The 55,966-nt window shown below is 69.0% G+C and carries 52 protein-coding genes (1 of these 52 cut by a window edge); 32 read left to right on the top strand and 20 right to left on the bottom strand.

Annotated features, from left to right (window positions below):
* A partial coding sequence (gene mltA, locus AC07Y4_RS16245) for a murein transglycosylase A (protein ID WP_495274827.1) occupies positions 1 to 1,058 on the top strand: 1,058 nt, incomplete at its 5' end.
* Between the two features lie 161 nt (positions 1,059 to 1,219).
* A complete protein-coding gene (locus AC07Y4_RS16250) occupies positions 1,220 to 3,442 on the top strand; it encodes a PhoX family protein (RefSeq protein WP_495274828.1) in 2,223 nt (740 codons plus the stop codon).
* A 31-nt stretch (positions 3,443 to 3,473) separates the two neighbouring features.
* Here the strand turns inward: AC07Y4_RS16250 and AC07Y4_RS16255 are convergent, their stop codons facing one another.
* On the bottom strand, positions 3,474 to 3,947 hold the full coding sequence (locus tag AC07Y4_RS16255; RefSeq protein WP_487847633.1) for an Lrp/AsnC family transcriptional regulator: 474 nt from the start codon (positions 3,945 to 3,947) through the stop codon (positions 3,474 to 3,476).
* Between the two features lie 105 nt (positions 3,948 to 4,052).
* Here AC07Y4_RS16255 and mdeB point away from each other — a divergent pair, with 105 nt between their 5' ends.
* The 10 genes from mdeB to AC07Y4_RS16305 all read left to right on the top strand — a co-directional run bounded on the left by mdeB (position 4,053) and on the right by AC07Y4_RS16305 (position 15,484).
* Positions 4,053 to 6,716 carry an alpha-ketoglutarate dehydrogenase gene (mdeB, locus tag AC07Y4_RS16260; protein ID WP_487847632.1) on the top strand — a complete coding sequence of 888 codons (2,664 nt, stop codon included), beginning with the start codon at positions 4,053 to 4,055 and terminating at the stop codon, positions 6,714 to 6,716.
* A 74-nt stretch (positions 6,717 to 6,790) separates the two neighbouring features.
* Positions 6,791 to 7,567: a FadR/GntR family transcriptional regulator gene (locus AC07Y4_RS16265; RefSeq protein ID WP_070063260.1), complete on the top strand. Its 777-nt coding sequence runs from the start codon at positions 6,791 to 6,793 to the stop codon at positions 7,565 to 7,567.
* A 157-nt stretch (positions 7,568 to 7,724) separates the two neighbouring features.
* Entirely contained in the window at positions 7,725 to 9,050 is a 1,326-nt protein-coding gene (locus AC07Y4_RS16270; RefSeq protein ID WP_487847631.1) for an MFS transporter, read from the top strand.
* Positions 9,051 to 9,066: 16 nt separating this feature from the next.
* The gene (gene ltnD / locus AC07Y4_RS16275) at positions 9,067 to 9,993 is read left to right on the top strand and encodes an L-threonate dehydrogenase (protein WP_487847630.1); all 927 of its coding nucleotides are present in this window, start codon (positions 9,067 to 9,069) and stop codon (positions 9,991 to 9,993) included.
* 43 nt (positions 9,994 to 10,036) lie between these two features.
* Positions 10,037 to 11,050 (top strand): D-erythronate dehydrogenase, encoded by a 1,014-nt coding sequence (denD, locus tag AC07Y4_RS16280; protein WP_070063257.1) that lies wholly within the window; start codon positions 10,037 to 10,039, stop codon positions 11,048 to 11,050.
* A gap of 3 nt (positions 11,051 to 11,053) precedes the next feature.
* Positions 11,054 to 12,325, top strand: a complete 1,272-nt coding sequence (gene otnK, locus AC07Y4_RS16285) for a 3-oxo-tetronate kinase (RefSeq protein ID WP_487847629.1) — start codon at positions 11,054 to 11,056, stop codon at positions 12,323 to 12,325.
* Positions 12,322 to 12,987: a class II aldolase/adducin family protein gene (locus AC07Y4_RS16290; RefSeq protein WP_070063255.1), complete on the top strand. Its 666-nt coding sequence runs from the start codon at positions 12,322 to 12,324 to the stop codon at positions 12,985 to 12,987. The genes otnK and AC07Y4_RS16290 overlap by 4 nt, the downstream gene beginning before the upstream one ends.
* A gap of 12 nt (positions 12,988 to 12,999) precedes the next feature.
* Complete coding sequence (otnI, locus tag AC07Y4_RS16295) at positions 13,000 to 13,818, top strand: 2-oxo-tetronate isomerase (protein ID WP_307695228.1); 819 nt, start codon at positions 13,000 to 13,002, stop codon at positions 13,816 to 13,818.
* A complete protein-coding gene (locus AC07Y4_RS16300; RefSeq protein ID WP_307582212.1) occupies positions 13,815 to 15,020 on the top strand; it encodes an amidohydrolase family protein in 1,206 nt (401 codons plus the stop codon). Before otnI ends, AC07Y4_RS16300 begins: the two co-directional genes overlap by 4 nt.
* Positions 15,017 to 15,484, top strand: coding sequence for a RidA family protein (locus tag AC07Y4_RS16305; RefSeq protein WP_062479653.1), 468 nt, complete (start codon positions 15,017 to 15,019; stop codon positions 15,482 to 15,484). The genes AC07Y4_RS16300 and AC07Y4_RS16305 overlap by 4 nt, the downstream gene beginning before the upstream one ends.
* Here the strand turns inward: AC07Y4_RS16305 and AC07Y4_RS16310 are convergent.
* The 9 genes from AC07Y4_RS16310 to AC07Y4_RS16350 all read right to left on the bottom strand — a co-directional run bounded on the left by AC07Y4_RS16310 (position 15,477) and on the right by AC07Y4_RS16350 (position 25,774).
* Positions 15,477 to 16,127: a TetR family transcriptional regulator C-terminal domain-containing protein gene (locus AC07Y4_RS16310; RefSeq protein ID WP_487847628.1), complete on the bottom strand. Its 651-nt coding sequence runs from the start codon at positions 16,125 to 16,127 to the stop codon at positions 15,477 to 15,479. The genes AC07Y4_RS16305 and AC07Y4_RS16310 overlap by 8 nt on opposite strands.
* Entirely contained in the window at positions 16,124 to 17,086 is a 963-nt protein-coding gene (locus tag AC07Y4_RS16315) for a PDR/VanB family oxidoreductase (protein WP_487847627.1), read from the bottom strand. The genes AC07Y4_RS16310 and AC07Y4_RS16315 overlap by 4 nt, the downstream gene beginning before the upstream one ends.
* 21 nt (positions 17,087 to 17,107) lie before the next feature.
* Positions 17,108 to 17,701 (bottom strand): NAD(P)H-dependent oxidoreductase, encoded by a 594-nt coding sequence (locus AC07Y4_RS16320; protein ID WP_062479647.1) that lies wholly within the window; start codon positions 17,699 to 17,701, stop codon positions 17,108 to 17,110.
* Between the two features lie 405 nt (positions 17,702 to 18,106).
* Positions 18,107 to 19,135 (bottom strand): ABC transporter substrate-binding protein, encoded by a 1,029-nt coding sequence (locus AC07Y4_RS16325; protein WP_487847626.1) that lies wholly within the window; start codon positions 19,133 to 19,135, stop codon positions 18,107 to 18,109.
* Positions 19,136 to 19,192: 57 nt separating this feature from the next.
* Positions 19,193 to 20,572 (bottom strand): FAD-binding oxidoreductase, encoded by a 1,380-nt coding sequence (locus AC07Y4_RS16330; RefSeq protein ID WP_487847625.1) that lies wholly within the window; start codon positions 20,570 to 20,572, stop codon positions 19,193 to 19,195.
* Positions 20,562 to 21,449: an ABC transporter permease gene (locus tag AC07Y4_RS16335; protein WP_487847624.1), complete on the bottom strand. Its 888-nt coding sequence runs from the start codon at positions 21,447 to 21,449 to the stop codon at positions 20,562 to 20,564. The genes AC07Y4_RS16330 and AC07Y4_RS16335 overlap by 11 nt, the downstream gene beginning before the upstream one ends.
* Positions 21,427 to 22,236, bottom strand: a complete 810-nt coding sequence (locus AC07Y4_RS16340; protein ID WP_062479639.1) for an ABC transporter ATP-binding protein — start codon at positions 22,234 to 22,236, stop codon at positions 21,427 to 21,429. The genes AC07Y4_RS16335 and AC07Y4_RS16340 overlap by 23 nt, the downstream gene beginning before the upstream one ends.
* A gap of 14 nt (positions 22,237 to 22,250) precedes the next feature.
* Complete coding sequence (locus tag AC07Y4_RS16345; protein ID WP_307695222.1) at positions 22,251 to 23,072, bottom strand: creatininase family protein; 822 nt, start codon at positions 23,070 to 23,072, stop codon at positions 22,251 to 22,253.
* A 170-nt stretch (positions 23,073 to 23,242) separates the two neighbouring features.
* A complete protein-coding gene (locus AC07Y4_RS16350) occupies positions 23,243 to 25,774 on the bottom strand; it encodes an autotransporter family protein (protein ID WP_487847623.1) in 2,532 nt (843 codons plus the stop codon).
* Positions 25,775 to 26,044: 270 nt separating this feature from the next.
* Between AC07Y4_RS16350 and AC07Y4_RS16355 the strand changes: the two genes are divergently transcribed.
* Genes AC07Y4_RS16355 through AC07Y4_RS16380 form a run of 6 tightly spaced genes read left to right on the top strand, consistent with a single transcriptional unit; the run spans position 26,045 to position 31,224 of the window.
* Entirely contained in the window at positions 26,045 to 26,560 is a 516-nt protein-coding gene (locus AC07Y4_RS16355) for a hypothetical protein (RefSeq protein WP_062479635.1), read from the top strand.
* 57 nt (positions 26,561 to 26,617) lie between these two features.
* Positions 26,618 to 27,787: a cytochrome c oxidase subunit II gene (locus tag AC07Y4_RS16360; protein WP_487847622.1), complete on the top strand. Its 1,170-nt coding sequence runs from the start codon at positions 26,618 to 26,620 to the stop codon at positions 27,785 to 27,787.
* Positions 27,784 to 29,571, top strand: coding sequence for a cytochrome c oxidase subunit I (ctaD, locus tag AC07Y4_RS16365; protein WP_487847621.1), 1,788 nt, complete (start codon positions 27,784 to 27,786; stop codon positions 29,569 to 29,571). Before AC07Y4_RS16360 ends, ctaD begins: the two co-directional genes overlap by 4 nt.
* Entirely contained in the window at positions 29,568 to 30,185 is a 618-nt protein-coding gene (locus AC07Y4_RS16370) for a cytochrome c oxidase subunit 3 family protein (RefSeq protein WP_307637684.1), read from the top strand. Before ctaD ends, AC07Y4_RS16370 begins: the two co-directional genes overlap by 4 nt.
* 11 nt (positions 30,186 to 30,196) lie before the next feature.
* Positions 30,197 to 30,889 carry a heme-copper oxidase subunit III family protein gene (locus tag AC07Y4_RS16375; RefSeq protein WP_487847620.1) on the top strand — a complete coding sequence of 231 codons (693 nt, stop codon included), beginning with the start codon at positions 30,197 to 30,199 and terminating at the stop codon, positions 30,887 to 30,889.
* 11 nt (positions 30,890 to 30,900) lie between these two features.
* On the top strand, positions 30,901 to 31,224 hold the full coding sequence (locus tag AC07Y4_RS16380; protein WP_095747775.1) for a cytochrome C oxidase subunit IV family protein: 324 nt from the start codon (positions 30,901 to 30,903) through the stop codon (positions 31,222 to 31,224).
* A gap of 9 nt (positions 31,225 to 31,233) precedes the next feature.
* On the opposite strand, the gene AC07Y4_RS16385 is transcribed toward AC07Y4_RS16380, so the two are convergent.
* The 4 genes from AC07Y4_RS16385 to AC07Y4_RS16400 all read right to left on the bottom strand — a co-directional run bounded on the left by AC07Y4_RS16385 (position 31,234) and on the right by AC07Y4_RS16400 (position 35,315).
* Positions 31,234 to 32,859 carry an MFS transporter gene (locus tag AC07Y4_RS16385; protein WP_095950483.1) on the bottom strand — a complete coding sequence of 542 codons (1,626 nt, stop codon included), beginning with the start codon at positions 32,857 to 32,859 and terminating at the stop codon, positions 31,234 to 31,236.
* Between the two features lie 30 nt (positions 32,860 to 32,889).
* The gene (locus AC07Y4_RS16390; RefSeq protein ID WP_307582189.1) at positions 32,890 to 33,660 is read right to left on the bottom strand and encodes an amino acid ABC transporter permease; all 771 of its coding nucleotides are present in this window, start codon (positions 33,658 to 33,660) and stop codon (positions 32,890 to 32,892) included.
* A 93-nt stretch (positions 33,661 to 33,753) separates the two neighbouring features.
* The gene (locus AC07Y4_RS16395; RefSeq protein ID WP_062479619.1) at positions 33,754 to 34,512 is read right to left on the bottom strand and encodes a basic amino acid ABC transporter substrate-binding protein; all 759 of its coding nucleotides are present in this window, start codon (positions 34,510 to 34,512) and stop codon (positions 33,754 to 33,756) included.
* 80 nt (positions 34,513 to 34,592) lie between these two features.
* Positions 34,593 to 35,315: a hypothetical protein gene (locus AC07Y4_RS16400; protein ID WP_487847619.1), complete on the bottom strand. Its 723-nt coding sequence runs from the start codon at positions 35,313 to 35,315 to the stop codon at positions 34,593 to 34,595.
* A gap of 179 nt (positions 35,316 to 35,494) precedes the next feature.
* Here AC07Y4_RS16400 and AC07Y4_RS16405 point away from each other — a divergent pair, with 179 nt between their 5' ends.
* The 4 genes from AC07Y4_RS16405 to AC07Y4_RS16420 all read left to right on the top strand — a co-directional run bounded on the left by AC07Y4_RS16405 (position 35,495) and on the right by AC07Y4_RS16420 (position 37,541).
* Positions 35,495 to 36,139, top strand: coding sequence for a hypothetical protein (locus AC07Y4_RS16405; RefSeq protein ID WP_487847618.1), 645 nt, complete (start codon positions 35,495 to 35,497; stop codon positions 36,137 to 36,139).
* A 13-nt stretch (positions 36,140 to 36,152) separates the two neighbouring features.
* Positions 36,153 to 36,695: a GTP-binding protein gene (locus AC07Y4_RS16410; RefSeq protein WP_487847617.1), complete on the top strand. Its 543-nt coding sequence runs from the start codon at positions 36,153 to 36,155 to the stop codon at positions 36,693 to 36,695.
* Complete coding sequence (locus tag AC07Y4_RS16415) at positions 36,692 to 37,081, top strand: roadblock/LC7 domain-containing protein (RefSeq protein WP_139700765.1); 390 nt, start codon at positions 36,692 to 36,694, stop codon at positions 37,079 to 37,081. Before AC07Y4_RS16410 ends, AC07Y4_RS16415 begins: the two co-directional genes overlap by 4 nt.
* A 100-nt stretch (positions 37,082 to 37,181) precedes the next feature.
* Positions 37,182 to 37,541, top strand: a complete 360-nt coding sequence (locus AC07Y4_RS16420; RefSeq protein WP_062478225.1) for a hypothetical protein — start codon at positions 37,182 to 37,184, stop codon at positions 37,539 to 37,541.
* An 84-nt stretch (positions 37,542 to 37,625) separates the two neighbouring features.
* Here the strand turns inward: AC07Y4_RS16420 and AC07Y4_RS16425 are convergent, their stop codons facing one another.
* Positions 37,626 to 38,102: an Lrp/AsnC family transcriptional regulator gene (locus tag AC07Y4_RS16425; protein ID WP_062478228.1), complete on the bottom strand. Its 477-nt coding sequence runs from the start codon at positions 38,100 to 38,102 to the stop codon at positions 37,626 to 37,628.
* Positions 38,103 to 38,281: 179 nt separating this feature from the next.
* On the opposite strand from AC07Y4_RS16425, the gene AC07Y4_RS16430 reads away from it, so the two are divergent.
* The 5 genes from AC07Y4_RS16430 (at position 38,282) to AC07Y4_RS16450 (ending at position 47,950) form a co-directional block, all read left to right on the top strand.
* Complete coding sequence (locus tag AC07Y4_RS16430) at positions 38,282 to 41,893, top strand: indolepyruvate ferredoxin oxidoreductase family protein (RefSeq protein WP_487847616.1); 3,612 nt, start codon at positions 38,282 to 38,284, stop codon at positions 41,891 to 41,893.
* A gap of 258 nt (positions 41,894 to 42,151) precedes the next feature.
* Entirely contained in the window at positions 42,152 to 42,487 is a 336-nt protein-coding gene (gene yajC, locus AC07Y4_RS16435) for a preprotein translocase subunit YajC (RefSeq protein ID WP_062478234.1), read from the top strand.
* 89 nt (positions 42,488 to 42,576) lie between these two features.
* Positions 42,577 to 44,460: a protein translocase subunit SecD gene (gene secD, locus AC07Y4_RS16440; RefSeq protein WP_062478237.1), complete on the top strand. Its 1,884-nt coding sequence runs from the start codon at positions 42,577 to 42,579 to the stop codon at positions 44,458 to 44,460.
* Between the two features lie 18 nt (positions 44,461 to 44,478).
* Entirely contained in the window at positions 44,479 to 45,441 is a 963-nt protein-coding gene (secF, locus tag AC07Y4_RS16445; protein ID WP_062478240.1) for a protein translocase subunit SecF, read from the top strand.
* 112 nt (positions 45,442 to 45,553) lie between these two features.
* On the top strand, positions 45,554 to 47,950 hold the full coding sequence (locus AC07Y4_RS16450; protein ID WP_487847615.1) for a DUF1631 family protein: 2,397 nt from the start codon (positions 45,554 to 45,556) through the stop codon (positions 47,948 to 47,950).
* A 55-nt stretch (positions 47,951 to 48,005) separates the two neighbouring features.
* Here the strand turns inward: AC07Y4_RS16450 and AC07Y4_RS16455 are convergent, their stop codons facing one another.
* From AC07Y4_RS16455 to AC07Y4_RS16465, 3 genes are all read right to left on the bottom strand, one after another.
* Entirely contained in the window at positions 48,006 to 48,542 is a 537-nt protein-coding gene (locus AC07Y4_RS16455) for a Smg family protein (RefSeq protein WP_139700756.1), read from the bottom strand.
* 148 nt (positions 48,543 to 48,690) lie between these two features.
* A complete protein-coding gene (gene dprA / locus AC07Y4_RS16460) occupies positions 48,691 to 49,833 on the bottom strand; it encodes a DNA-processing protein DprA (protein ID WP_487847614.1) in 1,143 nt (380 codons plus the stop codon).
* Between the two features lie 33 nt (positions 49,834 to 49,866).
* The gene (locus AC07Y4_RS16465; RefSeq protein ID WP_487847613.1) at positions 49,867 to 51,090 is read right to left on the bottom strand and encodes a LysM peptidoglycan-binding domain-containing protein; all 1,224 of its coding nucleotides are present in this window, start codon (positions 51,088 to 51,090) and stop codon (positions 49,867 to 49,869) included.
* Positions 51,091 to 51,250: 160 nt separating this feature from the next.
* Here AC07Y4_RS16465 and def point away from each other — a divergent pair, with 160 nt between their 5' ends.
* From def to AC07Y4_RS16490, 5 genes are read left to right on the top strand one after another with little or no spacing between them, the layout of a single operon-like run.
* Positions 51,251 to 51,772, top strand: coding sequence for a peptide deformylase (gene def, locus AC07Y4_RS16470; protein ID WP_159279204.1), 522 nt, complete (start codon positions 51,251 to 51,253; stop codon positions 51,770 to 51,772).
* Entirely contained in the window at positions 51,769 to 52,266 is a 498-nt protein-coding gene (locus tag AC07Y4_RS16475; RefSeq protein ID WP_056577158.1) for a hypothetical protein, read from the top strand. The genes def and AC07Y4_RS16475 overlap by 4 nt, the downstream gene beginning before the upstream one ends.
* A complete protein-coding gene (gene fmt / locus AC07Y4_RS16480) occupies positions 52,263 to 53,219 on the top strand; it encodes a methionyl-tRNA formyltransferase (protein WP_487847612.1) in 957 nt (318 codons plus the stop codon). Before AC07Y4_RS16475 ends, fmt begins: the two co-directional genes overlap by 4 nt.
* Complete coding sequence (locus tag AC07Y4_RS16485) at positions 53,219 to 53,959, top strand: AzlC family ABC transporter permease (RefSeq protein WP_062478259.1); 741 nt, start codon at positions 53,219 to 53,221, stop codon at positions 53,957 to 53,959. Before fmt ends, AC07Y4_RS16485 begins: the two co-directional genes overlap by 1 nt.
* Complete coding sequence (locus tag AC07Y4_RS16490) at positions 53,956 to 54,297, top strand: AzlD domain-containing protein (protein ID WP_095747259.1); 342 nt, start codon at positions 53,956 to 53,958, stop codon at positions 54,295 to 54,297. The genes AC07Y4_RS16485 and AC07Y4_RS16490 overlap by 4 nt, the downstream gene beginning before the upstream one ends.
* A 10-nt stretch (positions 54,298 to 54,307) precedes the next feature.
* On the opposite strand, the gene AC07Y4_RS16495 is transcribed toward AC07Y4_RS16490, so the two are convergent.
* Positions 54,308 to 55,282: a Bug family tripartite tricarboxylate transporter substrate binding protein gene (locus AC07Y4_RS16495; RefSeq protein WP_095950494.1), complete on the bottom strand. Its 975-nt coding sequence runs from the start codon at positions 55,280 to 55,282 to the stop codon at positions 54,308 to 54,310.
* A 40-nt stretch (positions 55,283 to 55,322) separates the two neighbouring features.
* Positions 55,323 to 55,966: the 3' portion of an MBL fold metallo-hydrolase gene (locus AC07Y4_RS16500; protein ID WP_487847611.1), read on the bottom strand. 322 nt of this gene lie beyond the right edge of the window; the window shows 644 of its 966 coding nt (coding positions 323-966); its start codon lies off the right edge, out of view — the gene reads right to left on this strand; its stop codon occupies positions 55,323 to 55,325.

A 55,966-nucleotide genomic window follows, 5' to 3' on the forward strand; every position in this document is an offset into this window, starting at 1 on the left:
CCCGACCCACCGTCACCCCGCCGCGCGACCTCGGTCCGCTGACCGGATCGCTCGCGCATCCGAAAAGCCGCTGGGTGCCCGTGGGCTGGTCCGAACTGCCGGGCTTCAGCGAAGACCCGCTGCATGAGGCGTGGATCGCGCTGCTGGCCAACTGCGCACGCCCCAACGCCGCCTTCGCGCCGCTGTGCCGCGAGGTGCGCCAGCTCGCCATCGCCACGCCCGAGGAGCAGCGCCGCTGGATGACCGACCGGCTGCAGCCCTACCGCGTCGAATCGCTCGCGGGCCAGAGCGAAGGCAAGCTCACCAGCTACTACGAGCCCGTGTACGAGGCCTCGCGCGTGCCCTCGGCCGGCTTCAGCGTGCCGCTGTACCAGACGCCCGACGGCCTCGTGCCCAAGCGCCCGTGGTTCACGCGCCAGGAGATCGAGACCCTGCCCGAGGCCCAGGCCGCGCTGCGCGGTCGCGAGATCGCCTGGATGGCCGACCCCATCGACGCGCTGATGCTGCACATCCAGGGCTCGGGCCGCTTGCGCATCACCGAGGCCAACGGCTACCAGCACACCGTGCGCGTGGCCTACGCGGCCACCAACGAGCAGCCGTACCGCAGCGTGCAACAGTGGTTGATGAGCCAGGGCGTCGCCAAGGTCGGCAAGTGGCCCGACGACACCAAGGCCTGGGTGGCGCAGAACCCGCAGCGCGTGTCGCAGCTGCTGTGGAGCAATCCGCGCTACGTGTTCTTCCGCGAAGAGACGATGAGCGAACTCGACGCCGCCTTCGGCCCGCGCGGCGCGCAAGGCGTGCCGCTGACGGCGGGGCGCTCCATCGCGGTGGACCGCGAGAGCATTCCCTACGGCACGCCGGTGTGGCTCGCATCGAACGGCCCGACCGCGCAGCTGCAGAAGCTGGTGGTGGCGCAGGACACCGGCAGCGCCATCCTGGGCGCCGTGCGCGCCGACTACTTCGCCGGCACCGGCGCGGAGGCCGGCCGGCTGGCCGCGAGCGTGAACCAGCCGCTGCGGTTGTGGGCGTTGTGGCCGAGGCAACTGCCGGCGCCCTGAGGGGCGCCGCGTCCGCCCTGCAATGTGTGGCGCGGGCGTGAAGGTTTTTTGACGAAATCTCGCCGTACCCCAACCAACGGCCGAGCGTTTCACGCGCATGTCATGCGAAGTGCCTAACTTCGCGGGCTGGTTTCAATCCCAACCCACGAAAGATATTGCGCATGACCGCAAACACCCGCACGGACGCCCACGGCGTCGATCTCGACGATGTCGGCACCAACGATTCCCCGAACCCGTCCTTCACCGACCTGGTCGCGTCGCGCCTGAGCCGCCGCCATCTGTTCGGCCTGGGCGTCGGTACCGCCGGCACCGCACTGCTGCAGGCCTGCGGTGGCGGCAGCGGTGGTGGCGGCGCAGCCTTCCCCATCATTCCGCCTGCACCGGCTCCCGCACCGGCCCCCGCCCCGTCGCCCACGCCGCTGAAGCTGGGCTTCAACCCCGTGGCCAAGAGCCTCGACGACGTCGTGACCGTGCCCGCCGGCTACACCGCCAGCGTGCTCTACCGCCTGGGCGACCCGATCGCCGCCGGCGTGGCCGCGTACAAGAACGACGGCACGGATGATCCGGCCACCTATGACCGCCGCGCCGGCGACCACCACGACGGCATGACCTTCTTCGGCGTCAACGCCACGAACAAGTGGGACCCGGCCAACGCCACGCGCGGCCTGCTGGTGATGAACCACGAAGCCATCACGCCCCTGTTCCTGCACCCGGACGGCCAGACCATCGTGGGCGGTGTGCGCACCGTCGCCGATGAAGTGAAGCGCGAGTTCTACCTGCACGGCGTGAGCGTGGTCGAGGTCAACAAGACCGGCAGCAGCTGGAGCTACAAGCAGGATTCGAGCTTCAACCGCCGCGTCCACACGCTCACCGACATGCAGTTCTCGGGCCCGGCCGCCAAGACCGACTACCTGAAGACCAAGTACTCGACCGACGGCAGCAAGACCCGCGGCACGCTCAACAACTGCGCCAACGGCACCACGCCGTGGGGCACGTACCTCACCTGCGAAGAGAACTGGGCCGGCTACTTCCGCCGCATCAAGGGAACCGACGACAGCAAGCGCTCGGCGAAGGAACTCGCGAGCTTCAGCCGCTACGGCGTGGCCAGCACCGGCCGCGAACTCTGGGCCACCGTCACGCCCGACACCGCCGACGGCCAGTACGGCCGCTGGAACACCGAAGTCCTCGGCGCCTCGGCCACCGACGACTACCGCAACGGCCACAACACCTACGGCTGGGTGGTCGAGATCGATCCGTTCAACCCCACCAGCACGCCGAAGAAGCGCACCGCACTCGGCCGCTTCGGCCACGAAGGCGCCTGCCTCGGCCCGGTCGTGGTCGGCAAGCCGCTGGTCTGGTACATGGGCGACGACTCGCGCAACGAGTACATCTACAAGTTCGTCTCCACCAAGAACTGGGACGCGGCCGACATCGGCGGCGGCATGGCCGCGGGCGACAAGTACATGGACGACGGCCGCCTCTATGTGGCCCGTTTCGACGAAGACGGCACGGGCGTGTGGCTCGAGCTCAAGGTCGGCGTGAACAACATCACCTCGAACTACGACAAATACGCCTTCGCCGATGCGGCCGACGTGGTGACCAACGCCCGCCTGGCTGCCGACGCCGCCGGCGCGACCAAGATGGACCGCCCCGAGTGGACCGCCGTCAACCCGAAGACCGGCGACGTCTACGTGACGCTGACCAACACCAACGCCGCCTCTCGCCCGATCGGCAAGACCAGCGCCTCCAACCCGCGCTACTACGACGACAGGACGACCGCCAACGCACCGCAGCTGGGCAATCCGAACGGCCACATCGTGCGCTTCGCGGACGAGAACGCCGACCCGACCTCGCTGCGCTTCAAGTGGGACGTGTATCTCTTCGCCGCGCGCTCGACGGCGTCGGCCGACGTCAACCTCTCGCAGCTCACCGCAGACAACGACCTGTCCAGCCCTGACGGCATGTGGTTCAGCCACGCCGCCCCCGGCCTGCTCTGGCTGCAGACCGACGACGGCGCCTACACCGACGTCACCAACTGCATGCTGCTGGCCGCACTGCCCGGCAAGGTGGGCGACGGCGGTGCGAAGGTGATCACCAACGTCGATGCCGCGACCAGCACCACGCGCACGCAGAACACCTTCGTGGGCAAGGCTCCCGGCACGGAAGGCCTGCGCCGCTTCCTGGTCGGCCCGAAGGACTGCGAACTCACCGGCATCGCCGAGTCGGGCGACGGCCGCGCGCTGTTCGTGAACATCCAGCATCCGGGTGAAGGTTCGAAGAAGGACGAAACGCCGATCAGCCACTGGCCGGACGGTGGCAGCAGCCGCCCGCGCTCGGCCACCGTGGTCATCACCAAGAACGACGGCGGCCTGATCGGTCTCTGAGTTTCTTTCCGCCCCGTCGGGGGCGTGCCGATTACAACGGCGCTGCTGGCAACGGCAGCGCCGTTTTGTATCTGACCTGCTTGAGCGCAAAGCTCGAGCGGATCTTCTCGATCCCCGGAATCGGCGTGAGCTGCTCCATGATGAAGCGCTCCAGCGCCGCCATGTCGGCCACGGCGATGCGGATCAGGTAGTCGCTGTCGCCGGTCATCAGGTAGCACTCCATCACCTCGTCGTGCTCGGCGATGCGCTGCTCGAAGTCGGCCAGCGACTGCTTGCTCTGCGTGGTCAGGCTGATCGAGATGAACACGTTGAGCCCCAGGCCCAGCGCCTTGGCGTTCGCCAGCGCCACATAACGGTCGATCACGCCGCTGGCCTCCAGCACCTTCACGCGCGCCAGGCAGGGCGAGGGCGACAGGTGCACGCGGCGCGCCAGTTCGACGTTCGACAGGGCGCCGTCGCGTTGCAGCTCGTCGAGAATGCGCAGGTCGATGGCATCGAGTTCCATGAAATTCCGTGAAGCGCTTGGGTTGCGGCATTTTATGCTTTCGAATAGCCATGAAGTCGTTGGTGCCGGTAGCTAATTTTCCGCAAGGCGGCTTAAAGTGCTGGCATGAACGCCCCGATCTCCGCCGACCAGATGCGCGCCCTGTTGCTCGACACGCCGCCGTCGCACGACCCCGACCCCGAAGAGACCGCCGAATGGCGCGACGCCTTCCTGGCGCTGGCGCAGACGCAAGGTCCGCAGCGCGCGCGCCAGATGCTGGCCGAGCTGGCGCGCCTGGCGCGGCAGCAGCGCATCGGCTGGCAGCCCGAGCTGGCCACGCCGTACGTCAACACCATCGCTGCGGCCGACCAGCCGCCGTTTCCGGGTGACCTTGCCGTCGAGGAAAAGCTCGCCTCGCTCATGCGCTGGAACGCGCTCGCCATGGTGGCCAAGGCCAACCAGGCGTACGGCGAACTCGGCGGCCACATCGCCAGCTACGCGAGCGCGGCCGACCTGTTCGAGACCGGCTTCAACCACTTCTTCCATGCGCGCAGCCCGGCGCACCGCGGCGACCTCGTGTTCTTCCAGCCGCACAGCGCGCCCGGCGTGTATGCGCGGGCCTACCTCGAAGGCCGCCTGAGCGAAGAAGACCTGAACCACTACCGCCAGGAACTCACTGCGCCGGCGTTCGTGAACGGCAGCGGCGCGCGCGGGCTGTGCAGCTATCCGCACCCGTACCTGATGCCGGACTTCTGGCAGTTCCCCACCGGCTCGATGGGCATCGGCCCCATCAGCTCGATCTACCACGCGCGCTTCATGCGCTACCTCACGCACCGCAACCTGCTGAACTGCGAAGGCCGCAAGGTCTGGGGCGTGTTCGGCGACGGCGAGATGGACGAGCCCGAATCGATGAGCGCATTGACGCTCGCCGCGCGCGAAAAGCTCGACAACCTCGTGTGGGTCGTCAACTGCAACCTGCAGCGCCTCGATGGCCCGGTGCGCGGCAACGGCCGCATCATCGACGAGCTCGAAAAGCTCTTTGCCGGTGCCGGCTGGAACGTCGTCAAGCTCGTGTGGGGCAGCGACTGGGACGGCCTGTTCGCGCAGGACGTGAGCGGCGCACTCGCGCGCGTGTTCGCCGAAACCGTCGACGGCCAGATGCAGACCTTCGCCGCCAAGGACGGCCGCTTCAACCGCGACAACTTCTTCGGCCAGAACCCCGAGCTCGCGCGCCTGGCCGAAGGCATGACCGACGAGCAGATCGACCGCCTGAAGCGCGGCGGTCACGACCTCGTGAAGATCCATGCCGCGTACGCCGCCGCTGCTGCCCACAAGGGGCAGCCCACCGTGATCCTGGCCCACACCAAGAAGGGCTACGGCATGGGCAGCGCCGCGCAGGGCAAGATGACCACGCACTCGCACAAGAAGATGGGCGACGTCGACCTCATCGAGTTCCGCGACCGCTTCAACCTGCCGCTCACCGACGCGCAGGCCACCGCGATGGACTTCTACCGCCCGGCCGAAGACAGCGCCGAGATGCGCTACCTGCGCCAGCACCGCGAAGCGCTCGGCGGCGCCATGCCGCGCCGCGAGACCGCCTGCGACGTCGTGCCCAAGCCCGACATCGCGGCCTACGCGCAGTTCGCCACGGCGGCGGCCGGCAAGGAGATGAGCACCACCATGGCCTTCGTGCGCATGCTGGGCAACCTCATGAAGGACAAGGCCCTGGGCCCGCGCATCGTGCCCATCGTGGCCGACGAGGCGCGCACCTTCGGCATGGCCAACCTGTTCAAGCAGGTGGGCATCTATTCGAGCGTGGGCCAGCGCTATGCGCCGGAAGACATCGGCTCGGTGCTGAGCTATCGCGAAGCCACCGACGGCCAGATCCTCGAAGAGGGCATCAGCGAGGCCGGCGCCATCGCCAGCTGGACGGCCGCGGCCACCAGCTACAGCGTGCACGGCCTGGCGATGCTGCCGTTCTACATCTACTACTCGATGTTCGGCTTCCAGCGCGTGGGCGACGCCATCTGGGCGGCGGCCGACCAGCGCGCGCGCGGCTTCCTGCTGGGCGCCACGTCGGGGCGCACCACGCTCGGCGGCGAAGGCCTGCAGCACCAGGACGGCAGCAGCCACCTCGTGGCCGCGACCATTCCCAACTGCAAGGCCTACGACCCGGCCTTCGCGGGCGAGATGGCCGTCATCGTCGACGCGGGCATCCGCGAGATGATGGTCGAGCAGCAGGACGTGTTCTATTACGTCACGCTCATGAACGAGAACTACGCGCAGCCCGACCTGCCGGCCGGCGCGGAGACCGACATCCTGCGCGGCTGCTACCGCTTCGGCACGTATGCACCGGCATCGGGCAAGGCGAAGCAAAGCGTCACGCTGCTGGGCTCGGGCGCGATCCTCACCGAGGTCATCAAGGCCGCGCAGCTGCTGGTCGACGAAGGCATCGCGGCCGAGGTGTTCAGCGTCACGAGCTGGAGCGAACTCGCGCGCGACGGCCAGGCCTGCGAGCAGCGTGCGCTGGCCGGCGAGAAGAATGCCGGCACGCCTTTCGTCGCGCAGCAACTGGGCAAGGGCGGCAGCAAGGCCCCGATCGTCGCCGCCACCGACTACGTGCGCGCCCTGCCCGAGAGCGTGCGCGCCTTCCTGCCCGAAGGCCGCCGCTACCTCACGCTGGGCACCGACGGCTTCGGTCGCAGCGACACGCGCGCCGCGCTGCGCGGTTTCTTCGGCGTGGACGCAGCGAGCATCGCGCGGGCCGCGCGCCACGCGCTCGGCGCCTGAAGCCAGCGCGGCCATGCGGCGTGACGGTGCGGTGCCTGCGTTAGAGTCGCAGGCCCCACCGCCTTCCCGCGCCCATGACCGCCCGCTTCCAGTCCCTCGCTCCCGCCGTCCGCCTGGCCGACCAGGTGGCGGAAGCGCTCGTGGCCGAGGTGCGCAGCGGGCGCCTGTCGGAAGGCGACCGGCTGCCCACCGAGACCGCGTTGGCCACCCAGTTCGGCGTGAGCCGCACGGTGGTGCGCGAGGCGGTGTCGCGGCTCAAGTCGCTCGGGCTGGTCGATTCGCGCCAGGGCAGCGGCGTGTACGTGCGCGCTGCGGGCGTGGAGCCGCTGCGCTTCGAGATGCCGCATGTGGCGTCGCGCGAAGCGGTGGTGCAGATGGTCGAGCTGCGCCGTGCGCTCGAGGCCGAGGTGGCCGCGCTCGCGGCCGAGCGCCGCACGCCCGAGGACATGCTGCGCATCCGCGACGCCATCGATGCGCTGCATGCGGCGGTGTCGATGGGCGGCAACGGGGCCGACGAGGACGTGCGCTTTCACCGCGCCATCGCCGAGGCCGCGCGCAACCCCTTCCTCATCGGGACGCTGCAGTACCTGCGGCAGTTCCTGCATGGCGCCACCCGCGTCACGCGCGCCAACGAGGCGCGCCGCGCCGACTTCGTGCGCGAAGTGGCGCAGGAGCACGCGCGCATCGTCGAGGCGATCGACGCCGGCGACCCGCTGGCCGCGCGCGAAGCCGCCAAGGCGCACATGGACAACGCCATCCGCCGCATCGAGCAGGCCGACCCGGCCTTCTGGCAGCAGGAAGGCGCCCAGCTCGCCCGACCCCTGGTCGAAGGCTGGCCTGCGGGCAAGTAAGCCCACGCTCACAAATTTCCGGCAGGGGCAGCATGTGCGGGTTATCCCGTATCCGGGAGCTTGTCTTAAATTTGTATGATGACCTGACAAGTAAGGGGCGACCGCGCCGCAGGGTGACGGGACGACCCCGTTTTTTCATCCAGCGGACTCCCTCCCAATGACTTCCACCCTCCAGGCCGGTGCGCCCCTCGCGGCTGACGCGCCCGACGCCGCGCTCGAGAAACGCGCCTACGCCAAGGTGTTCTGGCGCCTCGTGCCCTTCCTGATGCTCTGCTACGTGGTCGCGTACCTCGACCGCGTGAACGTCGGCTTCGCCAAGCTGCAGATGGGCGCGGACCTCGGCTTCAGCGAAACCGTGTTCGGCCTGGGCGCCGGCATCTTCTTCCTGGGCTACTTCCTGTTCGAAGTGCCCAGCAACCTGCTGCTCAACCGCGTGGGCGCGCGCGTGTGGATCGCGCGGATCATGATCACCTGGGGCCTGCTGTCGGCCTGCTTCGTGTTCGTGGAAACGCCGACCAGCTTCTACATCCTGCGCTTCCTGCTCGGCGTGGCCGAGGCGGGCTTCTATCCCGGCGTGATCCTGTACCTGACGCACTGGTACCCGTCGCACCGGCGCGCGCGGATCATTGCGGTGTTCATGTCGGCGATTCCCGTGGCGGGCATCTTCGGCAACCCGCTGTCGGGCTGGATCATGGACGCCTTCCACGGCGTGTCGGCCATGCACGGCTGGCAGTGGATGTTCATCATCGAAGCCATTCCCGCCGTGCTGGTGGGCGTGATGGTGCTGTTCTACCTGGACAACGGCATCAAGCACGCGCGCTGGCTCTCGCCTGAAGAGAAGCAGCTGCTGCAGCGCGAGGTCGACCGCGACCAGGCGCACGGCGCCAAGGGCCCGCATTCGGTGGGCGCGATGTTCCGCGACGCGCGCGTGTGGTGGATGGCGCTCATCTACTTCGCCTTCGTCATGGGCCAGTACGCGCTGACCTTCTGGCTGCCCACGCTGGTGAAGGCCACGGGCGTGCAGGGCAACTTCAACATCGGCCTGCTCAGCGCCATTCCGTTCCTGTGCGCGATCGTCGCGATGAACCTGTTCGGCCGCAGTGCCGACGCGCGCCGCGAACGCCGCTGGCACCTGATCATCCCCGCGATGATGGGCGCCGTGGGCTTCACGGTCGCGGCCTCGTACACGCAGAACACGGTCGTGTCGCTGACCTTCCTGTCGCTCGCCGCAGCCGGCGTGCTCACCTGCGCGCCGCTGTTCTGGTCGCTGCCCACCGCCTTCCTCTCGGGCACGGCGGCGGCCGCGGGTATCGCGGTCATCAACTCGGTGGGCAACCTCGCGGGCTTCGTGAGCCCGTACCTCATCGGCTACCTGAAGGACCTCACGGGCAGCACGCAGATCGGCATGTACGTGCTGGCCGGCGCGCTGGTGCTCGGTGCCATCGGCGTGTGGCTCACGCCCAAGCAGTTGGTCAACCGTTGATCGAAGGACGCACGACATGACTTCTTCTTCCAACACCCCCGTCGTCGGCCTCGTGGGCCTGGGCGCCATGGGCAGCGGCATGGCGCAATCGCTGCGCCGCGCGGGCCATGCACCGCATGTGTTCGACGTGCGCCCCGGCGTCGCCGAAGCCTTCGCGCGCGAAGGCGGCACCGCCTGCGACACGCTGGCCGTGCTCGGCGCGCAGTGCGACATCGTGGTCAGCGTGGTCGTCAACGCGGCGCAGACCGAGTCGGTGCTGTTCGGCGACGGCACCACGCCCGGCTGCGCGGCATCGATGAAGCCCGGCAGCCTGTTCGTGATGTGCTCCACCGTCGACCCGAACTGGTCGGTGGCGCTCGAAGCGCGCCTCGCGCAGCAGGGCATCCTGTACCTCGATGCGCCGATCTCCGGCGGCGCCGCCAAGGCCGCGAGCGGCCAGATGACGATGATGACCGCCGGCACCCCCGCCGCCTACGAGAAGGCCGGCGCCATGCTCGACGCCATGGCCGCCAAGGTCTACCGCCTGGGCGATTCGGCCGGCGCGGGCAGCAAGGTGAAGGTCATCAACCAGCTGCTGGCCGGCGTGCACATCGCCGCCGCGGCCGAAGCCATGGCACTGGGCCTGCGCGAAGGCGTGAACCCCGACGCGCTGTACGAGGTCATCACCCACAGCGCCGGCAACAGCTGGATGTTCGAGAACCGCATGGCCCACGTGCTCGCGGGCGACTACACGCCGCTGTCGGCCGTCGACATCTTCGTGAAGGACCTGGGCCTGGTGCTCGACGTGGCGCGCGCCAGCAAGTTTCCGCTGCCGCTGTCGTCCACCGCGCACCAGATGTTCATGCAGGCCTCCACGGCCGGCTTCGCGCGCGAAGACGACAGCGCGGTCATCAAGATCTTCCCGGGCATCGAACTGCCTGCTGCGAAAGAATCGAAAAAATAGCATCGAGCGTCTGCGCTCCACCGACCCAGGAAAGACACACACCATGAACGTTCTCATCACCGGCGGCTGCGGCTTCCTCGGCGCCCGCCTCGCCCGCACCCTGCTCGCCGGCGGCCCGCTCGCACTGGCCGGCGGCCAGCCTCAAGACATCGCACGCATCACGCTCGCCGACCGCGTGCCGCCGCCCGCCGACCTCGCGGCCGACGCGCGCATCCAGTTCGTGCAGGGCGACCTGTACGAGCAAGCCGCCAACGGCGCGCTGCCGCTGGCCGACACCGACGCCGTGTTCCACCTCGCCGCCGCCGTGAGTGGTGAGTGCGAGGCCGACTTCGACCTCGGCATGCGCAGCAACCTGGACACCACGCGCGCCCTGCTCGACGCCTGCCGCAGTGCCGGCCATGCACCCGTGTTCGTGTTCTCCAGCTCCGTCGCCGTCTTCGGCGATTCGCCCGAGCAGCGCCTGCCCGCGGTGATCGAAGACACCACGCTGCCCACGCCGCAGAACAGCTACGGCATCCAGAAGTTCATCGGCGAGCAGCTGGTGGCCGACTACACGCGCAAGGGCTTCGTGCAGGGCCGCAACGTGCGGCTCATGACGGTGTCGGTGCGCCCGGGCCGTCCGAACGGCGCGGCCTCCAGCTTCCTGAGCGGCATGCTGCGCGAGCCGTTGGCCGGCGTGCGCGCACGCTGCCCCGTGGCCCCCGAGACGCCGGTCGCGCTGGCCTCGCCCGGCAACACGGTCGCCGGCATCGTGCGCGCGGCCACCGCCGGCGCCGCCGAATGGGGCGCGCGCACCGCGGTCAACCTGCCCGCGCTGACCACCACCGTGCGCGAGATGGCGCAGGCGCTCGAGCGCATCGCCGGCACCGAGGCCACCGCCCTCATCGACTGGGAGCCCGACGCCGCCATCGCGAAGATCGTCACCAGCTGGCCCAGCCGCATCCACGCGGCGCGCGCCGAGGCGCTGGGCCTGAAGGCCGACGCCAGCTTCGACGCCATCCTGCGCGACTACGTGCGCGAGAACGCGCAGGCGGTCACGCTGGCGCTGAAGGGCTGAGCGATGGCGAAGCTCGTGCTCGGCTGCATCGCCGACGACTTCACCGGCGCCACCGACCTGGCCAACAACCTCGTGCGCGCCGGCATGCGCGTGGTGCAGACCATTGGCGTGCCCGTCGGCCCGCTCGATGCGGACGTGGATGCGGTCGTGGTCGCGCTCAAGTCGCGCACCATCGCGCCGGCCGAGGCCATCGCGCAGTCGCTCGACGCGCTGCGCTGGCTGCAGGCGCAGGGCGCGCAGCAGATCTACTTCAAGTACTGCTCCACCTTCGACAGCACGGCCCAGGGCAACATCGGCCCCGTGGCCGAGGCGCTGATGGAGGCGCTGCAGTGCGACTTCACCATCGCCACGCCGGCCTTCCCCGACAACAAGCGCACCGTGTTCAAGGGCTACCTGTTCGCGGGCGACGTGCTGCTCAACGAGAGCGGCATGCAGAACCATCCGCTCACGCCGATGACCGACCCGAACCTCGTGCGCGTGCTGCAGGCGCAGTGCACGCGCAAGGTGGGCCTCATCGACCACGCGGTGGTCGCACGCGGCGCAGCGGCCATCGAAGAACGCATCGCGCAGCTGAAGGCCGAGGGCGTGTCGATCGCCATCGTCGATGCGGTGTCGAACGACGACCTGCTGCGCATGGGCCCGGCGCTCGCGAAGCTGCCGCTGCTCACGGCGGGCTCGGGCGTGGCCATCGGCCTGCCGGCCAACTTCGGCCTCGCGCCGTCGTCGCAGGCCAGCGCGCTGCCGAAGGCCGGCGGCAAGACCGCGGTGGTGTCGGGCAGCTGCTCGCTGGCCACCAATCGGCAGGTGCTCGACTTCATCCAGCGCGGCGGCGCGGCCATGGCCATCGACCCGCTGCGCATCGCGGCGGGCGTGGACGTGACGGCCGAAGTGCTGGCCTGGGCCGCGCCGCTCATCGACAAGGGCCCCGTGCTCGTCTACTCGACCGCCGAAGCCGGTGCCGTGAAGTCGGTGCAGGGGCGGCTCGGCGTGGAAGAAGCCGGTGCGATGGTCGAACGCACCATCGCCGCCATTGCGCGCGGCCTGGTCGAGCGCGGCGTGCACCAGCTGGTGGTGGCCGGCGGCGAGACCTCGGGCGCCTGCGTGCAGGCGCTGGGCATCGCGCAGATGCAGATCGGTCCGCAGATCGACCCCGGCGTGCCGTGGTGCCATGCGCGCTGCGATGCGGCGCCCGAAGCGGGGCTGCACATCACGCTGAAGTCGGGCAACTTCGGCAGCGACGATTTCTTCACCAAAGCTTTTACAGTGCTCGCATGACCGAGAACGAAGCCCGCGACGAAATCTGCCGCGTCGGCCGCAGCCTGTTCGAGCGCGGCTACGTGCACGCCACGGCCGGCAACATCAGTGTGCGGCTGGACGACGGCTTTCTCATCACGCCGACCGACGCCTGCCTGGGTTTTCTCGACCCCGCGCGGCTTGCACGGCTCGATGCCCAAGGCCAGCAGACGGGCGGCGACCGCGCCAGCAAGACCATCGCGCTGCACACGCGCATCTACGCCGCCGCGCGCGGCTTCGATGCCGCCACGGCCTGCGTGATCCACACGCACAGCACGCACTGCGTCGCCTTGACCCTGGGCAACCCGCAAGCCGAACTGCTGCCCGCGCTCACGCCCTACTTCGTGATGAAGGTCGGCCATGTGCCGGTCATCCCGTACCACCGTCCCGGCGCGCCCGAGGCGGCCGAGCAGGTGGCGCAGACCATCGCGCGCTACGGCGCGGCCGGCACGCCGATCCGCGCGGCGATGCTCGCGCGCCTGGGCCCCAACGTCTGGCACGAGACGCCGGCCGCCGCGATGGCCGTGCTCGAAGAGCTGGAAGAAACCGCCCGCCTGCAGATGCTCACGCAGGCCACCCGGCCCGCACCGCTCGCCCCCGACCAGATCGATGAACTGCGCCGCACTTTCGGTGCGCGCTGGTAGTACAAACACCCCATGCCCCAATTCGCCGCCAACCTCTCGATGCTCTATCCGGAGCTCGCATTTCTCGACCGCTTCGACGCCGCCGCGAAAGACGGCTTCCAGGCCGTCGAGTACCTCTTTCCCTACGACTTCAGCAAGGAAGACATCGTCGCCCGCCTGAAGCACAACGGCCTGCAGCAGGTGCTGTTCAACGGCCCGCCCGGCGACTGGGCCGGCGGCGAACGCGGCCTGGCCTGCCTGCCGGGGCGCGAGGGCGAGTTCCGCGAAGGCATCGCCAAGGCCATCGACTACGCCGTGGCGCTCGACTGCCCGCGCATCCACGTCATGGCCGGCCTCGTGCCCGAAGGCCTCACGCGCGAGGCGGCAGAGGCCGTCTATGTCGGGAACCTGCGCTGGGCCGCGGCCGAGGCTGCGAAGGCCGGGCGCGACGTGCTGATCGAGCCGATCAACACGCGCGACATTCCGCGCTTCTTTCTCAACCGCCAGGACCACGCGCACCAGATCGTCGAGACCGTGGGCGCCGCCAACCTCAAGGTGCAGATGGACCTGTACCACTGCCAGATCGTCGAAGGCGACGTGGCGATGAAGCTGCGCCAGTACCTGCCGACCGGCCGCGTCGGCCACCTGCAGATCGCGGGCGTGCCCGAGCGCCACGAGCCCGATGTGGGCGAGCAGAACTACGACTACCTCTTCGGCGTGATCGACGAGGTGTCGGCGCAGTGCGGCTGGCAAGGCTGGGTCGGTTGCGAGTACCGCCCGCGCCGCGGCATGGAGCCCGGCGGCACCTCGGCCGGCCTGGGCTGGCTGCGCGACTGGCGCCAGCGCGCATGACGACGACGCTCGAAGCGCTGCGCATTCCGGCGCCGCTGCGGGGCTTTGCTGCAGCGGGCGATGCGCAGGTCTTCGACGTCACGATCGACGGCGACAAGGTCGCGGCCATCGCGCCCAGCGCCTCGCAGACCCAGGCGCGCGGCACGCTGCTGAGCGCGCTCGTCGAGGCGCACGCGCACATCGACAAGAACTTCACCGTGCAGGACGTCGGCGCCGCGCAGGGCGACCTGTTCACCGCCATCGAACGCATGGGCCGCCACCGCGCGAGCTGGACCGGCGCCTCGCTGCGCCTGCGCATGGAGCGTGCGCTGCACGAGGCCTGGCGCGCCGGCACGCGCGCGCTGCGCACGCACCTGGACTGGGTCGAGCCCGAGCCGCCGGCTGCGCTGGCCGTGTTCGAGGCGCTGCGCGAAGAGTGGGCCGGCCGCATCGAACTGCAGTTCGTCGCGCTCGTGCCGCTCGACGTGTTCGCCGACCTCGCCGCCGGCGAGCGCATCGCGCGCGACGTGAAGCGCGCGGGCGGATCACTGGGCGCGTTCATCTACCGCAACGACGGCCTCTTCGCCAAGCTGGGCCGCGTGTTCGACCTCGCGCAGCAGCACGGGCTGGGGCTGGACTTCCACGTCGACGAAGGCCTGGACACCGACGCCAGCGGCCTGCGCAGCATCGCGCAGCTGGTGCGCGCGCGCGACTTCAAGGGCCGCGTGGTCTGCGGCCACGCCTGCTCGCTCTCGGTGCAGGACGATGCGGTGGCGGCCGAAACGCTCACGCTGTGCGCCGGCGCCGGACTGCACCTGGTCGCGCTGCCGACCACCAACCTCTACCTGCAGGGCGCGTGGGACCGCACGCCCGTGGCGCGCGGCATCACGCGCATCCGTGAGGCGGCGGCGCACGGCCTGCGCGCCAGCCTGGCCACCGACAACGTGCAGGACGCCTTCTATCCCTACGGCAGCTACGACCTGCTCGAGACCTTCGGCCTCGGCGTGCAGATGGCGCACCTGGCGCCCGCCGCCGACTGGCTCGACACCATCACCGTGAACCCCGCGAAGGCGCTGGGGCTCGCGTGGGACGGCCGCATCGCACCGGGCTGCCCGGCCGACCTGGTGGTGCTGGCCGCCACCGACGAACACGAACTCATCGGCCCGCGCGGACGGCAACGCACCGTCTACCGCGCAGGCCGGGCACTGGAGAACACACCATGAGCATGGGCAAGCCGATGGCCAACTATGCCGCCGCCAAGCGCGTCGGCGATTTCGTCTTCATGAGCGGCGTGGTCGCCGTCGACCCGGCCACGCGCCGTGCGGTGGCGGGCTACGACGCCATCCCGGAAGAAGCCCGCACCGCGCTGCAGGGCGTGGGCTATGCCACGGGCCAGATGTCGGTCGACATCTTCGAGGCGCCCATCGTGGCGCAGAGCTGGTTCGTGCTGGAGCGCATCCGCCAGATCGCCGCCGAGCACGGCGGCACCATGGAAGACGTGGTGAAGCTGGTGCAGTACTTCCGCCACCTGCCGCACTACGCCTTCTACAACCGCGTGCGCGGCCTGTTCTATCCGGGCGAGCCGCCGGTGAGCACGGTGGTCGAGGTGTCGCGCTTCCTGCCGGGCGACGAGGTGCTCGTCGAAGTCGAAGCCACCATGTACCTGCCGCAGCGCGCGGCTACTTGACGCCCGCGCCCTTGAGCAGGAACTCCGTCACCTGCTCGATCAGGTAGCGGCGGTCCTTGTCGTCGCCCTGCTGCGCCGTGTTGCGGTAGTAGGCGGCCTGCGTGGCGTGGTCGGCGTAGAACTGCGTCACGGCCCAGATGTGGAACAGCACCAGCATCGGGTCGGCTTTGTCCATGAGGCCCTGGTTCATCCAGTTCTGGATCACGGCGGCGGCCTGGTCGGTGCGCTGCTTGCTCGTGTCCATCATGCTGTTGATGACGGGCGCGCCGCGCATCATCTCGGCCGTGAAGATGCGCGAGCGCAGCGGGTGCTCGAACGAGAACATCATCTTGCGCTGAATGAGGTCGCCCAGCACCTTGCGCGGGCCGAAGGCCTCGTCGCTGAAGCCGAACACCACGATCCAGTCGGTCAGGATGTCCTGCAGCACCTGGCGGTACAGCGCCTCCTTGCTCTCGATGTAGTAGTGCAGCTGCGCCTTCGACAGGCCCGCCTTGTCGGCGATGGCCTGCGTCGACGCGCCGGCCAGCCCTTCGCTGGCGAACACCTCGATGGCGGCCTGGTTGATGAGGCCCAGCACCTGCGTGTACTTGCGCGAACGCCCGCGCGTGACGGGGGCTTCGCTGTCGGTGTCCGTCACGCTCACAGCTGCAGCACCAGGTCGGGGCCCTTGGCGCGCGAGCAGCACAGTGCCACCTTGGTGCGCCGCTCGGTGCCCGTGAGGCAGAAGTCGCGGTGCTCGGCGCCGTCGCCGTCGCCCTCGACCACGCAGGTGCCGCACAGGCCCTGCTGGCACGACACGGGAATGTCGATGCCCACTTCGTGCAAGGCATCGACCGCGGTCTGGTCGGCCGCCACCGGCACTTCGATGCCGCGCCGCGCCAGCTTCAGCGTGAAGGGCAGGCCCGTGGTGGCGGCGGCCGTGCCGGTGGGCGCGGCGAAGTACTCGGTGTGCAGCGCGTCTTCGGGCCAGTGCGCGGCGGCCTCGCGCACCGCCTGCATGAAGCCGCCGGGGCCGCACACGTACAGGTGCGTGTCGGGTGTGCGCTCGGCCAGCAGGGCGCGCAGGTCGATGCGTTGCGTCGCGTCGCCCTGGTCCAGGTGCAGCTTCAGGTGCGGTGCCAGCGCGGGCGCGTGCAGCGCCTCGGCGAAGGCCAGGTGCTCCTCGCTGCGCGCGAACACGCACAGCGTGAAGTCGGCGCCGCGTGCGGCCAGCGCCTGCGCCATGGCCAGCAGCGGCGTCATGCCGATGCCGCCGGCCAGCAGCAGGTGGCGCCGGGCCTCGGCGCGCAGCGGGAAGGTGTTGCGCGGCGCGCTGATCGCAATGAGGTCGCCCTCGCGCACGCGCTCGTGCATCGAGGCCGAGCCGCCGCGGCTCGCGTGCTCGCGCTTCACGCCGATCACGTAGCCGCCGCTGCCCGAGGGCGCGCGCGCCAGCGAGTACTGGCGCGAGAAGCCGCCGGGCATGTGCACGTCGATGTGCGCGCCGGCCTCGTAGCCGGGCAGCGGCCGGCCCCACGGATGCGTCAGCTCGAAGGCCAGGATTTCCGGCGTCTGCCGCGAGATGCGTTCGACACGGACGGTCAGCGTGCGTTCGAGGCTCATGGTGTGTGTCTCCCTGCGTGTCTACTGGATGTTGTGCAGCGTGCGCGCCACGCGCGCGATGAAATGGGTGCGGTCGCGGTCGGTGACGGCGTTCATGTCGTGCAGCTGCAGCCACGTCACCTTGCAGCGCCATGCGAACAGCGCCCGCAGCGCGCGCGTGAACAGCCGCCGCCCCGGGTCGCCGATGGCCATCACGAACCAGCGCGGCGAACCGCCGGTGGTCACCACCGTCAGCCGGCGGATGTGCCGCATGCCCGACTTGGCGAGCTGTCCCTTGCGCTCGGCGGGCAGGAAGGCCACGCCCGGCAGCCACACGCGCTCGAGCCAGCCCTTGAGCATGGACGGCGGTCCATGGAACCAGGTGGGGTAGACGAACACCAGGTGCTCGGCCCACAGCAGCGCTTCGACGTGGGGTTTCACGCGTTCGCGGATCAGTTCGGGGTTGTCGAGGTAGGCGATGCGCTCTTCGCGTGTCAGCGTCGGGTCGAAGCCCTCGGCGTACAGGTCGATGGCCTTGACGGGATGTCGCGGCGTGAGGGCCTCGAGGGCGGTGCGGTACAGCGCGTGGTTGAAGCTGTCAGGGTTCGGATGGCAATGGACGACGAGCGTTTTCATGGTTCGGGCCGGTTCGCACAGGATCTGTTTTCACTCAAGCGCCCTCGCGCTGGCCCCGCCATGCGGTGGATGCGCGAAGGGCGGCGCAGGCCATGGTCATCCATGGTCAAGCCGGCCGACAAAGCAGACGCCGTATGGCGGGGCCAGCCCGGAGGGAAGCCCTGTTGCGCGGCGCATTGCGGCGTTGCCCTTCGCTTGTGTAGCGGTGCTACACGGCGCTCAGGGCGCCTTGCACTGCACCGCGCAACAGGGCTTCGCGAGGGCGCTTGAGTGAAAACAGATCCTTTCGGCGAGACGGGGTCAGAGCCCAGGGATAAAAGGCCGCGCGTGCCTTATGGCAACCCAGGCGCCGGCATCTGACCCCGGCGCAAGCCCCGCGCGACCCACGGGAAAAAACGAAGCGAATTACTTGCCGGTGAGCTTCTTGCGGATGTCGACACCGACGCCCTTGTTGACGAACTGCGTGGTCGCGACCTTCGACAGGTCGATCTCGCCCGGCTTGTACAGGCCGGCCTTGACCATCTTGTCGTAGAAGTCCTTCACGCGCGCCTCGTCCATGGCGCCGATGCCCTTGGTGAGCGAGTCGCCGCTGTCGATGATGCCCATCTTCTTGATGAGATCGATGGAGCCCTGCAGCGCGGCCGGCGTGGCGTCGGGGTTGGTCTTGGCGATGAGCTCGTTGGCGGCCTTGTTGTCGCCGTACAGGTAGTTGTTCCAGCCGACGATCGAGGCCTCGATGAACTTGCGCACCGTCTCGGGCTTGGTCTTGATGAGGTCGGCGCGGGTCTCGATGGTGGTGGCGTAGGTCGAGAAGCCGTGGTCGGCCAGGAGGTGCACCACCGGGTCGAAGCCGGCCTGGGCCTTGATCGACAGCGGCTCCGAGATGGCGTAGCCCTGCTGGATCGATTTCTTGTCGGCCAGGAACGGGCCCACGTTGAAGGTGTAGGGCTTGAGCTGCGCGTCCTTGAAGCCGTGCTCCGACTTCATCCACTGCCAGAAGCTGAACTGGCCGTCCTTGCCGATGAAGGCCACGGGCGCCTTGGTCATGTCCTTGAAGGTGTCGTAGCCCTGGCCCGGGTGGGCGAACATGGCCTGCGGGTCTTTCTGGAAGATGGCGGCGACCACCACGGTGGGCACGCCGTTCTTCACGTTGTCGAAGGACTGCAGCAGGTTGCCGGTCATGAGGAAGTCGACCTTGCCGGCCGGCAGCATGGGCCGGTTGTTGACCATCGGGCCGCCCTGCATGATTTCCACGTCGAGCCCGTACTTCTTGTAGGTGCCGTCCACCAGCGCCTGGTAGAAGCCGCCGTGGCCGGCCTGCGCCTTCCAGTTGGTGGCGAACACCACTTTTTCCTGAGCGTGCGCGGCGAAGGCGGCGCCTGCGAGGGCCAGGCCGAAGGCCAGCGGCCGAAGAGAGAAAGCGGGGATGCGCATGGGGACGGACTCCTGTGGAGGTTGGGGTGGGGACGGGATGCGAAGACTAATTGTTTCTCAGCGCTCGACGGCCATGTCGGGCGTCCAGCCGCGCGTCTTGCCGGGGTTCATCAGGCCCATCGGGTCGCTGCGCTTCTTGAACTCGATCTGCTGCGTGTCGATGGTCTTCATGCCGCCGTCCTCGATGGTGAAGACGTGCGGGTTGAAGATCTGCGCGCCGCCCTGCGACTCGATCTCGCGCATCACCTCGTACTGGTGGGCCTCGCCTTTCCAGCGCACGAGCAGGATGCCGAAGGTGCCGCACTGGCCGTTGGCGCGCGCGAAGTCCTGGTGCTGCAGCACGTCGTCGCCGAAGATCTGCATGTGGCGCTCGACCACGGCCGGGTCGAAGGGCTGGGCGTAGGCCACCTGCAGGTAGGTCCAGCTGCGGTCGGCCTTCAGCGCCTGCAGCGTCGTGTGGTTGAAGGCGCACTCGTAGGCCGGCGGCAGGCCCTCGGCCTGCAGTTCGGCCTCGGTGCCGGCCACCGACAGGGTGCCGCCGTGCGCCGCCGCGAGCGCGCGGAATTCGGCCATCGAGTCGGGCGAGACCATGGTGAACACCGCGTGCCGGTCGGGCGGAAAGCGATCGCCCATGGCCGTGTAGTAGGGCGAGAAGCGCGCTTCCACGGTCGACAGCAGGAAGATGTCCAGCGAGGGCGCCTGCGCGGCAATGCCGAAGTCGAGCGCGCCGCGGTAGGTGTCGAACAGCGCCGTGCAGTGCACCCAGTCGACCGCCGGGCTCAGCGCCACTTCGACGTCGAGGATCACGCCGTTGGTACCGTAGGCATGGTGCACCTGCTGGATCTCGTCGCCCACCAGCTCGATGACGCGCGGCTCGCGCTCCACCGTCATCACGCGCGCGCGCAGCAGGTTGCCGGGGTCGCGCAGGATGCCGTGGCGAAACGAGCCGATGCCGCCGAAGCCGCCCGCGATGAAGCCACCGATGCTGGCCACGTGCCAGGTCGAGGGCCACATGCGCAGCGCCTGCCCGGTCTCGCGCGCGGCCAGGTCGATGTCGTGCATGCGCGCACCGGCCTCGACGCGGATGCGGCCGTCGGCCAGGTCGAGCACGCGGCACATCTGCGTCACGTCGAGCACGAGCCCGCCTTCGAGCGGCACGCACTGGCCGTAGTTGCCGGTGCCGCCGGCGCGCACGGTGAGCGGCAGTTTCCACTTGGCGGCCACGGCCGCGACCTGGCGCACGTCGTCCTCGGTGCTGACCTTGACCACGAGGTCGGCCACGCAGCCCGCGAGCTGCGCCGTGAGGATCGGGCTGTACCAGTAGAAGTCCTTCGACAGCTGCTTGCGCTGGCTGGGCGTGGCGATCACGTTCAGGCCGCGCAGGTCCTCGCGCACGGCGTCCCAGTCGACGGTGGACAGCGGGGTTCTAGCGTTCACGGCGCATCTCGCTCTCGTGCCAGTGGCCGAGCACCAGCCGCGACAGGGCGGCGAACACGATGAAGATCACGATGCCCAGCAACGACACCAGCAGCAGCGCCGCGAACATCATCGGGATCTCGGTGCGGAAGCTCGACTCGAGGATGCGCGAGGCCAGCCCCGTTTCCTTGCCCGCCGTGCCGGCCGTGAACTCGGCCACCACCGCGCCGATCAGGCTCAGGCCGCCGGCGATCTTCAGGCCCGCCATGAAGTACGGCAGCGCGCTGGGTGCCAGCAGGTAGCGGAAGGTCTGCCAGGGCGAGGCCTTGTACAGCTGGAACAGGTCGCGCAGGTTGCTGTCGGCGCTCTTCAGCCCGATGACGGTGTTCGACAGGATGGGGAAGAAGGCCACGATCCACGCGCACAGCAACAGCGCCGCGGTGGTGCTCGACACGTAGATCAGGATCAGCGGCGCGATCGCGATGATCGGCGTCACCTGCAGGATCACGGCGATCGGGAAGAGGCCGATTTCCACCCACTTGAACAGCGCGAACGCAATCGCCAGCAGCACGCCGCCGACGATGGCGGCGCCCAGCGCCAGGAGCGTGAGCTTCACCGTGAACCACAGCGCGCCCGAGAGCGAACCCCAGTTGTCGAACAGCGTGCGCAGGATGAGCGAGGGCGCGGGCAGGATGTAGTGCGGGATGTCGTTGGCGCGCACCATCCATTCCCACACCAGCAGCAGCGCGGCGACGATGACGGCCGGCACGACGATGCGCAGCGTCGCCTCGCGCCGGCGCAGCTTGTCTTCGTGCGCGCGCAGCGTCTCGGCGGACGGCGTGGCTTCGTTGGTGGTGTCGAGGGGCATCACGGTTTCAATGGTCGATGTCGAGGCCATGGAGCGCTCCGTGCAGAGATTGCGAAACAGCCGTGCAATGCGCGTTGTAGCGGCTGGAGGTGCGGAAGGCTTCGCCGCGCGGGTAGGGCTCGTCGATGGCGATCTCGTCGATCACGCGGCCCGGGCGCGCCGCCATCACGACGATGCGGTTCGACAGGTAGACCGACTCGTACACGCTGTGCGTGACGAACACGATCGAGAAGCGGTGCTCGCGCCAGATGGCCAGGAGGTCGTTGTTGAGCTTGATGCGCGTCATTTCGTCGAGCGCGGCAAAGGGCTCGTCCATGAGCAGCAGGCGCGGGTGCGTGACCAGCGCGCGCGCGATCGACACGCGCATCTTCATGCCGCCCGAGAGCTCGCGCGGGTACACGTCGGCAAAGCGCGAGAGGCCGACCAGCTCCAGCACGTGCTGCACCACCGGCGCGGCTTCGTCGCGGCTCATGCCCGCCAGCTTGAGCGGCAGCCAGACGTTGTCGAACACCTTGGTCCAGGGCATGAGCGTGGGCTCCTGGAACACGAAGCCCAGGTCGCGGTCGCTCTTGCTGTCCTTCGCGCTGCCGGTGTTGGCGCCCGACCATTGCATGTCGCCCGAGCTGATGCGGGTGAGCCCGGCGATCAGCCGCAGCGCGGTGCTCTTGCCGCAGCCCGAGGGGCCCAGGAAGCTGACGAAGTCGTGCTCGCCGATGTCGAGCGTCATGCCCTGCAGGGCGAGCGTGCCGTTGGCAAAGCGCTTGCCGACGTTGCGCAGGCGGACCAGAGGCGGCGTGGATGGCGTGGTGCTTTCCATGGGACTCCTTGGCGTCAGCGCCAGGCCGGAACGTTGGCCAGGCGCGAGAGCGGGAAGCGGTCGATCTCGTGCAGCAGCTCGACGAAGCGCCGGCCCACGTGGTCGAGCACCGCCGCGCCCTTCTCGGCGCTGGCGCGGGTGGCGTCGCCGGCGGCACCGGCGGGGTTGATGTCGTGCATCTGCCAGCCGAGCTTGCCGCTGGGCGTGATCGACAGGAACTTGTTCTCGGCCGCCAGCTGCTCGGTCATGGAGCCGAAGTTCTGGAATTGATCCTTGCGCACGTAGTCGGGCGTGAGGTGCAGCATCACCGAGCTCTCGAGGTCGCCGGCATGGATGCCGTGCTTGCCTTCGTGCGCGGTGAACAGGCCTTCGGGCAGGCCCAGCGTGTACCAGTTGGCGGCCACGACCATCATGTCGTGCTCTTCGCGCAGGTCGCGCGCCACGATGTCCATGACGCTCATCTGGCCGCCGTGGCTGTTGTAGAGCACCAGCTTGCGCACGCCGGCCTTGGCGACGCAGGCGCCGACGTCCTTCCACAGCGAGATCAGCGTGTTGGCCGACACCGTGAGCGTGCCCGGGTAGCGCGAGTGCTCGTTGCTCTTGCCGTAGGGCACGGTGGGCAGGAACAGCACCGGCAGGTCGTCGGGCAGGTAGGGCAGGCTGGCGCGCACCATGCCGTCGATGGTGGCGGTGTCGGTCGACATCGGCAAATGGGGGCCGTGCTGTTCGGTCGCCCCCACCGGCAGCACGGCGATCAGCCGTTCGCGGTCGAGGCGGGAGAACTCTTCACTGGTCAGGTCGGACCAGAAGCGGCTGCGCAAGGGGGGGTGATTCATCGGGGTGTACCTCGTGGCGGGCGGACGGGATGATGGGCTAAATTATCCATACGGTCAAAAAAGACTGGCTATCCGTGGATACCCGTTGATATTTATCAAGCAAACCGCATGCCATCAAATTTGCACGGACGGTCAAAAGTCGAGCCGTCCGGGCACCCGGCGCCCCGGGGTCACCAGCGCATGCGCAGCCCCAGTTGCCCCTGCACGCCGGTCTGCTCGGTGATGCCGATAGCGCTGGTGTAGGCCAGGCCGCCGTAGACCGACAGCGTCCGGTTCACCTGCCCGACGATGCCGCCGCCCACTTCGAGGGCGCTCGCGTTGCGGCGGTTCACGACCCGGTCGCTCGGCCCGAAGTAGATCGCGTTGCTGCCGCTGAAGGTGTGCCACAGGTTGAGCTTCAGGTAGGGCTTCCAGACGCCGCCGCCCGCCTCGAAGCGGCCTTCGAGCCGCGCGCCGAGCCGGCCGGTGACGGCGTTGTCGCGCTGGAAGCGCACGGTCGAGAGGCCGTCGTCGAAGTCGTCGAGCGAGCTGCGCTGCCAGATGAGCTGCACCTGCGGCTGCAGCGTCACGGTGTCGCTCAGCGCCAGCGGGTAACCGGCCTCGAGCGATGCGGTCACGCTGGTGCCATGCGGGCGGCCGCCGCGCCCCAAGGTGGAGCGTGCGTCGGCCTTGTAGCGCGTGGCCAGCAGCACGGCGTCGCTGTACCAGCCGCTGCTCGCGATGCGGGTCCAGTAGGCACCCAGGCTGTAGCCCTCGACGGTGAGCCGGCCGGCCGCCTCGTTGGTGGCGCCGCCGGCCACGCCGCTCGCGTGGCCGCTGGCCCGCGTGTAGCCGCCCAGCACGCCGACGCGGTGGCGCCCGCCCGCACTGTCGGTGGTCGCCAGGAAGTCGTGGCCCAGCTGCAGGCCGCTCACGCTGCCGTCGAACTGCGGATTGGCATCGCCGCGCAGGCGCTGGCGCGTGCTTTCGCCGAACACGCGGCCCCACGAGGCCTGCCGGCCTTCACCGTCCGCGAGCAGCTGGGCGTCGCCCTGCCGGTCGTGGAAGGTGCCCAGCTGCGCCAGCCCGAGGCGGCGCACGGCGATCGGCAGGGCGCTGTACAGGGGTACCTCGGGCCGGTAGAGCTTGACCTGCTCCACCGTCGCCGGCGCGCCGGTCTCGGCGATCACCTCGGCGGCTTCTTCCAGCGAGCCGACCACGGTGCCGCCCACGAGGTAGCCGTTGTTGCGCAGGTACCAGTTGTCGCGGTTGCCGCCCGTCGCGCCGCCGCGGAACAGCCGGTAGTTGTAGGCGCCGGCCTCCACCGCCTGGGTCAGCGAGAACGCCTGCTCGGCCGTGGTGCCGCCGTTGACGGCCTGCACCACCAGGATGCCGTCGGCCAGCGTGGGCGCGCCCAGGCCGCCGCGGTTCACCACGCGCAGGCCGGTGGACCCCGTGGCCGCGCCGCCGTCGATCACCAGCTTGTCCGAGGGTGCGTTGTCGCCCGCCAGCACGGTGTTGACCTGCAGCAGTGCGCCGCTGCCGCCCACGTAGCTGCCGCGCACCGTGAAGGCGCCGAAGCCGACGCCGTCGTTCGGGCCAGGCAGCAGCGTGCCCTGGTTGGTGACGTTGCCCGCGAAGGTGCCGGTGCCGGCCACGGTGGTGCCGGGCAACACGGTGATGACCGGGCTGGTCAGCGTGGCGGGCAGGGTGAAGCGGCCGGACTCGACGCGGATCGAATCCGAGAAGCTCGCGTCGGTCTGCCACGACCACGCGGTGCCGCGCATCGTCAGGTGCTGGAAGTTGCGGAAGGCGTTGTCGACCGTGCCGCTGCCTTCGAGAAAGGTGCTGGCCGTCTTGCCGACGCCGCCGTCGGCGCCGCCCTTGATGACCGAGCCGGTCTGCAGGATCAGCGTGCCGTTGCCGAGCGCGCCCATGTAGATCGCGTCGGTGCTGGCGGTGCCGCCGTGGCCTTCGATGGTGCCGGCGTTGACCAGCACGTCGTTGCCGTTCTGGCCGCGGTAGCCGTAGCCGTTGGCGCTCGAGAGCGTGGCGCCGGCCCGGTTCTCCACGCGCGAGAAGAAGGTGCCGCCCAGCGTGTTCGCATGCACCGCGTCGGCGCCGCCCGACGGCGAGTTGGCGCCCGTGGTGGCGATGCTGCCGGTGTTCACCAGCAGGTTGGCCACGAGGTTGCCGCCCTGCAGGTACACGCCCTTGGCCGAGCTGCCGATGGCCGAGATGCTGCCGTTGTTGATCACCGTGTTGCCCGGGCCCAGCAAAGAGATACCGTGCGAGCTGCCGCCCGTGGTGACGATGCTGCCGTTGTTGGTGATGAGGGTGCGCGTGCTGCTGTTCGACGTCACCAGAATGCCGGAGGTGCCGCTGCTCGTGGTGCGCAGGCTGCCGTTGTTGGTCAGCGTGTTGTCGTTGCCCGTGGCGACCATCGCCGCGCGCGCCGAGCCCGAGCCGCCCGACACCGTGATCGTGCCGTTGTTGGTGATGGTGCTCGCATCGCGCACCAGCAGCGCCTGCGTGGCGTTGGTGGTCAGCGTGGCGCCGCTGTTCACGGTGATGGTGACGCCGGTGCTGCCCGGCGTGGCGATCACGCTGGGCGATACGGTCGTGCTGCCGTCGCAGACCACCGTGTCGCCGGTGACCGGCGTGGCGGTGGGGCCGCAGGCCGCGTGCGCGGCGCCGCCTGCGAGCCCTGCAAGGGCGGTCACGAGCCAGGGAAGGGGGGATGCCGGGTGACGGCGGGAAAATGGAAACCGGGGGCCTCGCTCCATGCGCATGTCGTCTGCTCCTTCTTGTTTTTCATGAGGCCGTGGGGGCCTGGAGCGGCGGATTATTCAGTGCAATTGCCCTTCTGGAAACCGACGAACTTCCGTACTCACCGGGTCGGTCCCGATGGCGCGCCGACTTGAATGCGGCCCTTGTTGAGCCTATAACTCAAGCATGGTCTCTTGCTCGTCGCAAGACGGAAAGGAGGCGCCGTGAAAAGACGCATCTATTGGCTGTTGCCGGACCTGGCGAGTGCCAGGCAGGCGATGCACGATCTGCTGCAGGCGCGTGTCGACATCGCGCACCTGCATTTCGCCGCACGCGAAGGCCAGGACATGGCCGGGCTCCATGCGGCCAACGTCTGGCAGACCTCCGACCTCGTTCACGCCGCCAAGACCGGCTGGGTGCTCGGCACCGCCTGCGGGGTGGTCGTCGGGCTGCTGGCCGCGCTGCTGTTCCCGGTGTTCGGCGACGAGCCCGAATGGGCCGTGGCCGTGGGCCTGGCGCTGCTGGGCGGCGTGGTGGGCGCGTGGTCGGCCACCATGGTCGGCGTGTCGATCCCGAGCCCGCGGCTGGCGCGCTTCGAAAGCGCCATCGCGCAGGGCCAGGTCCTGTTGATGGTCGACCTGCCGCCGTCGCGCGTGCGCGAGGTCGAGGCGATGCTGGAGGCCACGCACCCCGAGGCCCGCTTCGAGGGCGAAGAGCCGCGGATCCCGGCGATCCGCTGAAGCCGCCGCGCATGCGACTCCCGGAACCCACGATGGCCACCCCAGGGAGCGCAGCACATGACCATCGCCGTCGTCCTGTTGCTCATCGTGGTGGCCTCGGTGGCGTTCCACGCCGTCAATCCGTGGTGGACGACGCCGCTGGCCTCCAACTGGCAGCGCATGGACGACACGCTGACCATCACGCTGCTCATCACGGGCCTGTTCTTCGTCGTCATCAACCTGTTCCTCGCCTACACCGTGGTGCGCTTTCGCCACCGCGAGGGGCGCCGCGTGGCGCCGCATGCGCCCGAGAGCCGCACGCTGGAGCGCTGGCTCATCGGCGGCACCACCGTCGGCATCATGGCGCTGCTGGCGCCCGGCCTCGTGGTGTACGCAAACTACGTGCGCACGCCGCATGACGCGCTCGTGCTCGAGGTGCTGGGCCAGCAGTGGCAGTGGCGCTTTCGCCTGCCGGGCGCGGACGGCAAGCTGGGCGCGACCGACGCGCGCTTCGTCAGCGCCACCAACCCCTTCGGGCTCGACCCGGCCGACGCGGCGGGGCTGGACGACCTGCTGGTTCCCGGCGACGAGGTGCACCTGCCGATCGGCCAGCCGGTGCTGGTGCTGATGCGCTCCCACGACGTGCTGCACGACTTCTTCGTGCCACCCATCCGCGCCCGCATGAACATCGTGCCGGGGCAGGTCAGCCGCTTCTGGTTCACGCCCACCGTCGCGGGCCGCTACGAGGCGCTGTGCGCGCAGCTGTGCGGCGTGGGCCATCCGAACATGCGCGGCTTCGTGGTGGTGGAGGACGCGGCGGCCTACGACGCCTGGCGCACGGCGCTGCCGACCTTCGGCGCGATGCAGCTGGCACAGGCGGCCAAGGCGACACAGGCTGCCCAGGCACCGGCCGGCGGTGGCGGCCGCGTCGACCAGGGCCGCGCGCTGGCTGACGCCAAGGGCTGCGTGGCCTGCCACACCATCGACGGCAGCACACGCGTGGGGCCGACCTGGAAGGGCCTGTACGGCAAGACCGAGTCGATGGCCGACGGCAGCACCGCGCTGGTCGACGAGGCCTACCTGCGCAGCTTCATCCGCGACCCGCAGGCGCGCCACGTGAAGGGCTTCCCGCCGGTGATGCCGAAGATCGACCTGAGCGACGAGGAGCTGGCCGCGCTGGTGGCCTACATCCAGAGTCTGGGCAGCCCGCCGGCGCAGGCTGCCACCGAACAGAAGGCCGCGCGATGACTTCTTCTGCGCTCACTCAAGACGACGAGCACGACGACGCCGGCCACCCGGCGCCGCAGGGCTTCCTGCGCCGCTACGTCTGGAGCCAGGACCACAAGGTGATCGCCGTGCAGTACGCCTGCACCGCCATCGCGGTCGGCGTGGTCGGCCTGGTGCTGTCCAACCTCATGCGGCTGCAGCTCGGGTTTCCCGGCCAGTTCGAGTTCATCAACGCCGAGCGCTACTACCAGTTCGTGACCATGCACGGGATGATCATGGTGATCTACCTGCTCACGGCGCTGTTCCTGGGCGGCTTCGGCAACTACCTGATCCCGCTCATGGTGGGGGCGCGCGACATGGTGTTCCCCTACCTCAACATGCTGAGCTTCTGGGTCTACCTGCTGTCGGTGGTGGTGCTGATGGCGAGCTTCTTCGTCGCGGGCGGCCCCACGGGCGCGGGCTGGACGCTGTACCCGCCGCAGTCGATCCTGCCCGGCACGCCGGGCCACGGCGGTGGCATCGTGCTGATGCTGGTGTCGCTGCTGATCTTCATCGTGGCCACCACCATGGGCGGCCTGAACTACGCGACCACCGTGCTGCAGGCGCGCTGCCGGGGCATGACGCTGCTGCGCATGCCGCTCACGGTGTGGGGCATCTTCGTGGCCACGGTGCTGGCGCTGCTGGGTTTTCCGGCGCTGTTCGTCAGCGGCGTGATGCTGCTGCTGGACCGCACGGTGGGCACCAGCTTCTTCATGCCGGCGCTGGTGTCGATGGGACAGCTGTCGGGCCACAAGGGCGGCAGCCCGCTGCTGTTCCAGCACCTGTTCTGGTTCTTCGGCCACCCCGAGGTCTACATCGTGGCGCTGCCGGCCTTCGGCATCGTGTCGGACCTCATCAGCGTGCACGCGCGCAAGCGCATCTTCGGCTACCGCACGATGGTGTGGGCCATCGTGGCCATCGGCGGGCTCAGCGTGGTGGTGTGGGCGCACCACATGTTCGTGAGCGGCATGAACCCGTACTTCGGCTTCTTCTTCGCCACCACCACGCTGGTCATCGCGGTGCCCACGGCGATCAAGGTCTACAACTGGCTGCTCACGCTGTGGCGCGGCGACATCCACCTGTCGGTGCCGATGCTGTTCGCGCTGGCCTTCGTGTGCACCTTCGTCATCGGCGGGCTCACGGGCCTGTTCCTGGGCAACGTGAGCGTGGACATCCCGCTGTCGGGCACCTACTTCGTGGTGGCGCACTTCCACATGGTGATGGGCGTGGCGCCGCTGTTGGTGGTGTTCGGCGGCATCTACCACTGGTTCCCCAAGATCACCGGGCGCATGCTGGACGACCGGCTCGGCCGGCTGCATTTCTGGATCACCTTCCTGGGCACCTACGCGATCTACTTTCCCATGCACTACCTGGGCGTGCTGGGCATGCCGCGGCGTTACTACAACTTCGACGGCTACAAGTTCATTCCGCCGTCGGCCTTCAGCCTGAATGAATTCATCACCGTGGTCGCGTTGGTGGTCGGCGCGGCGCAGCTGCTCTTCATCGTCAACCTGGCCTGGAGCGCCTGGCGCGGCCGGCCGGCCGGCGCCAACCCGTGGCGCGCCGCCTCGCTCGAATGGCAGACGCCCGAGACGCCGCCCGGCCACGGCAACTGGGGGCCGCGGCTGCCCGTGGCCTACCGCTGGGCCTACGCCTACGGCGTGCCGGGCGCGGCGGAAGACTTCATCGCGCAGAACGCGCCGCCGCAGGCGGGCGACGACAAGGATGACGTGCCGGTGAGCGGCGCGCGCGGAGCACCGGCATGAACGCGGACGCCGCCCTGCGCCTGCGCGGCCTGCCCCGCGATGTGCGGCTGCGCGACGCGCACGCCAGCGCCGCGGGCATCGGCCTGTGGGTCTTCATGGGCGTGGTCACCGCGCTGTTCTCCCTGTTCACCGTGGCCTACGTGATGCGCATGAGCAGCGGCGACGCGGTCGCGCTCGCGCTGCCGTGGCAGCTGTGGCTCAGCTCGGCGCTGCTGGCGGCGGGCAGCGTGGCGCTGGAAGCCGCTTCGCGCCGCGTGGACCCGGCGCGCATGCGCCGCCTGCTGCTGGCCGGCGGCCTGTGCGCCGTGGGCTTCCTCGGCGTGCAGCTGTGGGCCTGGGCCGCGATGGCGCACGCGCAGGTGCTGCCGGCCGGCAACCCGTCGGGCAGCTTCTTCTACCTGCTGACCGCCATGCACGGGCTGCACCTGGCGGGCGGGCTGGTCGGGTGGGCGATGGCGGCGCGCGTCGCGTGGGCCGACCCCGCCCGGGCCGGATGGCGCATCGCGCTGTGCGCGCGCTACTGGCACTTCATGCTGGCCGTGTGGCTGGCGCTGTTCGCGCTGCTGGGGTGGGTGACGCCGGAGGTGGCGCGCGTCCTCTGCGGCACGGCGTGAGGAGGCTTCGCATGAACTCCAGCACCGCAACCCTCACCGGCTCCGCCGTCGCCGCGAGCGGCTGGCGCGGCCTTGTGGCCGACTGGTCGTCCGACCGTCAGGCCTTCCACGTCTCATGGGGCAAGGCCATGATGTGGATCTTCCTGCTGAGCGACATCTTCATCTTCAGCTGCTTCCTCACGGGCTACATGACGGTGCGTGTCTCGACCACCGTGGCCTGGCCGAATCCGAGCGAGGTGTTCGCGCTGCACGTGGGCGGGGCCGACGTGCCGCTTTTGCTGATCGCGATCATGACCTTCGTGCTCATCAGCAGCAGCGGCACGATGGCGATGGCGGTCAACTTCGCCTACCGCGGCGACCGCGTGAATGCCGCCACGCTGATGCTCGTGACCGCCACCTTCGGCGAACTCTTCGTGGGCATGCAGGCCTTCGAGTGGTCCAAGCTGATCCTCGAGGAGGGCGTGCGGCCCTGGGGCAACCCGATGGGCGCGGCGCAGTTCGGCGCGGCCTTCTTCATGATCACGGGCTTCCACGGACTGCACGTGTCGGCCGGCGTGGTGCTGCTGTTCGCCGTGGCCTTCAAGCTCATTCGCGGCGACTACGACAAGGCCGGCAACTACCAGGTGGTCGAGATCGTGGGCCTGTACTGGCACTTCGTCGACCTGGTGTGGGTCTTCATCTTCGCGCTGTTCTATCTCTGGTGAGGACCATCATCATGAACACCACCCACGCCACCACTGGCCAGCAGCACCCAATCGGCCTGTACCTGAAGATCTGGGGGCTCCTGTTCGTGCTCAGCGCGATGTCGTACATGGTCGACTACTTCCATGTGCAGGGCTACCTGCGCTGGGGCCTGATCATCGTCTTCATGCTGCTGAAGGCCGGGCTCATCGTCGCGGTCTTCATGCACATGGCGTGGGAGCGGATGGCGCTGGTCTACGCCATCCTGCTGCCGCCGCTGTGCCTCTTGGTGCTGGTCGGACTGATGGCGGCGGAGGCCGACCACACCTTCCTCGCGCGGCTGGCGTTCTTCCGCTGACGGCCCTGCTCAGCGCCGCACCACGAAGCGCGTGATCACCGGCGGCGACTCGCCCAGGTGGAACGCCAGCCGGCGCTCGCGCAGCGCCATGTCGGCGGCGGTGGCGCGGTTGAAGCGGCGCAGGTGGTCGGTCCACGACTCGTCGACGATCTGCTCCACGTAGCGCTCGGGCTGCGCGATGTCGTGCAGCAGCTCCCAGCCGATGGCGCCCTGGCCCAGGCGCGCGCGCCGGGTCTGCTGCATCACGAGGTGGAAGGCCGCGGCGCGCGACGGGTCGATCAGGTACTCGACCGTGATCACCACGCGGCCGTCTTCCTGCGGCGCCTCGGCCGGCGGGCCGGTGGCCCAGCCGGCCTGGGCGGGGCGCACGTCGTCTTCGCCGCTCACGTCGGTCACCCAGCGCATGGCCGCCAGCATCAGCAGCGTGCCGCTCACGGCGGCGATGGCCAGGCTCAGCTTCAGCGACGTGACGGTGGCCACCTGGCCCCACAGCGCCGCGCCGATCGCGCTCGCGCCCATGATCGCCATCTGGTAGGTCGACATGCCGCGCGCGCGCACCCAGTCGGGCAGCGCCAGCTGGGCCGACACCGACAGCGAATTGGCCACCGTGATCCACGCCATGCCGCCGAAGAACATCGCCGGCACCGCGACCCAGGCGTTGGGCGCCACGGCCATCACGGCCGTGGCGGCCGACTGCAGCATGGCGCCGCGCAGCACCAGCTGGTCGCGCCCGAGCGCCTGGCGCAGCCGCGGCAGGAAGAGCACCGCGATGATCGCGCCCGTGCCCATGGCGGCCAGCAGCAGCGTGAAGGTGCCGGCGCCGCCGCCCTGGAGGTTGCGTGCCAGCAGCGGCAACAGCGCCAGCAGCGCCGTCGAATGGAAGAAGAACAGCGACACGCGCGTGAGCACCGCCCGCATGCGCTGCGACTGGCGCACGAACTGCACGCCCACGCGCATCGCGCTGATGAGCTTCTCGCGTCCCAGCGGGTTGGGCGTGTGCTCGCGGCGCCAGCGCAGCACCACGAAGCCCGAGGCCACCGACAGCACCGCGTTGAGCGCGAACACCCAGACGCTGCCCGCGCTCGCGATCAGCATGCCGGCCGTGAGCGGGCCGACGATGCGCGAGGCGTTCATGGCGATGCCGTTCAGCCCCAGCGCCGCCGGCAGCTGTTGGCGCGGCACCAGCTCGGGCACGATGGCCGAGAACACCGGCCAGCGCAGCGCCAGCCCGATGCCGTTGGCGAAGGTGAGCGCCAGCAGGAGCGGCGCGGTCATCACGTCGAGCGCGATGGCGGCGCACAGCACCACGGCGGTGCCGGCCAGCCAGAACTGCGTGGCCACCAGCCAGCGCCGGCGGTCCAGGATGTCGGCCAGCGCGCCGCTCGGAAGACCGAGCAGGAACACCGGCAGGGTGGAGGCCGACTGCACCAGCGCGACCCAGATCGGCGAGGTGGTCAGCGAGGTCATCATCCACGCCGCCGCCACATCGTTCATCCACATGCAGATGTTGGCGATGAGCCAGGTGCTCCACAGCATGCGGAACACGGGGAGCTTCAGGGGCTCGAGCGCCGCGAGGTTCGAGGGCTGCGGCCGGGCCGGCGGGAGGGGTGTCTCTTCGGGGGATATGGGCGGCATGTCGCGCTATTGTGGCGCGAGGCGGCGCGCCTAGCCCCGGTCGCTGCGTGCGAGACGGTGTTCCAGCCGGCGCAGCAGCGTGGTCAGCACCAGCGTCATCACCCAGTACACCACCGAGATCGCCAGGTACGGCTCCCAGTAGCGCGCATAGGCGCCGGCCACGGTGCGCGCGGCGTAGGCCAGCTCGGCCAGGCCGATGGCCGACACCAGCGAGGTGTCCTTGAGCAGCGCGATCGCGTTGTTGCCCAGCGGTGGCAGCATGCGGCGAAAGGCCTGCGGCAGCACCACGTAGCGCATCACCTGCGCCGGGCTCAGGCCCAGCGAGCGGCCGGCGTCGAACTGCCCGCGCGAGATCGACTGGATGCCGGCGCGGAACACTTCGGAGATGTAGGCCGCCGAGTTCAGCGTGAGCGCAACCACGCCGGAGATGAGGGCGCCGTGCTCCTGCTTGAGCGTGCGCGCCAGCTCGCCGTCGATCAGGATGCCCGTGCTCGGGTGGATGAACACCGGCATCACCGCGAAGTGGATGAGCAGGATCTGCACGAACAGCGGCGTGCCCCGGAAGAAGCTCACATACACCGTGGCGGGCCAGCGCAGGAACACGCGCGTGAGCCAGGTCCACGGCGCGTGGCGCGCCTGCGCCAGCCGCGCCAGCGCCAGGCACAGGCCCCAGCTCGCGCCCAGCAGCACGCAGACCACGGTCATGCGCAGCGTCATCCAGGCGCCCTGCCAGAACAGGTCCTTGTATTCCACGAGGATGTCCCAGCGGAACCATCCGAAAAGCAGCACTGGTTGTTCCATGCTTGCGTCCTCAACTCTCTGTCTATCTGTCGGTCAGCGGAAAAACGAAACGGCCGCGTGAGGGCGGCCGTGTTCAGGAAATTGCCGTGCGGCTCAGCGCACGTTGGGGTCCTTGTTGAACCACTTCTTGTAGATCGTCACGTAGCTGCCGTCGGCGCGGATGGCCGCCAGGCCGGCCGACAGCTTGTCGAGCAGCGCCTTGTCGCCCTTCTTCACGACGATGCCGAAGCCCTCTTCGGGGAAGGACTTGTCGTCCAGCGTCTTCAGCTCGGGGTGCTGCGCCACGCGGTAGGCGATCACGCCGTTGTCACCCATGGCGGCATCGACGCCGCCGCCGGCCAGCTCGGAAATGATGAGCGGCGTGCTCTCGAAGCGGCGGATGTTGGGGCTGGTCTTGCCGAACTCGCGCGAGGCGATGTCGTCGGCGGTGGAGGCGCTGACCACGGCGATCTTCTTGCCCGTGAGGTCCTTCAGCGAGGCCACGGTACTGTTCTTCGGCAGCGCGATGAGCTGGCGTGCCGCGAAGTACGGCGGCGTGAAGTCGTAGCTCTGCTTGCGCTTCTCGTTGATGGTGACGCCCGAGATCACGAGGTCGACGTCGCCGTTGTTCAGCGCGCCGAAGATGCCGGTGAAGGGCGTGTTGACGATCTTGATCTTCAGGCCCTGCTGCTTGGCGATGGCGTTGATGATGTCGATGTCGAAGCCGACGATCTGCTTGTCCTTGTTTTCGAAGGCAAACGGCGCGTAGGTGGCGCTGGAGGCCACGGTGAGTTCGCGGTTCTGGGCCTGGGCACCGAAGGCGAGCGTGGCGGCAGCGAGGCCGAGGGCCAGGGCACGGCGTAGAGAGTTCATTCGGGGTCCTTGTGTCTTGCCGCCCGGCGGGAAGCGGTGGGCGAGCATTTTAGGCGGTCGCTATCGGGCCCCCTTGCCGCCTACCGGGCGAACAGGAAGTAGAGCGCGACGGCCACCACGGCCACGACGGCGATCACCTTGCCGGCGCGGGGCGAGCCGGAGGCGCCCGTGGAACTCCACGTCACGCTGTGGGTGCGCACGGTCTTCGTGTGGCCGCCGCTGCTGCGTTCCGTGCGGACGAGCGCATCGGCCACGACCTGCCGGCCTTCCGGCGAGACCGCGGACATCGGCGATGCAAGCGCCTGCAGCTGCGCCGGCGTCAGCACGCCGGTGCGCACGGCCCAGGCGAGCGTGGCGGCCGGCGAGGCGGGCGCCGCCCATTCGGGTTCCTGTGCGGGCAGCAGGCTGAGGGCCTGTGCGTGCTGCGCGGGGTCGACCAGCTGCAGCGCCTGCAGTTGATCGAGGGCGCTCTCGGTCACGCCGTCTTCCAGGCGGTTCGCCATGAGGCTGATCTCGAACAGCACCCAGGCCGGCGCCTGGCCGCTGACCATGGCCACCGCGTTCGCGACGGTGCGATGCGCCTCGTCTTGCGCGCCGGGGGCGGCGCGGGCGCGCAGGCCGGGCAGTGACTCCGGCGCGACGATGCCCTTGGCGGCCGCCCAGCCCAGCGCTTCGCTCGGGGTGCGCAGCGGCGTGTCCGGCAGGTCGGGGTGCGCGAGCGCCTGCGCGTGTTCGGCGTCGGTCAGCAGGCCCAGGGTGTGCAGGTGCGACAGGGCCCGTGGGCCAGCTTCTTCGGAATTCATGGGCCCCAGTGTCCCAGAGGGCTCGCGAAGGGCCGCGCCACCGGCTCGGCGCTCCCAGCGTGTGCGTTACTTCTCGGTGCGTGTCCAAATTTGGGCATCGACTCGATACACAACGCATCAATTAGTTAACACATATAACAATAAGGAACTATTAAGAACAATTGCTCAGGGAAGAAGGTATGCCATTGGTTTTGGGCGTCATGGGGCTCCCTCAGGTCGAGGTCGAGCTCCTGCGGATCATCGTTCGCCTCAGCTCCAATCTCCGGTCGTTGTGGACGGTCAGCGAGTCGCAGCCCTGCGACCTGTTGCTGGTGGACGGCGATGCGCCCGCCGCCGAGCGGCAGACGCCGTCCGCGCGCTTCGTGGTGCCGATGGTGGCGCGCGGCGAGGCCGTGGCCGCTGCGCCCGCGCGTCGCACGCTGGCGCGCCCCATCTACGCGGAAGAACTGGTCGCGCTGCTCAACCAGGTCGCGCCCAGCGGGGCCTCGGGCGACGCGGCGCGCGCCATGGTGCGCTCGATCCGCGCACGCGCCTCGCTGATCCGCTGGCCCTCGCAGGTGACCCTGCAGCGCCATCCGATCTACGTGCGGCTGGCGGCCGCGCTGTCCAAGAGCGCGCAATCGGCCGAAAGCCTGAGCGTGCTGGGCCGCATCGACGTGCAGGAGTGCAGCACCTTCCTCGGCCTGCTGGAGGAAGAAGGCGCGCTGACCTGGTCGGAGGAAGCCCGCGCGCCGCGCCCCTCGGGGGCCGGCGCCGGCGGCGAGGCCGCGCAGCACAAGCGGGGGTTGCTCTCGCGCATCCGCCGACGCCTCGGGCTGGCCTGAGCAGGGCGCCGGCATGAGGGACTTCAAGCTCGTCTTCACGGGCCCGATGGGCGTGGGCAAGACCACGGCCATCGCGGCCATCAGCGAGACCGCGCCGATCGCCACCGAGGTCGCCAACGCCGACACCTCGGTCGCCAAGGCCACCACCACGGTGGGGCTCGACTTCGGCCAGGTGACGCTGGACAACGGCGACCGGCTGCGCCTGTACGGCACGCCGGGCCAGAGCCGCTTCGACTTCATGTGGAAGATCCTGGTGCGCGATGCGTTGGGCTTGGCGATCCTGCTGGACAACAGCCGGCCCGACCCGATGGCCGACCTGGCCCAGTACCTGGGCGGCTTCGCCGGCGCGCTCGAGCGCATGCCCTGCGCCGTGGGCGTGAGCCGCCTGCCGTCGCACCCCACCCCCACGCTGGACGACTACGCGCAGGCGCTGGCGGCGCGCGGGCTGGTGCTGCCGCTGCTGGCGGTCGACCCGCGCCGCAAGGACGATGTGGTCGCACTGATCGAGACGCTGTTGATGCAGATCGAAGTGCTCGACGAGGAGGCCGCGCCATGAAGATCCCCCACGCCCTGAAGCTGCGCGCCGCAGTCGAGGCCCGCCGCGTGCTCGACGAGGTCACGGGCATCGCCTCGGTGGTGATCGCCACGCCCGATGGCTTCGAGATCGCCAGCGTCGCGCGGCGCGACGTCGAGCCCGCACGCATCGCCGCCATGGCCAGCTCGATCGCCGCCATCGGCGCGGTGGTGTCGCAGGAGGCGCGCCTGGGCCGCTGCACCTGCATCACGGTCGCGACCGACAACGGCTTTGCGCTCGTCAGCCCGGTGCACAGCGGCGAGACCTCGCTGGTCGTGAACGTCATCGCCGACGCCGACGCGGTGCTCGCGCAGGCGATGTACCGCACGGCGGCCTGCGTGCGGGCGCTCGAGGCGCCGCAGCCCTAGGTTTCATCCAACACGAATTCACGGGCGGGGACGGATTGGCATGCGACGTCTCCACCCTCTTTTTTCATTCGCATGAATTTCACTCACAGGATTTACTGACATGGCCTCGATCCAGACCAGCCTCGACACCCTCCTGACCGCCGACGGCGCCCTGTGCGCTGCCGTGGTCGATTCCGCCAGCGGCATGATGCTGGGCGCCGCCGGCTCCGGCGTGGACCTCGAAGTGGCCGCCGCCGGCAACACCGAAGTGATGCGCGCCAAGCTCAAGACGATGCGCGCGCTGGGCCTGAGCGACACCATCGAAGACATCCTGATCACGCTGGGCAAGCAGTACCACCTGCTGCGTCCGATGGCGCAGAAGGAAGGCGTGTTCATCTACTTCGTGCTCGACAAGGCGAAGTCGAACCTGGCGCTGGCCCGCCGCAAGCTGCAGGACGTCGAGAAGGACATCACCTTCTAACCAGATAGAAGGTGCACCGCCCTCGGGTGGATGGACGGGCCGGCTCCCTCGCGGGAGGCGGCCCTTTTCTTTTTCAAGGGGCGGCTACTTCGCCAGGTGCCCCAGCGGCAGCGCGCTGTTGGCCTTCACCTCGCCCAGCGAGAAGCTGGTGTGCAGGTCTTTCACGTTCGGCAGGTTCATGAGGTTCTGCCGCGCGAAGGCCGAGAAGCCGTTCAGGTCCTGCGCCACCACCTGCAGCTCGAAGGTGCCGGTGCCGCTGATGTAGTGGCAGGCCACCACCTCGGGCATCTTGCGGATCGCGTCTTCGAGCTTGCGCGTGGCTTCGTGGGTGACGCGCTCGGTGTCCACGCGCACGAAGGCGAGCACGCCCAGCCCGATCTTGTGGCGGTCGATCTCGGCGCGGTAGCCCTTGATGAAGCCGGCATCTTCCAGCGCCCGCACGCGGCGCCAGCAAGGCGCCGCCGACAGGCCCACGCGCTGCGCCAACTCGGCGTTCGTGAGGCGGCCATCGGTCTGCAGTTCTTGCAGGATAGCGAGGTCGAACTTGTCAATGCTTTCCATAGGGGTGGATGTTAAGCAAGATTCTTTCTGAAAGTCGTTTTTTCGAAGCAAAAAACGCAAACACCTGTCGCGGACCCCGGCATACACTTTGCGTCACCATGGGCTTGCGCCCTACCGGGCACAGACCCACCGCCAATTCAGCCAGGCCCACAAAGCCCTGCCACACGGAGACAGACCACATGAACGCCCCGCTGCCCGAGCACATTCGCCGCGCGCTAGAAACCGTCACGCTCGACGACAAATACAGCCTCGACTACGGGCGCGCCTTCATGAGCGGGGTCCAGGCCCTGGTCAAGCTGCCGATGCTGCAGCGCCTGCGCGACAAGCAGGTCGGCAAGAACACCGCCGGCTTCATCAGCGGCTACCGCGGCTCCCCGCTCGGCGGCTACGACCAGGCGCTGTGGAAAGCCAGCAAGTTCCTCAAGGAACAGAACATCGTCTTCCAGCCCGGCGTGAACGAAGAGCTTGCGGCCACGGCGCTGTGGGGCACGCAGCAACTGGGCTTCTCGCCGCAGGGCACCAACAAGTTCGACGGCGTCTTCGGCATCTGGTACGGCAAGGGCCCGGGCGTGGACCGCTGCTCCGACGTCTTCAAGCACGCCAACATGGCCGGCACCACCGCCTGGGGCGGCGTGATCGCGGTGGCCGGCGACGACCACATCTCCAAGAGCTCGACCGCAGCACACCAGAGCGACCACATCTTCAAGGCCTGCGGCACGCCGGTGTTCTTCCCGGCCAACGTGCAGGAAATCCTCGACCTCGGCATCCACGCTTTCGCGCTGAGCCGCTTCTCGGGCGTGTGGTCGGGCATGAAGACGATCCAGGAGATCGTCGAGTCGAGCGCCACGGCCATGATCGACCCCGAGCGCGTCGACATCGTCATCCCCACCGACTTCGAGATGCCGCCCGGCGGCCTGCACATCCGCTGGCCCGACCATGCGCTGGAGCAGGAAGCCCGGCTCATGCACTACAAGTGGTACGCCGCGCTGGCCTACATCCGCGCCAACCGCCTGAACCACAACGTCATCGAAGGCCCGAACGACCGCTTCGGCATCATGGCCAGCGGCAAGGCCTACAACGACACCCGCCAGGCGCTCATCGACCTGGGCCTGGACGACGAGGCCTGCCGCCAGCTGGGCATCCGCCTGCACAAGGTGGGCGTGGTGTGGCCGCTGGAGGCGCAGCTCACGCGCGAATTCGCCACCGGCCTGCAGGAAATCCTGGTGGTCGAGGAGAAGCGCCAGGTCATCGAGTACCAGCTGAAGGAAGAGCTCTACAACTGGCGCTCCGACGTGCGCCCCAACGTGGTCGGCAAGTTCGACGAAGGCGCCAGCTCCACGGACGACGGCTACTCCGGCGGCGAATGGTCGATGCCCAACCCGACCTCGCACACGCTGCTGCGCGCCAACGCCGACCTGAACCCGGCCCTCATCGCCAAGGCCATCGCCGGGCGCCTGAAGAAGACGGGCCTGCTGGCCGCCGCGGGCGCCGACATGGCCGCGCGCATCGACGCGCAACTGGCCATCCTCGAGGCCAAGGAGCGCGCGATGGTGGTGCAGCAGGCCTCCACCAGCGTGGCCGACGCCACGCGCCAGCCCTGGTTCTGCTCGGGCTGCCCGCACAACACCAGCACCGTCGTGCCCGAAGGCTCGCGCGCGATGGGCGGCATCGGCTGCCACTTCATGGCGACCTGGATGGACCGCTCCACCATCGGCTTCACGCAGATGGGCGGCGAGGGCGTGCCATGGGTCGGCCAGCAGCCCTTCACGACCGACCAGCACATCTTCGCCAACCTGGGCGACGGCACGTACTTCCACAGCGGCCTGCTCGCCATCCGCCAGAGCATCGCGGCGGGCGTGAACATCACCTACAAGATCCTCTACAACGACGCGGTCGCCATGACCGGCGGCCAGCAGGTCGGCGAGCGCCCCGAGGGCCACTCGGTGCTGCAGATTGCCGAGAGCCTGCACGCCGAAGGTGCCAAGAAGGTCGTGATCGTCACCGACGAGCCCGAGAAGTACGAGGGCGTGAGCATTCCGGGCGACCACGTGCAGGTGAAGCACCGCGACCTGCTCGACGACATCCAGCGCGAGTTCCGCGCCATGGCCGGCACCACGGCCATCATCTACGACCAGACCTGCGCGACCGAGAAGCGCCGCCGCCGCAAGCGCGGCACGGCCGTCGATCCGGCCAAGCGCGTGGTCATCAACGAGCTGGTCTGCGAAGGCTGCGGCGACTGCAGCGTGCAGAGCAACTGCCTCTCGGTGGAGCCGCTGGAAACCGAATTCGGCCGCAAGCGCACCATCAACCAGAGCAGCTGCAACAAGGACATGAGCTGCCTGAAGGGCTTCTGCCCGAGCTTCGTCACCGTCGAAGGCGGCCAGCTCAAGAAAAAGGGCAAGAACAAGGCGGCCACGCCGGCCGAGTTCGGCCTGCTGGCCGAGCCCGCCATTCCGTCGCTCGCGGGCGGCAAGGTCTGGGGCGTGGTGGTCGCCGGCGTCGGTGGCACCGGCGTGATCACCATCGGCCAGCTGCTGGGCATGGCCGCGCACATTGAGGCCAAGGGCATCGTCACGCAGGACGCGGCGGGCCTGGCGCAAAAGGGCGGCGCCACCTGGAGCCACGTGCTCATCGGCGACACGCAGGACGACATCCGCACCACCCGCGTGGGCACCGCGGCGGCCGACCTGATCCTGGCCTGCGACCCGCTGGTCACGATCAACGCCGAGACCATGGCGCGCATGCGCGAAGGGCGCACGCACGTGGCGCTCAACAGCCACAGCGCGCCCACGGCCGCCTTCGTGCGCAACGCCAACTGGCAGAACCCCGAAGACGCCTGCGCCGCTGAAATTGCGCGCGCCGTGGGCATCGACGGCCTGGGCGCCTTCGACGCCGATGCCGCCGCCACCGCGCTGATGGGCGACACCATCTACGTCAACCCGATGATCCTGGGCTACGCCTGGCAAAAGGGCTGGGTGCCGCTGGCGCACGAGTCGCTGATGCGCGCCATCGAGCTGAACGCCGTGGCCGTCGAGAACAACAAGACCGCCTTCGAGTGGGGCCGCCAGGCCGCCGTGCGCCCGGACGAGCTGCAAAAGCGCGTGCGCCCGGGCCAGGTCATCGAGTTCAAGAAGCGCGAGACGGTCGAGGCCCTGGTGGCGCGCCGCGCAGAGTTCCTGACCGGCTACCAGAACGCCGCCTACGCCGAGGAATACAAGGCCTTCGTCGGCCGCGTGCAGCAGGTCGAGTCGGCCGTCGGCAAGAGCACGGGCCTGGCCGAAACGGTGGCGCGCTACCTGTTCAAGCTCATGGCCTACAAGGACGAGTACGAAGTCGCCCGCCTGCACACCGACCGCAGCTTCCTCGATCGTGTCGAGGGCATGTTCGAAGGCGACTACAAGCTCAACTACCACCTGGCGCCGCCGCTGCTGGCCAAGAAGAACACCAAGGGCCAGCTGCAGAAGCAGAAGTTCGGCCCCTGGATGCTCACGGGCTTCCGCTTCCTGGCGAAGCTCAAGGGCCTGCGCGGCACGGCGCTCGACGTCTTCGGCCGCACCGAGGAACGCAAGACCGAGCGCGCCCTCATCGGCGAGTACCGCGCCAGCATCGAGGAAGTGCTCAAGGGCCTGCGCGCCGACAACCACGCGCTGGCGCTGGAGATCGCGAGCCTGCCCGAGCAGATCCGCGGCTACGGCCACGTCAAGGAGCGCAACCTCGCGGCGGCCCGCACCCGCTGGACCGAGCTGATGGGCAAGTGGCGCAACCCCCAGGCGCAGCGCGCAGTGGCCTGATCCGACAGGCACGTTTCCCCTGACAAAGAGCGCCCCTGCGGCGCTCTTTGCTATTTAAACGATAGCTGAAAGCCCTCGGGGGTGCGCCGGATAAGGGCGCGAAACGGCCATCCGCGCCGAATACAATGCCCGACTGCGCGCGGCCTCCCCCGCCGAGCCTCTGACTTGCGGCCCGCATCCCTCGTGGGCGCGGAACCGCGGGCCCGGCCCGCGCATCTGAAGTCTTTTTCTTCTCTCTTCCCTCTGCTGGAGACTCTCTTGTTCATTTCCTCTGCTTTCGCTCAAACCGCGCCCGCAGCCGCCGGTGGTGGCGACATGTTGTCTTCGCTGGGCAGCATGCTGCCGCTGGTGCTGATGTTCGTGGTGCTGTATTTCGTCATGATCCGCCCGCAAATGAAGCGCCAGAAAGAGGCCCGCGCCATGATCGAAGCCCTGGCCAAGGGTGACGAAGTCGCCACGGCCGGCGGTGTGCTCGGCAAGATCACCTCGCTGAACGACCAGTACCTCGGCCTGGAAATCGCCAACGGCGTCGAGATCAAGATCCAGCGCAGCGCGGTGGTCCAGGTGCTGCCCAAGGGCGCCGTCAAGCAATAAAAGCGTGAGCTGAACCTTGCGCTTCAGGGCGCAGGGCCCCAAGTCACGCCGTGTTCCATTTCTGAAACGCTTGTGAAAAGCGCCTTCTCATGAACCGTTACCCGGTCTGGAAGTACACGATCATCGTGATCGTGCTGCTCGTGGGGCTCATCTACGCCCTGCCCAATTTCTTCGGCGAGGCACCCGCGGTGCAGGTGTCCGCGGCCAAGACGACCGTCAAGGTCGATGCCGCCACCCAGACCCGGGTCGAGGAGGCGCTGAAGGCGGCCGGCCTGACGCCCGACCTGGTGACGCTGGACGCCGGCTCGCTGCGCGCCCGCTTCACCACCACCGACGACCAGCTCAAGGCGCGCGACGTCGTGCAGCGCGCCCTGGTGCCCGACGCCAGCGACCCGCCCTACACGGTGGCGCTGAACCTGCTGTCGCGTTCGCCCAAGTGGCTCACGTCGCTGCATGCGTTCCCGATGTACCTGGGCCTGGACCTGCGCGGCGGCGTCGACTTCCTGCTGCAGGTCGACATGAAGGGCGCCATCGACAAGAAGGCCGAATCGTTCGCGAGCGACCTGCGCACCACCTTCCGCGACAAGAGCATCCGCGGCACCCAGGTCAGCCGCAACGGCCAGACCGTCGAGGTGACCTTCCGCGACGCGGCCTCGCTGGAGACCGCCAAGCGCCTGATCGTGGACCAGTTCCCCGACCTCAGCACCACAGACACGCAAGACGGCACCAACTGGCGCCTGACCGCCACCATCAAGCCCGAGGCGGCCCGCCGCCTGCAGGACGCCGCGCTCAAGCAGAACATCACGACCCTGCACAACCGGATCAACGAACTCGGCGTGGCCGAGCCGGTGATCCAGCAGCAGGGCCTGGACCGCATCGTCGTGCAGCTGCCCGGCGTGCAGGACACGGCCAAGGCCAAGGAAATCCTGGGCCGCACCGCCACGCTCGAAATGCGCATGGTCGACGAAAGCGCCGAAGGCCGCGCGGCCGAACTGAGCGGCGCGCCCGTGCCCTTCGGCTCCGAGAAATTCCTCGACCGCGGTGGCCGCCCGGTGATCGTGAAGAAGCAGGTGCTCGTCACCGGCGAGAACCTCACCGACGCCCAGCCCGGCTTCGACCAGCAGAGCAACCAGCCCAAGGTCGACCTGACCATGGACGCCAAGGGCGGTCGCATCATGCGCGACGTCAGCCGCGAGAACTACAAGAAGCGCATGGCCATGCTGATCTTCGAGAAGGGCAAGGGCGAAGTGCTCACGGCCCCGTCGATCAACGGCGAGCTGGGCAACCGCTTCCAGGTCTCGGGCTCGATGACGGTGGCCGAAGCCAGCGACCTGGCCCTGCTGCTGCGCGCCGGCTCGCTGGCCGCGCCCATGGAGATCATCCAGGAGCGCACGATCGGCCCGACGCTCGGTGCCGACAACATCGAAAAAGGCTTCAAGAGCGTGATGTACGGCTTCCTGGCCATCATGGTCTTCATGTGTGCCTACTACGCGCTGTTCGGCCTGTTCTCGTCGATCGCGCTGGCCGTGAACCTGATGCTGCTGGTCGCCATTCTGTCGATGCTGCAGGCCACGCTCACGCTGCCCGGCATCGCGGCCATGGCGCTGGCCATCGGCGTGGCCATCGACTCCAACGTGCTGATCAACGAGCGCGTGCGCGAAGAGCTGCGCAACGGCGCCTCGCCGCAGGCCGCCATCCACGCGGGCTACGACCGCGCCTGGGGCACGATTCTCGACTCCAACGTGACCACGCTGATCGCGGGCATCGCGCTGTTGGCCTTCGGCTCGGGCCCGGTGCGCGGCTTCGCGGTGGTGCACTGCATCGGCATCGTCACCTCGATGTTCTCCGCCGTGTTCTTCTCGCGCGGCCTCGTGAACTTCTGGTACGGCCAGAAGAAGAAGCTCAAGTCTGTGTCGATCGGCACCGTCTGGCGGCCCAAGACCGACGGCACGGCCGTGGTCGACACCAAGTAACGGCCGAGGACCATCGCCATGGAATTCTTCCGCATCCACAAGACCATCCCGTTCATGCGCCATGCCCTGGTGCTGAACATCATTTCCTTCGCAACCTTTGCGCTGGCGCTGTTCTTCCTGTTCCACCGCGGGCTGCACCTGTCGGTGGAGTTCACCGGCGGCACGGTGATGGAAGTGGCCTACGAGCAATCGGCCGACATCGGCAAGGTGCGCGAGGCCGTCACCAAGCTCGGCTATCCCGAAGTGCAGGTGCAGAACTACGGCACCTCGCGCGACGTGCAGATCCGCCTGCCCACCCAGAAGGGCATGAGCTCCGACCAGCAGAGCGCGCAGGTCATGCAGGCGCTGAAGTCGGTCGACCCGTCGGCCACGCAGCGCGGCATCGAGGTCGTCGGACCGCAGGTCGGCGACGAGCTGACCTCCAACGGCATCAAGGCGCTGGCCATGGTGGTGATCGGCATCATGATCTACCTGGCGTTCCGCTTCGAGTGGAAGTTCGCGCTGTCCACCGTGCTGGCCAACCTGCACGACGTGGTGATCATCCTGGGCTTCTTCGCCTTCTTCCAGTGGGAGTTCTCGCTGGCGGTGCTGGCGGCGGTGCTGGCGGTGCTGGGCTACTCGGTGAACGAGTCGGTCGTGATCTTCGACCGCGTGCGCGAGAACTTCCGGCGTTACCGCAAGATGACGACCACCGAAGTCATCGACAACGCGATCACCTCGACCATCAGCCGCACGATCATCACCCACGGTTCCACGCAGCTCGTGGTGCTGTCGATGTTCTTCTTCGGCGGTCCGACGCTGCACTACTTCGCGCTGGCGCTGACCATCGGCATCTGCTTCGGCATCTACTCGTCGTGCTTCGTGGCGGCCGCGATCGCCATGTGGCTGGGCGTGAAGCGCGAGGACCTGATCAAGGGCCCGCCGGTCAAGCGCGACGGCGACTCGGGCGGCGACGACCCGAACGCCGGCGCCGTCGTCTGAGGGATACTTCGGCGCCAGCTTCGCGTCACCCGCACTTGTGCGGTGGCGCATCCCGATGCAAGCTCGGGGCTGTCGCCGATGAACCGTTCTCTCCGGCCTTTCCGATCCATCAATGAGCACTGCGCGGTCCGCTTCTTCCCTGCAGCTCGCACGCGAGGCGCGTGAGCGTTTCGTGGCGGCCACGGAAGGTGCGATCGCTCCGCTGGCCCAGGCCATCCGCGACCGGCTGACCGCGGTGGCCTCCGATGTCGGCAGCGCGCGCACCATGCAGGAAAGCCGCGACGACCTCGTGGCGTTCCAGGGCCATGCCTCGCAGTGGGTGTCGCTGGCGCAGACCGGCTGGCGCAAGGCGCTGGGCACGGGCCCGGTGGGCGGCACCTCGTCGGCCCCCGCGGCACTGCGGCTGGAACTCATCGGCGACGAGGTGGTCGAGAGCAACATCCTCGCCTCGCGCCTGGCACAGACCATCCACGACAAGGCCAGCTTCGAACTCAGCGACCTGCGCCTGCGCATCCAGCACCTCGAAGGCACGAACGAGCTCGACGCCCGGGACGTGCTCAAGCCCGAGACCCTGGCCAAGCTGCTGGTGGAACAGTGGCTGGCCGCCGGCCTGAGCCGCGAGGCCTGGGGCCGCGTGCAAGGCACGGCGCAGCAGGCACTGGCGGACGTGGTCGTGAAGGCCTACGAAAGCGCCAACGCCTTCCTGATCGCGCAGGGCGTGATGCCCGAAATCGACCTCAAGAGCTTCGTGCGCCGCACGGGCGATTCGGGCGGCGGCCCGTCGTCCATGGGCATGCCGGTGTCGTCGAGCATGCCGATGGGGCAGGGCTCGCCGGCAGGTGCGGCCGTGCCGCACGGCCAGCAGCCATCGCAGCCGCAGCGTCCGGGCTTCGCTTTCCAGGCCTCGCATGCGGCGTCCGTGCCGTCGTCGGGGCCGGCCTCCAGCTCGATGATGGGCAGCTCGCCGCTCGCCTTCGCGCGGCAGCGCGCGCAGACCGCGCTGCTGAGCCTCAAGCGCTTTGTCGCCGCGCGCATCGGCGGCGAGGCCGGCGTCTCGCAACCGGGCGGGGGCACGACCGGCACCGGTGGCGGCGTGGCCGCGCCCCGCGTGTTTTCACGCACCTTTGCCGGCGCCATCGCCGATGCCGAGGTTGCCTACCGCATGGCGGCCACGCAGTACATCGACGGCGGCGGCGAGCAGGCCACGCTGATCCAGCAGACCGCCGTCGACCTGCGCCGGCGCACCGCCGAGCTCAAGAAGCGCGCGCCCACCACGGCCGACAAGGCCACGGTCGAGATCGTGGCGCTGATGTTCCAGGCCATCCTCGCGGAAGAGCGCATCCCGTTCTCCGCCCGCGTGTGGTTCGCGCGGCTTCAGATGCCCGTGCTGCGCGTGGCCATCGCCGAGCCCGAGTTCTTCGGCACCTTGCAGCACCCCGCGCGCATGCTGATCGACCGCATGGGCTCCTGCGTGATGGGCTTCGACGCCGCTGCCATCACCGGCAGCGCGCTCGAGAACGAGATCAAGCGCGTGGTGCAGGTGATCGAGCAGTACCCCGAGACCGGCCAGCGCGTGTTCAAGCTGGTGTTCGACGAGTTCGTCGCTTTCCTCAGCCGCTACCTCACGCAGAGCGACGCCACGCAGCGCGTCATGAGCGTGGCGCAGCAGGTCGAACAGAAGGAGACGATGGCGATCCAGTACACCATCGAGTTGCGCAAGATGCTCAACGACATGCCGGTGCGCGACGAGATCCGCGAGTTCCTGTTCAAGGTCTGGGCCGAGGTGCTGGCCATCGCCGCGCTGCGCTACGGCGCGCAGGGCGAGCACACCGTGATGCTCAAGCGGGTGGCCTCCGAGCTGGTCTGGGCCGCCAGCGCCAAGCCCAACCGCGCCGACCGCGCCCGCGTGATTCAAGACCTGCCGCAGCTGCTGCAGCGACTGCGCCAGGGCATGGACCTGCTGGGCATCGTCGGCGAGCCGCAGGAAGGCCACATCAAGACCATCGGCGCCACGCTCACCGACGCCTTCATGTCGAAGACCGAGGCCATTCCCCAGGCCAAGATCGAGGCCATGGCCGAGCGGCTGGCGCACCTGGAAGACTTCGTGACCGACGACGGCAGCGCCTCCAGCCTGCCGCTGGACGCGCAGAGCATCGAGCTGCTGCTCGGCGTGGACGCGACCGCGATCGAGGTCATTTCCGACACCGCCGGCGTCAAGGTGGCCGAGGACATGCTCGCGTGGACCCACGAGCTGCAGGTCGGCAACTGGTTCATGCTGGACCACAACGACCGCGTCACGCAGGTCCAGTTCGTCTGGCGCAGCGACCGCAAGCAGCTGCACCTGTTCGCCTCGGCCGACGGCCGCAGCTTCCTCATCCAGGCCGGACGGCTGGCGATGTACCTGCAGGCCGGCCTGCTGGTGCCGGCCGAGGAAGAAACGCTCACCGCGCGCGCCACGCGAGAGGCGCTGGCGAAGCTTGACGCGAATCCCGAGCGACTGCTGAACTAGTCAGCCGCGCGGCTGCTCTCGTCTGTGGGGAAGTGCGCGCAGCTCGGAGGCGAGCTCAGTGTGCCGTACGGCCTTCGCGGCTCTCGCAAAGCTCGTCGAGCACGAGTGCGTCGGGCTCGATGCCCGTGCTCCAGTGCACCATCAGCACGATGATCTTGAGTTCGTCCAATGCCACCGGGTCGCCCGGCGCGGCCATCGCGCGCTCGACGACGATCTCGCGCAGGCCGCAGGGCAGCACGTTCGACAGTTCGAGAAAGCGGATGAAGCCGAGGCACTCGGCGCCGAGGTGTTCCTGTTCCGACGGCGAGTACACGCGCATCGACTGGCTCGACTGCGGCAGCGCCGCATCGGGCGCGCCGCCCAGCGTGACGCGGGCAGTGGTGATGGCGTTGTCGTCATCGCCTTCACTGGCCTGGTGTTCAAACTGCAGGCCTTGCGTGGCAAGGCTCAGGCCGTCGAGCCACTGCAGGGCGTCGCGTATTTCGTCCGCCTCGAAACCGTGCGCACTGAGCTTGCGGCCCAGCTGTTCGGGTTCGGGGCAGGCATCGCCGCGCCAGTAGTTTTCATACACAAACACGAGCACTTCGAACATGGGCCCAATATAGCCCAGGAAACCGTTGCTCGCCCCCAGTCTTCGCGCACTTCGTGTCGCTGCGCCAACCCCCTACCGGGGGCAACACCAGCGGCCCGGCAAAGCCGGTTCCGCGGTGTTTCACGAAAAAGCGGGCGCGGACCGGGCGTCAGCCGACGGCTGCTCTTTGAAACAGGCCGCCGGGCAAACGCGAGACATGCCCGTCGAGTTCAAGCTCGAGCATCTTCGCCTGCAGCTGGGCCGCACTCCAGCCGGTGCGTGCGCTCAACGCATCGAGGCTCACCGGGTCGAAGCCAAGGGCATCGAGCAGTGGGTGTTCCGGGGCCGGCGAAGGCGTGTCGCTGGCAACCGTGCGAGCGGCTGGCGCCAGCGGCGGCAGCTCTTCGAGGATGTCGTTCACCGACTCGACCAGCTTCGCACCCTGCCGGATCAGCGCATGGCAGCCACGCGATTGCGGCGAGTGGATCGAGCCCGGGATCGCGAACACTTCCTTGCCCTGCTCCGAGGTGAGCCGTGCGGTGATGAGCGAGCCCGACGCCAGTGCGGCCTCGACCACCAGCGTGCCGCGCGCCAGGCCCGCGATGAGGCGGTTGCGCTTGGGAAAGTTCTGCGTGAGCGGCGGCGTGCCCAGCGGCAGCTCGCTCACGATCAGCCCCTGCAGCGTGATGCGGTGCGCCAGGTCGCGGTGGCGCGCGGGGTAGACGCGGTCCAGGCCGGTGCCGACCACGGCCACCGTGGCGAGCACCGGTGCGTCGCCGGCCGCGTCGAGCGCGCCCAGATGCGCCGCCCCATCGATGCCGAGCGCCAGGCCCGAGACCACAGGCAGCCCCGCTTCGCCCAGCGCCCGCGCAAAGGCGCGCGCATGGCTGGCGCCCTGCGGCGTCGGGTTGCGGCTGCCGACCACGGCGAGGCTGCGGCCGAGTTGCGTGAGGTCGAAGGCGGCGGCGCCGAGCACGTAGAGCATCAGCGGCGGGTCGACCATCTCGAGCAGCGAACCCGGGTAGCCGGCATCGCCGAGCGTCACCACGCGGCGCGTGATGGCGCCGCCGGTGGGGTCGTCCGCGGGGTGCAGCCATTGCCAGGTCTGGTCGACCTGCGCCTGCAGGCCGGAGGGCGGCTGCTTGAGCGCGGCGGCCTGGGCGGTGCTGACGACTTCGCACAGCGTCGCCTCCGGCTGCGCGAAGATCGCGTCGGGCAGCCCGAAGGCCGCGAGCAGGCGGCGTGCGGCGCCGTCGCCGACGCCTGGGGTCAGTGAAAGTCGCAGCCAGCCTGCGAGTTCTGCGCGTTCCAAACGAGTGTGCGAGAAAGAAGCCTCAGGCGCGTGTCAGGGATTGACGAGGAAGTCGCCGGCGCGGGGAGTGTCGTTGATTTCGAGCACCAGTGCGTACGAGACTTTCTCGAACGTGCGGAACACCATCAACAGGCCGATGCGCTCGTTCGGCAGCTTGATGGTTTCCTTGCGCGCACCGGTGCGGTCGAGGATGGTCTCGCCGTTCTTCAAAATGGCCAGCACGTGGCCGTTGTCGACGCCGTCGCGCGTGCCCTTGTTGATGGCCACGACCTGGTTCTGCGCCGCGTACTGCACGGCGTTGCCGTAGACCGACACGATGCGGCCGTCCACCTGGGTGGAGGGCGCGCGCGGCGCGTAGCTCAGCAGCTGGCGCGGCGGCTCGGGCAGCAGGCGGTCGCCGGCGCGCATTTCCTCGCGCGACGCAATGATGTCGATGCTGGCCGGCACGACCGTGATGACGTCCTTGTCGCCGGTCGTCTCGATGGTGGTCGATTCGCCGCGTTGCAGCTGCGCCTTGCCCAGGTACTGCGCCTCGTAGCCGAGGATTTCCCCGGTGCCGGGGTCTTTCAGCGGCGTGGCGCTGCGGAAGATGCGGTAGTGCTGCACCGGGCCCGGCTTCTCGACCAGCGGCGACTCGGCGTTGCCGCGTGCATAGGCGCGGTCGCCGCGCGACAGCAGCACGCGGCTGTCGTTGCCGGCCACGATGCGCGGCGCGGCGTCGAGCGTGTTGGCGTCGACCACGATGGGTTCGCTGAGGAAGGGCTCGATCAGGCTCGGGTTGAGCGTGGGCAGGGCCATGCCGGCGAGCGAGTCGAAGCGCGTGCGCGGCGACAGCTTGATGGTGCCGCCGTCGCCGCCGCCCACGCTGCGGCGGGTGGTCAGGCGCGCGCGGCCGCCGCTCTTGTCCAGGTACAGCACCTGCCCCGGGTAGATGCGGTGCGGGTCCTGGATCTCGTTGATGTTCATGCCCCACAGCTCCGGCCAGCGCCAGGGGCGCAGCAGGTACAGGCGCGAGATGGCCCAGAGCGTGTCGCCGGGCTTGACGGTGTACTCGTCGGGCGCCTTCGGCGACAGCTCGCTCAGTGGCACGCCGGCCTGGGCGGTCTGCTGGGCGGTGGCGCGCTGCTGGGGCGTGACGGGGTAGGTCGTCTGCGCCCAGGCCGCCGTGGCGCCGCAACTGCCGGCCACTGCCAGGGCGGCCGTCCAGAAGGCAAAGAAGGTCGGGCGCTGGTGTTCGGTGGAGCTGGGCTGTGTCATGTCTGGATGGGTGAGCGCACGAAGTATCGTGGCGCATACGAATCTCACAATTTGCTACGAATTCTGCGCCCGAAGCCCTTGCAAGGGCAACGTTTTCGCGCCAATGCGCCGCGACGCGTCGCGGAATTGGCGAAAATAGCCACAACTTCCCCCCGATTTCATGGCCAAACGAATCATTCTGAGTTACCCCGACAAGCGCCTGCACACGGTGGCCAAGCCGGTGCAGGGCGTGGACGCGCGCATCAAGACGCTGGTCGCCGACATGCTGGAAACCATGTACGACGCGAGCGGCATCGGCCTGGCCGCGACCCAGATCGACGTGCACGAGCGCGTGGTCGTGATCGACGTCTCCGAAGAGCGCAACGAGCCGATCGTGCTCATCAACCCGGAAATCACCTGGGCCAGCGACGAAAAGGTGCTGAATGAAGAGGGCTGCCTCTCGGTGCCCGGCATCTACGACGGCGTGATGCGCTCCACCTCGGTCAAGGTCCAGGCGCTCGACGCCGACGGCAACACCCACACCATCGAGGCCGAGGGCCTGCTGGCCGTGTGCATCCAGCACGAGCTCGACCATCTCATGGGCAAGGTGTTCGTCGAATACCTGTCGCCGCTCAAGCGCAACCGCATCAAGAGCAAGCTCCTCAAGCAGCAGCGCGAGGACATGAAAGAAGCAAGGGCATGAGCCACCGGGCTGCGTGGTCCTCGCTGGCCGCCGCCGGACTGTTGTTCCTGGCGGGTTGCGTCAGCGAACCCACGCGCATCCAGCCCGGCACCTCCGCCGCCGAAACCCTGCAGCGCCTGGGCGCGCCCACCGGCCGCTACCCGCTCAACGGCGGCGGCGAGCGCCTGCAGTATTCGCGCATGCCGGCCGGCTTCGAGGTGGTCGACATCGACCTCGACGCGTCCGGCAAGGTCGTCTCGGTGACCCAGGTGCTCACCGAGGCGCGCTTCGGCCACGACATCCAGGTCGACCGCTGGCGCCAGAACGAGGTGCTGGCCTTCTACGGCAAGCCCTACGAAATCAGCCGCGTCAGCTCCTTCGACGGCACCGTCTGGACCTGGCGCTACAAGGCCATCAACGAGCGTCGCATGCTCTATATCTACATCGACCCCACCGGCGTGGTGCGCCGGTACCACACGGGGGATGACCTCGAATTCGAACGGATCCGGGATTGAGCGCGTTGAAAGTCGTTTTTGCGGGCACGCCCGAGTTCGCGCGCGTCGCCCTGGAGGCCATCGCCGCCGCCGGCCATGACATCGTCGGCGTGATGAGCCAGCCCGACCGGCCCGCCGGCCGTGGCATGAAGCTGCAGGCGTCGCCCGTCAAGCAGTGCGCCGTGGCCCACAACTGGCCCGTCGCCCAGCCGCGCAGCCTGCGGCTGGACGGCAAGTACCCCGACGAGGCCACGGCCGCGCGCGACACACTGCTGGCGTGGCAGCCCGACGTGATGGTGGTCGCAGCCTACGGGCTGATCCTGCCGCAGTGGGTGCTCGACCTGCCGGCGCACGGCTGCCTCAACATCCACGCCAGCCTGCTGCCGCGCTGGCGCGGCGCCGCGCCGATCCACCGCGCCATCGAGGCCGGCGACGCACAGACCGGCATCACGATCATGCAGATGGACGCCGGCCTGGACACCGGCGACATGCTGCTGCGCGAGGCGCTCGACATCGCCCCCGACGAGAACACCGCCCGCCTGCACGACCGGCTGGCCGCGCTCGGCGGCCGCATGGTGGTCGAGGCGCTGGCGCAGATCGGGCAACTCACCCGCACGCCGCAGCCCACCGAAGGCATCACCTACGCCCACAAGGTCGAGAAGCACGAAGCGCTGATCGACTGGACGCAGCCGGCCGCGGCCATCGTGCGCCGCGTGCTGGCCTTCGATCCGTTCCCCGGCGCCAACAGCCCGCTCGGCGGCGAGACCGTCAAGCTCTGGGCCGCGCACGTGGCGCCCGGCCCCGCAGGCGCCGCGCCCGGCACCATCGTCTCGGCCGACGCCACCGGCGTCGCCGTGGCGGCCGCCGATGAAACCGTGGTGCTCACCGAACTGCAACGCCCGGGCGGCAAGCGCCTGCCCGCGGCCGATTTCCTGCGCGGCTTCGACCTGAAGGCCGGCCAAGTCTTCGGCTGATGTTCCTCTCGCCCACGCTGCGCCGCCAGCCCGAGTTCCGCGCCGGCATGCGCGACATGGCCTCGGCCGCGCTCGGCATCGGCGCCTGGGGCCTGATGACCGGCGTGGCCATGGTCAAGTCGGACATGAGCGTGCTCGAGGCCGTGGCGATGACCCTGTTCGTCTACGCCGGCAGCTCGCAGCTGGCCGCCATCCCGCTGCTGGCCGCGGGCGCGCCGGCCTGGGTGATTTTGGCGACCGGCTTCTGCGTCAACCTGCGCTTCGTGGTGTTCAGCCTGCACCTGCGGCCCTACCTCATGCACATGCCGCGCTGGCGTCGCCTGCTGCACGGCTACCTGACGGCCGACCTGAGCTACGCGCTCTTCACGAAGCAGTACACGGCCCCGCCGACCACGCCCGCCGAGCGGCTGGCGCAAGAGGCCTACCTCACCGGCAACTACTTCGTGACCTGGTGCGCGTGGATGGGCATGAGCCTGCTGGGGATCGCGCTGGCCAACCTCATTCCGCAAACCTGGGGCCTGGGCTTTGCCGGCGTGCTGAGCCTGGTGGCCATCGTCTGCTCGATGGCGACGACGCGGCTGCGCGTGCTGGCCGCGCTCATCGCGGGCGCCACGGCGGTCGCGGCCTATGCGCTGCCGCTCAAGCTCAACATCGTGGTCGCGATCGGCGTGGCCGTGCTGCTGTGCTTCTGGCTCGAAAAGCAGTTCGGGCTCGACCCCGACGCGGAGGACGACAAGTGAGCGGCGGCGGCACCGACTGGTGGTCCCTGGCCGTGATCGCCGGCCTCGCCGGCGTCACCGTGCTCACGCGCTGCTTCTTCTTCATCCTCGACCGGCCCTGGGGCCTGCCCGAGTGGGCGCACCGCGCGCTGCACTACGCGCCGGCCGCCGCGCTGGCCGGCGTGATCGCGCCCGAGATCGTGATGACGCAGGGCCACCTGATCACCACCTTGCACGACGCCCGCCTCTACGCAGCGGTCGTCGGCGGTGCCTACTACTTCTGGCGGCGCGGCGTGCTCGGCACGATGCTGGCCGGCATGGCCGTCTACCTGCCCCTGCACCTCGGCCTGGGCTGGTGATCGGCTCAGACTAGTCGAGCTTCACGCCGGCGGTCTTGATGATGTTGCCCCAGCGCTCGCTTTCTGCGCGCGAGAGCTTGTAGAAGTCCTGCGGCGTGCCGGGCAGCGCCTCGAAACCGAACTCCGCAAACAGCTTCACCACCTTCGGTGCCTTCATCGCCTTGTGCAGCTCGGTGTTGATGCGCGCCACGGCCTCGGGCGGCATGCCGGCCGGGCCGATCAGGCCGTGGAAGGCGTAGGCGTTGACGTCGCTGAAGCCGGCCTCGACGAAGGTCGGCACCTCGGGCAATGCACTGGCGCGCTGCGGCAGCGCGATGGCCAGCACGCGCACCTTGCCCGACTTGATGATCGGCAGGCCCGAGGCCAGGTCGAGCATCATCGTCGGCACCTGGCCGCCCATCACGTCGGTCATGGCGGGCGCGGCGCCCTTGTACGGCACGTGGGTGATCGTGAGGCCCGCCTTCTGCTTGAACAGCTCCATCGCCATGTGGTGCGGCGAGCCGTTGCCGGGCGAGGCGTAGCTCACCTTGTCGGGGTTGGCCTTCACGTAGCGCACGAACTCGGCCACGTTCTTCGCGGGAAAGTCGGGGTGCACGACCAGCGCCACCGGGAAGCGCCCGATGGTGCCGATGTAGGTGAAGTCGGTCGCCGGCTTGTAGGGCAGCTTGGCGAACATGTGCTCGTTGAACAGCAGCGCCGCGTTCTCGGCCTGCATGATCGTGTAGCCGTCGGGCTTGGCCTGCATCATCACCGACACGCCGATGTTGGTCGACGCGCCGGGGCGGTTGTCGATGATCAACGGCTGGCCGAGCGACGGCTGCATGGCCTCGGCCAGCGAGCGCGCGAGGTTGTCGGTGCCGCCGCCGGCCACGTAGGGCACGATCCATTTCACGGGCTGGCTGGGGTAGGCCGCAGGCTGCGCCGATGCGAAGGATGCGGCGGCGAGCGCGAGGGTCGCGGCCAGCAGGGGAAGGAAGCGCTTCATCGTTTGTTGTCTCCGTTGCTTTGTTGAAAAAGGGGGCGGCTCAGGTGCCGCGCAGGACCTGCCAGAGCTCGCGGTCGCGCTCGGCGGTCCAGACGACCGGGTGCTCGATGCCGCGCAGCTCGTCGTACGCGCGCGAGACGTCGAACGGCAGCACGTGCTGGAACACCGGCCAGCCGCCGAAGCGCGGCGTCATGGCCGCCTCGGCGCGCGCGAAGCAGCCCTTGAGCGTCTCGCCCGCGGTGATGCCCGCGCGCACGCTGTCGAGCAGCGTCGAGAGAAAGTCCTTCGTGAGCCCGATCGCCTCGGCGCAGGCGGCTTCGCCCTGCAGCACTGCGCCGCGCCCGGGCACCAGCACGCGCGGCTTGAGCGCGCGCACCGCGTCGAGCGTGCCGGCCCAGTCGCCGATGTAGGCGTCGCCCGCGTAGACGCCGCAGTGGTTCTCGACCACGTCGCCCGCAAACAGCACGCCGCTGTCGGGCAGCCAGGCCACGGTGTCGCCGCTCGAATGGCCGCGGCCCAGCGCCATGAGCCGCAGTTCACGGCCGCCGCCCAGCGGCAGCGTCATCTCGCGTTCGAAGACCGTGGTCGGGAAGGTCAGGCCCGGGATCTCTTCCACGCCCGCGAACAGGCGTGGAAAGCGGCCGACTTCCGATTCGAAGTCGGCCTGGCCGCGCGTGCGGATCC

The organism is Variovorax sp. GW460-12-1-14-LB1, assembly GCF_059423605.1.

What these genes read in the sequence shown, in the direction of transcription:
- AC07Y4_RS16290 (WP_070063255.1), top strand. Translation starts at nt 12,322, where the DNA reads ATGACCGAGAACGAAGCCCGCGACGAAATCTGCCGCGTCGGCCGCAGC.
- AC07Y4_RS16465 (WP_487847613.1), bottom strand. Translation starts at nt 51,090, where the DNA reads ATGACACAGCCCAGCTCCACCGAACACCAGCGCCCGACCTTCTTTGCC.
- AC07Y4_RS16485 (WP_062478259.1), top strand. Translation starts at nt 53,219, where the DNA reads ATGTTCCTCTCGCCCACGCTGCGCCGCCAGCCCGAGTTCCGCGCCGGC.
- AC07Y4_RS16370 (WP_307637684.1), top strand. Translation starts at nt 29,568, where the DNA reads ATGAACGCGGACGCCGCCCTGCGCCTGCGCGGCCTGCCCCGCGATGTG.
- secD (WP_062478237.1), top strand. Translation starts at nt 42,577, where the DNA reads ATGAACCGTTACCCGGTCTGGAAGTACACGATCATCGTGATCGTGCTG.
- AC07Y4_RS16325 (WP_487847626.1), bottom strand. Translation starts at nt 19,135, where the DNA reads ATGCGCATCCCCGCTTTCTCTCTTCGGCCGCTGGCCTTCGGCCTGGCC.
- AC07Y4_RS16335 (WP_487847624.1), bottom strand. Translation starts at nt 21,449, where the DNA reads ATGGCCTCGACATCGACCATTGAAACCGTGATGCCCCTCGACACCACC.
- otnI (WP_307695228.1), top strand. Translation starts at nt 13,000, where the DNA reads ATGCCCCAATTCGCCGCCAACCTCTCGATGCTCTATCCGGAGCTCGCA.
- AC07Y4_RS16380 (WP_095747775.1), top strand. Translation starts at nt 30,901, where the DNA reads ATGAACACCACCCACGCCACCACTGGCCAGCAGCACCCAATCGGCCTG.
- secF (WP_062478240.1), top strand. Translation starts at nt 44,479, where the DNA reads ATGGAATTCTTCCGCATCCACAAGACCATCCCGTTCATGCGCCATGCC.
- otnK (WP_487847629.1), top strand. Translation starts at nt 11,054, where the DNA reads ATGGCGAAGCTCGTGCTCGGCTGCATCGCCGACGACTTCACCGGCGCC.
- AC07Y4_RS16345 (WP_307695222.1), bottom strand. Translation starts at nt 23,072, where the DNA reads ATGAATCACCCCCCCTTGCGCAGCCGCTTCTGGTCCGACCTGACCAGT.
- AC07Y4_RS16410 (WP_487847617.1), top strand. Translation starts at nt 36,153, where the DNA reads ATGAGGGACTTCAAGCTCGTCTTCACGGGCCCGATGGGCGTGGGCAAG.
- AC07Y4_RS16340 (WP_062479639.1), bottom strand. Translation starts at nt 22,236, where the DNA reads ATGGAAAGCACCACGCCATCCACGCCGCCTCTGGTCCGCCTGCGCAAC.
- AC07Y4_RS16495 (WP_095950494.1), bottom strand. Translation starts at nt 55,282, where the DNA reads ATGAAGCGCTTCCTTCCCCTGCTGGCCGCGACCCTCGCGCTCGCCGCC.
- AC07Y4_RS16300 (WP_307582212.1), top strand. Translation starts at nt 13,815, where the DNA reads ATGACGACGACGCTCGAAGCGCTGCGCATTCCGGCGCCGCTGCGGGGC.
- AC07Y4_RS16390 (WP_307582189.1), bottom strand. Translation starts at nt 33,660, where the DNA reads ATGGAACAACCAGTGCTGCTTTTCGGATGGTTCCGCTGGGACATCCTC.
- denD (WP_070063257.1), top strand. Translation starts at nt 10,037, where the DNA reads ATGAACGTTCTCATCACCGGCGGCTGCGGCTTCCTCGGCGCCCGCCTC.
- AC07Y4_RS16255 (WP_487847633.1), bottom strand. Translation starts at nt 3,947, where the DNA reads ATGGAACTCGATGCCATCGACCTGCGCATTCTCGACGAGCTGCAACGC.
- AC07Y4_RS16385 (WP_095950483.1), bottom strand. Translation starts at nt 32,859, where the DNA reads ATGCCGCCCATATCCCCCGAAGAGACACCCCTCCCGCCGGCCCGGCCG.
- AC07Y4_RS16360 (WP_487847622.1), top strand. Translation starts at nt 26,618, where the DNA reads ATGACCATCGCCGTCGTCCTGTTGCTCATCGTGGTGGCCTCGGTGGCG.
- AC07Y4_RS16250 (WP_495274828.1), top strand. Translation starts at nt 1,220, where the DNA reads ATGACCGCAAACACCCGCACGGACGCCCACGGCGTCGATCTCGACGAT.
- AC07Y4_RS16450 (WP_487847615.1), top strand. Translation starts at nt 45,554, where the DNA reads ATGAGCACTGCGCGGTCCGCTTCTTCCCTGCAGCTCGCACGCGAGGCG.
- AC07Y4_RS16270 (WP_487847631.1), top strand. Translation starts at nt 7,725, where the DNA reads ATGACTTCCACCCTCCAGGCCGGTGCGCCCCTCGCGGCTGACGCGCCC.
- AC07Y4_RS16375 (WP_487847620.1), top strand. Translation starts at nt 30,197, where the DNA reads ATGAACTCCAGCACCGCAACCCTCACCGGCTCCGCCGTCGCCGCGAGC.
- ctaD (WP_487847621.1), top strand. Translation starts at nt 27,784, where the DNA reads ATGACTTCTTCTGCGCTCACTCAAGACGACGAGCACGACGACGCCGGC.
- AC07Y4_RS16315 (WP_487847627.1), bottom strand. Translation starts at nt 17,086, where the DNA reads ATGAGCCTCGAACGCACGCTGACCGTCCGTGTCGAACGCATCTCGCGG.
- AC07Y4_RS16420 (WP_062478225.1), top strand. Translation starts at nt 37,182, where the DNA reads ATGGCCTCGATCCAGACCAGCCTCGACACCCTCCTGACCGCCGACGGC.
- def (WP_159279204.1), top strand. Translation starts at nt 51,251, where the DNA reads ATGGCCAAACGAATCATTCTGAGTTACCCCGACAAGCGCCTGCACACG.
- AC07Y4_RS16305 (WP_062479653.1), top strand. Translation starts at nt 15,017, where the DNA reads ATGAGCATGGGCAAGCCGATGGCCAACTATGCCGCCGCCAAGCGCGTC.
- AC07Y4_RS16475 (WP_056577158.1), top strand. Translation starts at nt 51,769, where the DNA reads ATGAGCCACCGGGCTGCGTGGTCCTCGCTGGCCGCCGCCGGACTGTTG.
- AC07Y4_RS16400 (WP_487847619.1), bottom strand. Translation starts at nt 35,315, where the DNA reads ATGAATTCCGAAGAAGCTGGCCCACGGGCCCTGTCGCACCTGCACACC.
- AC07Y4_RS16430 (WP_487847616.1), top strand. Translation starts at nt 38,282, where the DNA reads ATGAACGCCCCGCTGCCCGAGCACATTCGCCGCGCGCTAGAAACCGTC.
- AC07Y4_RS16395 (WP_062479619.1), bottom strand. Translation starts at nt 34,512, where the DNA reads ATGAACTCTCTACGCCGTGCCCTGGCCCTCGGCCTCGCTGCCGCCACG.
- AC07Y4_RS16425 (WP_062478228.1), bottom strand. Translation starts at nt 38,102, where the DNA reads ATGGAAAGCATTGACAAGTTCGACCTCGCTATCCTGCAAGAACTGCAG.
- ltnD (WP_487847630.1), top strand. Translation starts at nt 9,067, where the DNA reads ATGACTTCTTCTTCCAACACCCCCGTCGTCGGCCTCGTGGGCCTGGGC.
- AC07Y4_RS16455 (WP_139700756.1), bottom strand. Translation starts at nt 48,542, where the DNA reads ATGTTCGAAGTGCTCGTGTTTGTGTATGAAAACTACTGGCGCGGCGAT.
- AC07Y4_RS16405 (WP_487847618.1), top strand. Translation starts at nt 35,495, where the DNA reads ATGCCATTGGTTTTGGGCGTCATGGGGCTCCCTCAGGTCGAGGTCGAG.
- AC07Y4_RS16415 (WP_139700765.1), top strand. Translation starts at nt 36,692, where the DNA reads ATGAAGATCCCCCACGCCCTGAAGCTGCGCGCCGCAGTCGAGGCCCGC.
- AC07Y4_RS16265 (WP_070063260.1), top strand. Translation starts at nt 6,791, where the DNA reads ATGACCGCCCGCTTCCAGTCCCTCGCTCCCGCCGTCCGCCTGGCCGAC.
- mdeB (WP_487847632.1), top strand. Translation starts at nt 4,053, where the DNA reads ATGAACGCCCCGATCTCCGCCGACCAGATGCGCGCCCTGTTGCTCGAC.
- AC07Y4_RS16320 (WP_062479647.1), bottom strand. Translation starts at nt 17,701, where the DNA reads ATGAAAACGCTCGTCGTCCATTGCCATCCGAACCCTGACAGCTTCAAC.